This window comes from Pedobacter sp. R20-19 (assembly GCF_000708265.2).
Classification (GTDB): domain Bacteria; phylum Bacteroidota; class Bacteroidia; order Sphingobacteriales; family Sphingobacteriaceae; genus Pedobacter.
Genome location: NZ_JCKI01000001.1, coordinates 576716 through 634386 on the forward strand (window position 1 = coordinate 576716; position 57671 = coordinate 634386).

The following is a 57671-nucleotide window of genomic DNA, read 5'->3' on the forward strand; positions in this document are numbered from 1 at the left end:
TTATAATACGCCTGAACTTAAAGACAGACGTACAAAAGTAAGATTGCACGAAATTGCTTATATCTATAAAAAATCTGAAGACGGGAAAAAATATTTAATTGGTTCTGATGATCAGCTGGTAGCAGATACAGCCTTAAAAAGTATTTATGGATGGGTCTCATCTGAAGCAGTTCATAATTGGGGAGATCGCCTGTATATTACTTCAGCTAAACCAGGTTATGAAGATAGCGACGATTCTACAGCAACTGCCATTAAAAACGGAATGGATAAAGGAACAGCTTTCGTTGTAGATCCATTACTGCCAAAAGAAAATTTGATTTTAAAAAGTGTGCCTGTTATTACTGATGACGCTAATAATTACGCTGTAGGCATAGCAGCTGATGTTTATAATAAGAAAGACAATAAACTTTTAACCATTAATGGCTCCTCGCTTTCTTATCAGGACTATTTAAAACTTCGAAAAAACAAAAATAAAATCAATGTATTATTCGTAGTTGATGGCGGAAGCTCAATGACCAAATATCTTTCCGGAATGACTAACACCATTGCTTCATTTGAGAATACGATGGGTGATTTTGGTAAAGGCGCAAATGTAAGTTATGGTGGAGTGGTATACCGCGGTGAAGCCGGTTGTGCACTTCAGGGAATCTTTGTGAGTCCGATTCAGAATGATTACCGGAAATTAATGAGCTTTTTATCCAATCAGGCTAAAAATACTTTAAGGTGTAATGGAGAAGTTGCAGAAGGACCAGTTTTTGATGCTTTAAAGACCGGGTTAAATCTTTTCAAAGCTAAAAAGAATGAAACCAATCTCATCATTCTGGTAGGTAGTACCGGCAACATAGGTGGCACTAATAATTATTCGATTAATGAATTGAGTGAGCAGGTTGCCCTTGCAGATGCCCGTATTTTAGCACTTCAGGTATATAGTGATTTCAATCAATCATTTAACAATTTTGTAATTCAATCTCGTAAACTGGTTTCAGAATCAGCCATCCGTTCTGCTGAGTATAGAAAAAATACCATGGTTAAAGGAGAAGGTTTAAAAAGCTTCCAGCCGTACAACACCAGCCTTCAGGATTCTATTTCTTACTATTTGGATTACCCTAAAAATAGTTTGATCCAGGGCGGAGTTGTTTTCCCAACTAAAGGATCTGTAAACTCAAACCAAAGTATGACGATTGCTCTGCGCCGTTTTGTTAAAGAAACCAACATGGATATTGTGAATCAGATTAGTTCATTAGATAGCGCATTTCGTTTAACAGGTATTTCTCGTAAAAATCTTTCAGCTGATGTGGAAAGTCTGTTGCCGCCGCCAGTTGGTGCAGAAGTAGCAGACCGGATGCCGCATAACGCCTTTAAATACTATAGTACAGCAAACTTATCTGCTGATGTGGTGAAAAATAACCGATCTGCTTTGCAATATGCCATTGTATTAAATAATATGGAATACAAGCAAATTCTTGATGTTTTTTCGATTATGCTAGGCGAAAACCTGCAGGCAGATCAATCATCTTTTAGAAGTAAGCTGGTTAAAAATTATGTTAAAATGCCAAAGCAATTATTGGGAATGAAGGTTTCTTCGGGTACAATAAAAGCGATGACACTTGCAGACTACATTAAATTAGTAACAGGATTACCACTGAATAATGAATTTTTAGCTAAATATAAAGTGAATGATTTAAAGAGCACTTCTAAAATGCCATTAGATCAGTTTGAAAATTATATTAAATTATTAAATCAATCCGTTCAGCAAATTAAGAGAGCAACACAGATAGAGCAGCAGTTTTTATCTAACGGCAAAATATATTACTACATTACTGAAAACAATTTTAATCCGGCAGTTTTGCCAGTAACCAACTAAGGGATATGGCAATTACAAATTTAAGCGAGTCAGTAAAAACAGCCTTGCACATTGCACAGTCACTGGCGAAAGAGTATAGAAATGAGGTGTTTACCGCTGCGCATTTGCTCAAAGGTTTAATGCATAAAGACGTTGGTTTAAGATCTTTTATTACTTCAATTGGGAAGGATGAAGAATATATCAGCGAATGGGCTGAAGTTCGGATTGAAGAACAGGCAAAATCTGCTGGTCTTAGTGATACCGTAAGTGGCTCACCAGAAATTGCAGTTATTTTTGAAGAAGCAGATAATGTACGCATTAAGCTAGGGCTTGATTTAATTACGCCAGTTTGCGTGTTAACTGCATTAGCAAAGCCAGGGATTGGTTTTCAGCCAGATCAATTAAAATCATTTCCGATTAAAGAGCGTGAGATCTTAGATCTTTACGTAAAAGACGAGGAAATTTCAAGAGTAGTTTCTCCGGATAAAACCGCTGAAGGAGCTGAAAATAAAAGTACAGGTAATGCTTTGTATAAGTACTGTATAGATCGGTTACAAATGGTTCGGGATGCTAAAACTGACCCAATCATTGGTCGAGATAAGGAAACCCGGATGATGATGGAAATTCTCTGTCGCAGAACCAAACCCAACGTAATTCTTACAGGAGATGCAGGCGTAGGTAAAACGGCATTGGTTGATGGATTCGCAATTGATATTGTCAATCAGAATGTACCAGATAGCTTAAAACCAGTTCAGCTTTTTGAGCTTGATTTAGGATCGCTTATTGCCGGTGCATCTTACAAAGGAGAAATAGAAGACAGACTAAAAAACATCATTAAAGAAGTAAAACAGTTTGAAAAAGCAGTGCTCTTTATTGATGAAATTCATACCTTACTGGATAGCAAAGGGCCGTTAGGTGCCGGAATTGGCAATTTATTAAAACCAGAATTGGCCCGTGGAGAAATTACGGTAATTGGTGCTACAACGATTGATGAATACCGTAAAATTATTGAACCAGAGCAAGCTTTCAGCAGGCGTTTTGAGGTGCTTCAGGTGAATGAACCAAATGAAGAAAGTACCATCAAAATGTTACAGAAACTGGCGGTAAAATATGAAGAGCATCATGGCTTAAATATTGAACCTGATGCCTTGGGTGAATGTGTTCGCCTGGCCAAGCGCTACATGAAAGACCGGAGGTTGCCAGATTCTGCATTTGATTTGCTGGATAGAACCATGGCTGCCATGAAGATGATGAATGATACTTCAGATCAGGTGATCACCAGTTTGGAAACAGATTTAGAAGCACTGAATGCAGGTGAAGGAAAATCAGAGGCAGATCAGTTTGCAGATTATAAGTGGCTGTTTTCTTTGCTTCAAAATAAATTAAGTCCTGTTTTATTAGGTCGCTTAACTGATGAAACGCAAACAGATGCATTTGAAACAGCTGATGAATACCAGGGATATATCAATAGTAGTCTTCAGGAATTAAAGAAATATGCTGCTGAGAAGAGCGACCGGATTACTAAACAGGATATTGCCTCAATAGTTGCTTATAAAACAGGCATCCCAATGGGTAAACTACAAGCAGGTGAAAAGGAAAAATTGCTAAATATGGAGCAATACCTAAAAAAGCGTGTAGTGGGCCAGGATCAGGCACTTAAGGCAGTTTCAGACGCCATATTAGAATCAAGAAGTGGGCTAAATAAAAAAGGACAGCCCATCGGATCATTCTTTTTATTGGGTCCAACAGGAACAGGTAAAACCGAACTTGCCAAATCAATAGCCGAATTTTTATTTAATGATGAAAAGGCGATGATTAGGTTTGATATGTCTGAATTTAAAGAAGAACATAGTGCGGCCTTATTATATGGAGCGCCTCCCGGATATGTTGGTTATGAGGAAGGCGGATTGCTGGTAAATAAAATCAGACAACAGCCCTATTCTGTATTGTTATTTGATGAGATTGAAAAGGCACATCCATCTGTTTTTGATACTTTTTTACAGATCTTAGATGAAGGCCATATGCATGATCGATTAGGTAAAGAAGGAGATTTTAGCAATTCACTGATTCTGTTTACCTCGAATATTGGCAGCGAATGGATTGCCGAGCAAATTGGTAAAGGCGTTATCCCGGCTTCAAATCAACTGATGGAAGTAATGGCTGGCCATTTCCGTCCGGAGTTTTTAGCCAGAATTTCAGAAATTGTACCATTTGCCCCAATCAATGAAAGCAATGTGGTACGCATTTTTGAGATCCAGCTCAGCAGTCTGGTTCAATCACTGAATAAAATGGGCATCGAATTTGAAATTGCAGAAGATGCTAAGAAAATGATTGCATTAGATGGTTTTACGCCTAAATATGGTGCAAGGCAACTTTCAGCTGTCATTAGAAATCTTTTACGTCGCCCAATTTCAAAATACATCATTTCCGGCGAACTTAAAAAAGGTTCAAAGATTGTGGTGAGTAAACATCTGGAAGGAGATCAGTTAGAATGGAATATTATTCAGCCTGAAGCATCAATATTGGAACAAAAATTGAGTTAAAATGTTAATTACTATATCTTTATAAAATTGAACCTAAAATAACATACTATGTTTAACTATGAAATTGGTGGAAACGAACGAAAAATCGATACATCAGAAGCATTCGCAGAAATTGCCTTTAATAAAACACTTTTTGTACAGAAATTAACGGATAACGAACCTATCAAACCTGAAAAGGTGGAAGGTTTAAAAACTGTTAAAGAAGTATTTGATCACTATAAGCCAAATGTTAAAGTGGCTTTTGAAAAGCAAGACGGATCAACCGTTGGGGAAACGATCAATTTTAATGATATGAGTGATTTTGGTGTGAAAAATATCATCAACCAAAGTAACTACCTCACCAATGTGAATATTGAAAGGGAAATGTCTCTCAATGTGATCAAACAATTAAAATCAAACAAAACCTTAAAAGCTACGCTTGATGATGAAGAAACTAAAAATGCTTTCATTAGTGCTTTGAAGAATTTTGTAGATGAACTGGAGCAAAATAAATAATCTAAACGCTAAGAAAACATGTCAAATCCTCAAGAATTAAACGCAGACCAAAATATATCCCAGGAAGCAGGCTATAAACCAGCAGAGGGTAATACCATAGCAAAAACATCACTTAAAGAAAACTTAGAAAAACTAGCCAGAGTAGGCGGTTTTGATTTGTTAGAAACTACTGTAGATGGCCTACAGAATTTAAATCCGGAAAGAAAAGCAAGAAAGCAAATCTTTTTAACTGGAGATGAGAAAAGAAAAGAACGTGAAGAACTAAAGAAGAAAATTCAGCTTTGGATTGATGTACTTGAATCTTCTGCTTCTGTTGCGGATATGGTAGAAAAAAGCACTGAAAAATTAAATGCTGCAGAAGAAAACCTCAATAAAAATATTGGGACGGCTTTAGAAAGTTCAAGAGAGCTGGAACAAGCTTATAGATCCGTTCATTTATTTTATAAGAATACAGAAGCCGATAAACTTAAAAATGTTGTGTTGCTTAATGCATCCATGGATCAGATTAAGGATTTAGATAATCCACGTTTTATTGATTATGTTGATGATGAATTAAAGCAAAATTACGATCGTTTAGATTTGCGTAAAAACTATTCATTGATGGTTGTTCCCGGTTATATGGGATCAAACAAGGTACTTGAGCGTTGGGGTAAAATTGCACACAGCAACAAAGCTATGCTGGTAACCGATTTTGCCGATTTAGATCAACCTGATGATGTTTTAGATTTATTTACTGCTGCAAATTTAACTGGCGCTGATGCTTTCCGTTCTAACGTCATCATGACTTGTAACTGGCTTGTAGGTAGGGGTAAAGTTGCTGAAGTAGGTGAGGAAGATGATTTAACGGTTCCAGGTTCTGCTGCTTTAGCTGGGAAAATGTACTACACTTTAATGTCTCAGGTTACTGCAGGTAAAAAACATGGTGCCATTAATGAAGTAGATGGTGTTAAATTTGATCTGAAGAAGAGTGAAATTTCACATTTGGAAAGGGTAGGTTTAGTGCCTATGGTTAATGAATACGGAAAGGTAATGGCATTCTCAGCTAAAACGCTGTTTAATGGTGATAACATCGGTTTACAGACTTACTCTGTTGTAAGGGTATTTGATTACATTACTAAGGTATTGTTCGATTTCTTAAACAGAAGAGCATTTGAAAACTGGACTTCGAAAACTGAACAAGATCTACGTGGTCAGATTGTGAAATTTTTAGATGGTATTCAAGGTGCTGATCGTTTAATAGAAAGGTTTAAAATTATGCGTTTTGAACGTGATGAACAGCAAAAAGACAGAATCCATTTAGATATTCACATCACACCATATTTTCCTGCGAAGAGCTTTGTGGTAAAATTAGATGGCCATAAAGGTGAAGATGAAAGTACTACCTGGGCATCTGAATATAATCAACAACAATAAAATATGAACGTAAAGTTTTTCTGATAAGATGTAAAGCATTTAGTCAGTCTTAACTTTTAGTTTAAAATATATCCTTAATTTAAGGAAGGAAACCTGATCAATCTGATCAGGTTTTTTGTTTTTAATGCAATAGGTTAACAAAATCTTTATAGTTTTGTAACATCTACCGCCTCGAAAGCTAAATATCAACATATAAATGAAGCAAGTACTTATCCTGAATGGGGATATAGAGAAGACGGTATCCACAGATTTTTTAATCAATGCCTATAAAAAAGGTGCTGAAAATGCTGGTGCAACAATCAGAGAAATTGCTATTATTGATCTGATCTTTAATTCCAATAAGCTTTTTAATAACAGACAGATTGCTGAGCTTGAACCTGATTTACAAAAGGCTTTAAATGCCATCAGACAGAGTAATCATGTGGTACTTTTTTGCCCTGTTTATGTAGATCATATTCCAGCTAAGATCAAAGGCTTTTTTGATCGGTTATTTATGCCAGATCAGATTTTTATGGCACAGCATCAAAATATCAACAATAACTTTAATGGCCGTTCAGCAAGAATTGTATCTATTTTAGATGAAGCAACTTTTAAAGAATGGAAAGCCAACAAGAAAACAACTTACCTTTCGATTAAAAAGGCTGTATTTGAAAAGTGTAAAATGAGCCCGGTATTAACCAATACAATAGGTGAGTTACATTCTTTAGAAAATCATTATAGTCAAAAATGGGTTGCAAAAATGGAGAAATTTGGATTTCAGTTAATTTAAGCTAAACGATCTGAATATAAAAGTATGCCCAAAAGTGCTACAAATTGTAGAAAATAGCTACACTTTTGTAGATCGATAAGTGAATTCACAGTAAAAATTATTTATTACTTTCTGTAATTTTTATACTGATATAAATCTATGCTGATGCATTTAAGAAAGCAATTTATGTAACTTTCTTATCACTTATCCGTCATGCATATTCCTGCTATTCCTTAAATTAACTTATTGCTGGCCTGATATTTGGTTTTAGTTTGATATCGTAGCATAAGCTACATTAACAAATCTTAACCATTAAATTTAGACCCTATGGCTTTCAAAGCTAGATTGAATTTTTCGGGCAAGGAGTACGATGTACTTCATTGCGCCTATGCCTTAAACCGTGATGTAGATGCTAAAGGAAGACCTTCTTCCGGAGTTTATGGCGGAACCATTGATATTGAGATCGAGTCAACTGAAGACACCTCAATTATCGAAGCGATGGTAAACAACCAGTACAAACCTATTACAGGAACACTTCTGATTAAGAAAACTGAAGAAGATGCTAAAATGAAAGAGGTAGATTTCGAAGATGGCTACATTGTTAAATATTCTGAAGGAATTAACATTGTTGGCGATCATCCGATGACACTGAAATTCCAGATCTCGGCCAGAAAGCTGAAACTTGGAAATGCGGAGCATTTAAACGATTGGCCTAAAGCGTAGACGGGAAAAGGTTATTAGCGGTTAGTATTGTTTAGGGTTTAGTGTAGTTAGCATATTTAGTCTAAACTATCTAACCTCATAACCCATCTAAACAATTTCAGGTTCTTACTAACTAACCACCTAATCCATCTAACCTCAATTCATTTTTTCAAAAACATTTAAAAACTTATTACCATGGCATTTAAAACCAGATTAACATTAGGTTCAAAAGAATTTGATGTATTACAGTGCAGCTTTTCATTAAATAGAGATGTAGACGCAAAAGGTCGTCCTTCATCAGGTGTATATGGTGGAACAATCAATATTGAAATTGAGTCTACTGAAGATACTTCAGTAATAGAATCAATGGTGAATAATCAATATAAACCACAATCAGGAACCATTACTTTCAAAAAAGGCGAAGAAGACGCTAAAATGAAAGAACTAACTTTCGAAGATGGTTACATTGTTCAATATAGTGAAGGTATTGCGGTAAACGATAATACGCCTATGACACTTACTTTCGTAGTATCAGCTAGAAAACTGAAATTAGGTAACGCAGAACACGAAAACGATTGGCCTAAAGCTTAATCCGTATTTCAATATAAAAGAGTAAAAGCGATTGGTGAATGCCAATCGCTTTTGTCTATCAGATTTTATTTAAACCAAGCACGGTACGTGAATTGATTTAGTTCATTATGAACACCGCATGCCTTTCTGAATAAGTTTCAAGTAATTGTTGATCCACTGATTTATCGTCAATATGTAAAAGAAACTCATTGCAGAAATAAATATAGAAGGAAAAGAAATTACACATTTCGCATCTTTCAGCTTAAAACAGTCTTTTAATCATCATCATTTTGAGCTTCGTTTCAATCATGATCACATGGGTGCTCCCGGCCTGATCACTTTAGATGATAGTCGTGATTTCGTGGGAAAAACCCTTACAGCCTCTTTCGGGCATTCGCAGTAAGGGATGCAAAATTTTCTGGGCTTGGTATCCAAAGTAGAACTTTCTCAAAGTCATGGTTATCACGGAGTTTTAATTGTAAGTGGTTATAGTCCTACTATTCTCAAGAAGATAATATAGTAGGGCTGAGCAACATATTCAAAATGATTAATGCCGAAGGCTATGTGATACAGGATTTCCCAGAACAACCTAAGATTGAGTTTTATGCGAAAAATAGGGTGGCAAACTTAATTAGAGATAATCAATTACCAATTATTTCATATTTAAAAAAAGAAGAAAATGAAGAGTTTGGATTTCCTTTTTATATAAACATACCAGAAGGGAAGACTGCTTTTGAAATTATTCGTTAAAGCATATCTAATAGAACCGTTGCAGATTTTTATTACAGAGATAAAGGAATTTAAAAAATAAATATGATAAATTGGTTACTAGCAGATGCTCAACAGAATTTTCAGTAAACGGTGTAACAACATTTTACAAAAATACGTAGGCTAAATATCTTAATAATAGCAAGCAAATACCTAAACTAATAGAAAATAATTCAATAGGAATTTAAATTATCCTCTAAAAATTCTGTAGTCAAAAGTAACACTTTGTCCAAAAATACTACATTTTTGTATGCTGCTGACTGTAGTATAAATGATACTAATATATTTTCACAAAATATACATACGTTCATGATGAAAAATCTGTGTTCTACAGCCCCTTAATTAATTGTTTTAAATAAGCGTATTTGTTATCCATTAGTTATGAGTTAGATACATTGGATTTGGCTTGGTATTTGGGGTGCAAAGACTGATAGTAAACGCTGAGATAACCGAATTGTTCACCCATACTTTACAGATGAAAAAGACAAAAACAATTAAAATAGTCAAGCCATCTCAACCTACCGATCTAGAATATATCAAAATGTTCGATGATTGTGTAATCGATGCAACAAAGATGGGTACGGTTGATAAGGTTATAGATGAACAAGTCAGTGCTAACAGAAATCGATATACAGACATATCTGATCAAGTGGCCGGTAACGTAATAAAACCATTTACATCCGCATTAACACCCAGTACTTTGTTTCAACCCGTTAATGCCTTAGATCTGTCAAAGCCTATAGATGGCTCCTTTGCTGCTTTTCATAAAAACACTTTTGAAGAATCATTAAATAATTTTGTTGTAGGTTCATCCAAAATTCCGTGGTATTTTATTGCCTGTGCGCACTATCTTGAATGTACATTTGATTTTAAAAAACATTTGCATAATGGAGATCCACTTACAGGCTACACCGTTAAAGTACCCGCAAACAGACCAAAGGTTGGCCATGGCCCACCCTTTACCTTTGAAGAGAGTGCCGTCGATGCCTTAAAATTGATGAAGTTAAATGAAATTTCGAATTGGAGTCTCCCAACGGTATTGCGAAAATTAGAAGCATATAACGGTTTTGGTTATTTTAAATACCATAGCATCAATTCTCCTTATTTGTGGAGTTATTCCAATCAATATGTTAAAGGGAAATACGTTGCTGACGGAAAGTTTGATGCCGAAGCTGTCTCTAAACAAATGGGCGCTGCCGTAATATTAAAAAGGATGGAACAACGTACATTGATATATATTCCAAGGCATTAAATATGATGAATATTAGAATTTTAATATTGATGATTGTTTTACCCTCTTTAATCTGCTGTACTTCAGAAAATGGACAGGGGCAACAAAAAGTAGATAAAGAGACAGGTCAAAAACTGTATCAGTCACCTCAAAAACTGCCTTTGGGAGATTTAACTGATGAGCAAGAATTTAGAAAAACCCTTGAAAACTTAAAGAGAACCCTGAAGCAAAAGAATCTAAAAAAGATAGCCTCTTTATTAAATTATCCGTTTTATACCAGCCATAAGGAAGTACCTAACGGAATAGGCGTACCTGCAGATCCGATTAGTCTAACAGAATTTGATAACTATAAATCGGCAATTTTTAATGCAGATGTGATGCGGATTCTACCTTTATGTAAAGAGGATAATTTATCAGAAATCGATGAAAAAACAGACGAGGTTTATTATCAGTCATTAAAAAAATTAACAGACACTGGTAGTAAAATGTATGAAGTCTACATGCAGTATCCGGAAAGCAATACACAAGCTGAAAGTTACTTTAGCTTCATTTTTGGCAAAGTTAATGGTCAGTTTAAAATACTGTCAACTTATGCAAAATGGCCAGTTAAATAATTAATGTAATTAAAGCAATTAGGAAGCATTTAAATAAACTCCGTTAAACATCAGTTACGTTTAGATCTAATGGTTTGGTTTTCCTTGCCGTAAATGAAGAGCCGGCGGAAGCAATTACAACACAGGTAACGGCTGCACATTCTGTAAGAGAAAGATGCTCTTTTAAAAACACAAATGCAGCTAATGATGCCATTGCTGGCTCCAAACTCATTAATATACTAAATGTTCGTGCAGGTAACTGTTTTAGTGCTCTAATTTCGAGAGTGAAAGGAATAGCACTCGAAAGTAAGGCCAGTGCTGTTCCAAGACCTAATAATTTCGGGGTTAAGTGATGTAAGCCCCCACTAAAAACACCAAAAGGTAAGATGACAATTGTAGCGATTAACATGCCTACAGATACTGCTTCTCCACCTTTCATTATTTTAGAAATTTTTCCACCCAATATAATATAGGCGGCCCAGAATGCACCTGCAAGTAAAGCCAATAAAACTCCTAAAATATTTAACCCATTGCTAGTCCAGGGAGCTATTAAAGCAATTCCAATAATAGATAATATCACCCAGATAAAGTCTATAGCTTTTTTAGATCCAAAAATTGCAAGCAATAATGGTCCTACAAATTCTAATGTAACACCCAAACCAACCGGAATACGTTCAATTGCTAAATAAAATATCATATTCATTAAGCCAAGTGAACCTCCATAAAGCAGCAGATATTTCCATTGTTTGATGTTAAATTTTAAAAGATTGGGGCGAAAAGTAATGGAAAGAATGGCAGCAGATAATCCAATTCTAAGTGATGCTGTAGCTGCCGCACCTATTTCAGGAAAAAGCCCCTTAGCAATTGCTGCACCACACTGAACGCTTATGATGGCTATAATGACTGCAGGAATTGGCTGAATAGTAAATTTGCTTTTCATTAAAATTTAAAGAGCGGCGAAATTACATATTTATAGCCAACAATATAAGCCGAATCTTAATTATGGCTGTTCTGTTATAAAGCAAAAAAGGCATGAATTAAATCCATGCCTTTCAAATTAGTTTAGTGTCAGTTAGCAGAATAACTCCTGTTCATCTCTGTTCTCCGTAGGAATTTTCTTTAAAAAATCGTCAAATCCCGACCCAAGATTATCAGAATAAATGCCATAAGCATCTAAGATATAACCAATATTTTTTTCAGAATCTTCCACTAAATAAAGTACAGAATTGTCTGCAGGGTCTGAGGGTCCTTCAAATCGATATGTTTTAACAATCGTTAAGTCTTCTGGCTTGTAAATCTTACTCATCGATTTACTTTGCATCTTACCGTGATCGGTCATTTTTAATTCGTTGTCTCTTCCTTTCAGCCTCAATTTCTCTAAAATTTGACTCAAAGTGTTCATTTCAAATGGCTGTTCCATAGTTACATGATTTTATATTAAATAAACACTATGTAATGTAAATGGTTTTGTAATCCAGTTTTAAATGTCAAACTAAATGACTGTCAATGTGTTTGATATAAAACTAAATATTAATATGATGAAAAAATATTTCTTAGGCTTAGCTATTGCCAGTATGGCATTAATAAGTGCCTGTACACAAAAGGAAACAGAACTTGCTTCTGCAAATCTTTCAGAAACTGCCGATCCTTCTAAAAGTATTGGAACGGTGAAGTTTTATGGATTAAGTGATGGTAAAATCAAGATGGATTTGAAATTAAAATTTGCATCAAGAGCTGATAGCAATGTTGCAGTACATTTTCACGAACATGGAGATTGCGGCGACATGGGTGAAAACACACACGGACACTGGAACCCAACAAAAGAAGATCATGGAAAATGGGGTTCTGGAGCATACCACAGTGGCGATATTGGCAATATTAAGTTAGATTCAAAAGGAGAAGGTGAAATTTCTGTTACCACAGACCGATGGAGTGTGCAGGATGGAGATGTAAAAAATATCATTGGAAGAGGCATTATTGTTCACGGAGGAACTGATGATTATAAAACGCAGCCAACTGGTAATTCAGGACCGAGAGTAGGTTGTGGTGTTATTGAAGCAGTCAAAAAATAACCTGTTAATTTGACTATATCAGAAAAGCGATTAAAATATTAATCGCTTTTTTTATGCAATTTTAACAAGCCTGTCATCATCATAAAAAAAGATAAGATATGGCAACTTTAAATGAATCTCCTAGGGGCAAGGCCCATAAAGGAAAAACCAGAAAAATAGCTCCAAGAGTGGATTTGACCGCAATGGTTGACCTCATGTTTCTACTAACTACCTTCTTTATGCTAACAACTTCTCTTGGAACCTTAAATGCTGCAGACGTAGCCAAGCCTGATCCTTGTAATGATTGTACCATGGATTATCCTGCATCAAGGACAATGACAATCTTACTTGGGAAGAATAATATGGCACTTAGTTATTTGGGCACACCGGAAGGCGCTAATATGAAATTAATACCGGTAAGAGAAATTTATAACCAAATCATGATTAATAAATTAGCCGTATCGAAAGCCCATCATAATAATGATAGCAAATATTTGCTAGTGATCATAAAACCTGGTAAAACGGCTCAATTTAAAGATTTTGTTGATGTAATTGATGAAATGAAAATTGCAGATATTAAGTCGTATAGCATTGATGATCAGCATTTCAATTTAATAGAAACTAAAGCCTTGGCTGCAAAGGTTTTTTAAACGCTGGCGCTAAACAAGAAAGTCCCGGTGTTCGCCGGGACTTTGCTCATTTTTTTAAAAAACTTAAATACCAAAGGCAGCTTTAACCTGATCTACATAGTCTAACTTTTCCCAGGTAAACAATTCCACAGTAACTGTTTTTTCTTCGCCATTTGGCGTTCTGAAAGTTTTGCTCACTGTTTCAGGCGTTCTGCCCATGTGGCCATAAGCAGCTGTTTCACTATAGATTGGATTTCTTAATTTTAAACGTTGCTCGATAAAATAAGGACGCATATCAAAAACTGATTCAACAATTTTAGCGATTTCACCATCGGTTTTGCCCACTTTGCCAGTGCCATAAGTGTTAATGTAAATTCCCATTGGTTTTGCAACACCAATAGCATATGATACCTGAACTAAAATTTCATCAGCAATACCAGCTGCAACCAGGTTTTTAGCAATGTGGCGCGTAGCATAAGCTGCACTTCTATCTACCTTGCTTGGATCTTTACCGGAGAAAGCGCCACCACCATGTGCACCTTTTCCACCATAAGTATCAACAATGATTTTTCTACCAGTTAAACCTGTATCGCCATGTGGACCGCCAATCACAAATTTACCCGTCGGGTTGATGTGGTATTCAATCTTGTCATTAAACAAATGGGCATATTGAGGATTATTTTTTATAATTCTAGGAATTAAAATACCTACTAAGTCAGATTTGATTTTAGCCAGCATGGTTGCTTCTTCATCAAAATCATCATGTTGAGTAGAAATTACAATCGCATCAATACGAACAGGCTTGTTATGATCATCATATTCCAATGTTACCTGGCTTTTTGCATCCGGACGCAAGTATTTAATTTCATTATTCTCACGTCTTAAAACGGCAAGTTCTTGCAATAATTTATGCGAAAGGTTTAATGCCAAAGGCATATAATCTTTTGTTTCATTTGTAGCATAACCAAACATCATTCCCTGGTCGCCTGCTCCTTGTTCCTCTTTGCTACTTCTATCTACCCCTTGGTTAATGTCCTGAGATTGTTCATGTATGGCAGATAAAATTCCGCAAGAGTTAGCTTCAAACATATATTCGCTTTTAGTATAACCAATTTTCTTGATTACATCACGTGCAATTTGCTGTACGTCTAAATAGGTTTTAGATTTAACCTCGCCAGCTAAAATAACCTGGCCGGTAGTCACTAAAGTTTCACAGGCAACTTTTGATTCTGGATCGAAAGCTAAAAAATTATCAATTAACGCATCCGAAATTTGATCGGCAATTTTGTCTGGGTGGCCTTCAGATACAGATTCTGATGTAAATAAATACGACATCTATTAAATTTTAATGATAAATAAACATTTATAAAGCGCCAACGACCCCTGGAAACAGGTTCTACATGATTGAAGGAGGTATTAGCACTTTTTTTTTAGTGGTTGCAATCCGTCCCGAATCTCTTCGGAATAGCAAATCAGTCCACTACATTATGCGACAAAATTAGCATATTTTCTTTATTTCAAAAATTATAGATTATTTTGTACCCTCATTCTTTACGTTTTGCACACAAAGCACAATATACTTTTTATCATCAACCCAATTTCAGGTGGGAAGGGGAAGCTTCGTATTCCCGATTTTATCGATAAATATCTCGATAAAGAGAAGTTTAATGCAAATTTTGTATTTACAGAATACATAGGTCATGCAGCTGAGCTGGCCGAAGAGGCTGCAAATAAAAATTTTGATATCCTGATTGCCGCTGGAGGCGATGGAACAATAAACGAAGTGGCCACCAAAGTGCTTCAGTATAAAAAGATCCTGGGTATCTTACCGTTAGGGTCGGGAAATGGACTGGCCAGATTCCTTCACATTCCTAAAAATCTCCGTTATGCAATTTTAGCCATTAACCACCTAAAAATTGAACATATTGATACAGCCACGTTTAATAATAAAAAATTCTTTAATCTAGCTGGAATTGGTTTTGATGCTCACTTAAGTTCTGTTTTTTCAAATGATAAAAAAAGAGGATTAGCCGGCTATTTAAAACTAGGCTTTCAGGAAGTTTTTGGTTATCGTGCACAGAAATATAAGATCAACATTGATAGTACGGAATATATCAGAGATGCCTTTGCAATCAGCATTGCCAATTCCTCTCAGTATGGTAATGATGTTTTTATTGCACCAGGTGCATCTATTAAAGATGGCTTATTAGATGTTTGCATCATTAAACCCTTTCCTTTACTGAAGTTACCACTTTTGGGATACATCATGCTAAAAGGTACAGCCGAAAATTCGGAAATGATTGAAATTATTAAAGGAAAACACATCCAGATTAGTAGAGAAACAGATGGCGCTGTGCATGTAGATGGTGAGCCTTTACAAATGGGAAAGGAAATAGAAGCTAAAATCGATCCTCTGTCTCTAAAAGTCATTGTTCCATAGTTGAATGCACTATTCTATAATTTCCAACTTACATTTGTATAATGAAACCTAAAAAAAATAGCCTGAGCGATCTGGGAGGAATTATGTTTTCTACCAATCCCGACTTTGAATACCAGGAAGAGGTAGATGATCAAACTACTTTAGCAAATAATCAACAAGATTTGCGGGTGATGTTAGATAAAAAAAATCGTGGTGGAAAAGCGGTTACATTAGTCACTGGATTTAATGGGCGCTCAGAAGATCTTGATGTTTTAGGTAAAATGCTTAAAACAAAATGTGGTGTTGGTGGATCAGTTAAAGATGGAGAAATTATGATTCAGGGCGATGTAAGAGATAAAGTAATAGCTATACTTCAAAAAGAGGGTTATAAAGTTAAAAAAGCCGGCGGTTAACTGGTTCTGAAATCATCCTCTTTTAATTTGTCTTAGTGTATTTTTCTGTTTTTTTTAAGACATATAAAAACACATTAATTAACTGTATATTAGCTGTTTACATGTTAGTGTATTTGCTACAATATGTAATTTTTTACTTGTGATTGCTAGTTTTTCTGCTAGATAACTATTTATCTTTACTGCCCTAACCAACTTATTGTTTATGAGCAAAAAGAAACTGCAAATACCAGATTTAGGCTATTTAAATCTAGGTAAAAACACTGCTGTAAAGTATCAGTTATCCCCAATGGAACTTATTGATGAGGCCTTAATGAATAGGGAAGGCCAATTGGCATCATCAGGGGCCTTAGCCGTAGATACAGGTAAATTTACAGGACGTTCTCCGAAAGACAGATTTATTGTAAATGATAATCTAACGGAAGATACCGTATGGTGGGGCGATGTCAATATTAAAATTAGTCCATTGCATTTCGATCAGCTTTTTAATAAAATAACCAGCTATCTTCATGACCGTAAAATTTATGTTCGTGATGCTACTGCCTGCGCCAATGTTGATGATGCCATTTCGATTAGGGTAATCACAGAAACCGCATATCAAAATCTTTTTGCCCATAATCTTTTTCTTCGCCCCGAACGTGATAGTTTAGGGGGGCGCCCGGAATGGACTATTATTGCAGCGCCAGGTTTTCTGGCAGATCCCATCACTGATGGCACCCGTCAGGAAAACTTTTCGATCATTAACTTTTCGAAAAAAATGATCCTGATAGGTGGAACCGGATATACTGGTGAAATCAAAAAAGGCATTTTCTCCGTATTGAACTTTATATTACCTGTTTATAAAAATGTATTACCCATGCATTGTTCAGCCAATGTAGGTAAAGAAGGAGATACTGCAATCTTCTTTGGTTTATCGGGTACGGGCAAAACAACTTTATCTGCAGATCCTGAAAGAAGATTAATAGGCGATGATGAACATGGCTGGGGCGAAGCTTATGTATTTAACTTTGAGGGAGGCTGTTATGCCAAATGTGTAGACTTAACCGAAGAAAAGGAGCCACAGATTTATAAAGCCATTAAATTTGGAGCTTTGCTTGAGAATGTTAATTTTTTACCTGGCACAAAACACGTAGACTATAATAATATTGAAAAAACAGAAAACACCCGGGTAGCCTATCCTATAGATTTTATAGATCATGCAATGCTACCATCGGTTGCACCCATCCCGAAAAACATCTTTTTTTTAACGGCTGATGCATTTGGTGTGTTGCCACCCATTTCAAAGCTTAATGTTGAACAGGCCATGTTTCATTTTTTGAACGGTTACACCGCTAAAGTTGCGGGCACTGAAATAGGAATTACAGAACCTCAACTAACTTTCTCAGCTTGTTTTGGAAAAGCATTTCTGCCATTACACCCTTCGGTATATGCCAGCTTATTAGGTGAGAAAATGAAAAAGCACCATGTAAATGTATGGCTTATTAATACAGGTTGGAGCGGCGGACCGTATGGAGTGGGTAAAAGAATGAAATTGAGTTATACCAGAGCAATGATTAGTGCTGCACTAAATGGAGATTTAGATCATTCCAACTATAAAATGCACCATGTATTTAAATTAATGATTCCTTTACATTGTCTTAATGTTCCAAGTGAAGTATTAGATCCATCAAAAACATGGAGCAACCAGGAAGAATATTTTATAAAAGCTTATGAACTGGCAAATGCCCTTGAACAAAATTTTGAACAATTTAAGGTACCCAAAGTGTCAAAAGTACACGGCGAAGCGTTAAAATTGTGTTAAATGCGCTTTAAAATGCATTTTTTGGACGAAAAATTTGCAATTAGGTTTTTTTTTAGTTTTTATTGTGAAAGAATTGCCTCCGGCTGAGGCAATTTTTTTGTTATACACCAAGTATGTTTGCAATAAACAAAATGTTAGGTAACGATTTAATTGTTTATTGATTTATTAATTTGTAATTTAAAATCAATTTATAAATTTGTTTTTCGCAACAAAATCAAGTCAGATCCGTTGTGTGTAGTACAAAAGTTAAAACAGCTAAAAATTAAAAACAAGAACTAAAACTAAAAATTAAAAAAAAATGGCAAACGCACCAAAACCAACAACTGTTAAAAAAGAGAGCTCTTCTAGTGCATCAAATGTTTTCGCAACATTGGTTATTCCTATTTGTATCGTAATTGGATTTATTATCTGGAGATTTGTATTAGGAGATCCAGCTAACTTTATCGACAACAACAATGAAAATTTACCATTACCAAACAACTATCCAGGTACAGCTTACAAAGGTGGTCCAATCGTAGCAGTATTAATTGGATTATTACTAACTACAATTGTATTCTCAATCGAGCGTTTAATCGTAATTGGTAAAGCAAGCGGAAAATCTAGCTTAGATACCTTCATCATTAAAGTAAAAGGTCTGTTAAATGCTGGTAACATCGAAGCTGCTAAAGCTGAGTGTGACAAACAACAAGGTTCTGTTGCTAACGTAATTAAATCAGGATTGAAAAAATATAGCGAAGTTGAAGCTGATACTAATTTAGATGTTGAGCAATCAATCGTTGCCATCCAAAAAGAAGTTGAAGAAGCTACAGCTTTAGAAATGCCTATGTTAGAGCAAAACTTAACAATCATTGCTACTTTGGTTTCAATTGGTACTTTGATTGGTTTATTAGGTACAGTAACAGGTATGATCCGTGCTTTCGCCGGTTTAGCAAACTCTGGTGCTCCAGATCAATCAGCATTAGCGGTAGGTATCTCTGAGGCGTTAATCAATACCATGACTGGTATCGGTGTATCTACCTTAGCGATCATTATGTATAACGTATTAACATCAAAAATTGACAAGTTAACATACGCAATTGACGAAGCAGGATTTAGCATCGTTCAAACTTACGCTAGTTCGCATAAATAATATTTTGAAATAATTTTTACCGGCTTTATGGAAAACCGGGAAAAAGATCATCATTATTAAAAAGTTAAAATATTATGCCTAGAATTAAAGTTAAAAGAACCAGTACGGTAACAGATATGACTGCCATGTGCGACGTAGCTGCTCTGTTACTTACGTTCTTCATATTAACTGCTACGGCAAAGCAACCAGAACCATTAGCGGTATCTACGCCTTCATCAACATATGAATTTAAGGTGCCAGCTGAGAACAATGCAACATTAACCATTGGTCAAGGTAAGGTATTCTTTGAAGTGGCTGGCCAAAAAGTAAGGGCTAGAACCTTAGAGTTAATTGGAGAGCAGTACAATATCAAGTTTACACCTGATGAAGTGAGCAGGTTTTCCGTTATTGGAACCTTTGGCGTACCAGTTGCAGACCTTAAAAAGTTTATAAATATGCCGGGCGGCGATCGTATGAAGCCAGGTGTTCAAACAGGTATCCCTACAGATTCTACTGATAACCAGTTAAATAACTGGGTTTTACTTGCGCGTAAAGCAACTGCTGAGGTTAATCAGCAACCAATGCGTGTAAGTATCAAAGGAGATTCAAAAGAAGAATATCCTGTAATTAAAAAGATCGTGGATGTATTGCAGAAGCAAAAAGTTAACAAGTTTTTATTGGTAACCAACGCAGAAGCTAGAAGAAAATAAGAAATGGCAGAATTAAACACAGGCGGGAAGAAAGCCACGCCAAGAGTCGATATGACGCCGATGGTAGATTTGATGTTCCTTTTAGTTACATTCTTTATCTTAACTACATCAATCTCTACGCCACAAGCGATGGATATTGTAAAGCCTGATAAGGATGATAACAATAAGGAAAACAGATTGGAGCTGAAAGCTTCTAAAACCATGACTATTTTATTGGGTAAAAGCGATAAAGTGGCCTGGTATATGGGAGAAGCTGGTGCAACAGCTCCAACTATAGAAAGTTTATCACAGGTTGAAAAAGCGATTATCGATAACAGAAAAGTTGCAGATGCATCTGGAGTGAAAGGTGATTTCGTTGTATTGGTTAAGCCAACCAGCGGATCAAACTTCAAAAACTTCGTCGATATTATGGATGAATTGGAGATATTAAAGGTTAAAGTTCGTCAGATTGATGATGAAAATATCCTTGATAACGAGAAAGCATTCATGAAGGAGAAGGGTATTTTATAATTGTTAAATCCGTAATCATGTCAAAATTAGATATATTAAGAAAGGAGTGGATTGAAGTAGTTTTTGCCGAAAAAAACAAAAGCTACGGAGCCTACCAATTGCGTAAAACCAATGGGGCCAATACCACACGGGCATTAATTATTGGTTCAATAGTATTCCTGGCACTTTTCTTCGCTCCAAAAATTTATGGCCTTATTAAAGGTTCGATGAATGATACAGAGCAGGTAGAAAAAGCACAAGAAGTAGTTATTGCGCCACCGCCACCAGTTGATCCAAAAACACCACCTCCACCACCAGTAGAGCCACCGCCACCAAAAGTGGATCAGGTTAAAATGCCACCTGCAATTGTAAAGCCAGATGAGCAGGTACGTGATGAAGAGCCACCTACAGTTGAAAAACTGAAAGAAGCAGATCCAGGACAACGAGATATCAAAGGTGATCCAACCGCAGATATTGTAATTGCCGAACCAGTAGGTGAAGGCCCTAAAAAAGAGGCTGCTGTTGCTGTTGATGATAATAAGGTTTATGACTTTGTTAGTATTGAGAAACAACCAGAATATCCAGGTGGTATCGCTAAGTTTTATAAGTACTTAGGTGGAGCAATTAAATACCCGCCAATGGCACAAGAAAATAACGTACAGGGTAAAGTATTTTTATCTTTCGTTGTTGAAAAAGATGGTAAACTAACAGATATTCAGGTTACCCGCGGTTTGGGTAGCGGAACTGATGAAGAAGCTATCCGTGTTTTAAAGGCTAGTCCACGCTGGAACCCAGGTATCCAAAATGGTAAGCCAGTAAGGGTAAAATATAACATCAATGTTAACTTTACATTGAACTAAAGTAAATGTTAAATTTTGATATTTTTAAGCAAAAATCGCCTAAACAGCGGTTTTTGCTCATTTTAGGCCTAGTCACCTTTGCTTTATATTTAGTAATGGGACTTGCCTTTATTTTTTGGGCGCCGCTTGCCATAAGGTTTAATTTTATTCCGGCATGGGGGCGTATTGCAATAGGTGTCTTCCTAATTTTCTATGCTTTTGTCAGACTGTTGAGTCTTGGCAGGAGAGATTAAAATCAAGTAATGAGAAATATACTTTTAATATTGATAGTGCTGGGTTTTGTTTCTTGTAAGAGAAAAGATAAAACTCCTCAAATAAAAGAGACGAGGACGAGTGGAGTATTAAAAATCTTAGTTGATGAAAGTGTAAGCCCAATTGTTCAGGAGCAAATTGATATTTTCAGTCTTGATTACCCCGATGCAAAATTTCAGATTACAATTAAACCAGAAGAAAAAATTATTCCTGCTTTTCTAAATGATAGCGTGCGTGTCATTGTAATGCCAAGATTACTGACTAAAGCAGAAGAGAAATATTATACGCAGCGTGGTATAAGAATCAATTCAACCCGCTTTGCTGTCGATGGTATTGCCTTAATCACCAATAAAGACAATATTGATAGTACTATTACCGTTAAAGAAGTTATTGACATCTTACAAGGAAAAACTTCAGTTAAAAAATTGGTATTTGATAATACTTATTCAAGTACCTTTCAATACTTTAAGCAATTGGCTAATATTAGTCAATTTCCAGCTCAAGGTGTTTATTCAAAAAATTCAAGTGCAGAAGTAATTAAATTAATAGCCGAAGACAAAAATTTTATTGGTATTTTAGGGGTAGATTGGGTTTCTGATAGAAATACAAAATATGCAGATTACCTTTCTAAGATAAAAACGATGGGCGTAAAAAACCTTAAGGGTAAAATCGGAGACGATCAATTTTATAAACCAACACAAGATAATCTCATTAATGGAATCTATCCTTTTCTAAGAAACGTAAATATTATAGATTGTGAAGGCAGGGATGGTTTAGGCACAGGATTTGCAACATGGTTAAGAAGTCAGCGAGGGCAGTTAATTGTACTTAAATCTGGACTTGGCCCACATAAGTTAATGCCAAGAGAGATTAACCTCACAAAAGGAAAATAAATAACAAATTATAAATTGAACCACGAAGTTATCTCAACAGACACTTCATTTTTATTAAAAAAAACAGAATATCCGATGAAAATTTTAAAGAAAGCAATAACCTTAAATGTAGGTTTGGTGTTGATGGGTTCTGCAGTTTTTGCTCAAAATTTAAATGATGCGAAAAAAGCCATTGACGCTGAACAGTATCAAAAAGCAACATCGATGCTTAAGTCATTGGTGAGCTCACAAGCCTCAAACGGCGATAATTATTATAATCTGGGTTTAGTTTATTTAAAAACTGGTTATATTGATTCAGCCCGTGCTGTATTTACTAAAGGCTTAACGGCTGATGCTAAAAACAACTTAAATCTGATTGGTTTAGGTGAAGCAGATATGTTATCTAATAATCCAACTTCTGCCAAAACCAACTTCGATAAAGCTATCGAATTAGATAAAAAAAATTACAAAACCTATCTTGAAATTGGTAAAGCTTACTTAGCGCAAGATAAACCAAGTGATGATGTATCTAAACCAGATTTCACCAATGCTTTGGCAAATATCACTAAAGCTGATGAATTAGATTCAAAAGATAAGGATGCAGAGGTTTTCTTAGCCTTAGGAGATGCTTATGCTTTGCAAAAGAAGAATTCTGAAGCGTTAGGTCCTTACATGCGTGTTGGTGATGTAGATCCAAACAACCGTAGAGCTAAGACTCAGATTGGTAAAATGTATAAAGAATCACGTGCATTTCCAGAAGGAGAAAAAGAATTACAAGATGTAATTGCTGCAGATCCAAATTATGGACCAGCTTATCGTGAGCTAGGTGAGCTTTATCTACAATGGAGTAGTTTTGGTACAGATCAAGAGAAAGCTAAAAAGGCAATTGAGAACTATAAAAAATATATGGATTTGACAGACAAATCTTTAGAGTCTCAACTACGTTATGCACAGTTCTTATTTTATGCAAAAGATTATGCTACTTTAGAACAAGTTGCTTCAACTATCCAAGCACCTGCTAATGATCCTAAAAGTGCTGTTGTATCAAGATTAAAAGGATGGGCTGCATATGAAAATAAAAATTATCCAGCTGCTTTAACCAGCATGAATGAGTTCTTTGCTAAAGAAAAAGATCAAAATAAAATTTTAGGCTTCGATTATTTGTACTTAGGTAAAGCACAATTAAAATCTGGTCAGGATAGTTTAGCATTAATTAATATTACTAAGGCAGTAGAAAAAGATTCAACTAATGTTGAAGCTTTAGCAGAAGTTGCTAAAACATTTTTCGATGCTAAAAAATATGCTAAAGCAGCTCAGATATATGATAAAGTGATTGCCGCAAATCCTAATGGAAAAGGCGTATTATACAGTTATTTTTATGATGGATTAGCTTACTATTTTGATTATGCTACTCAATATTCAGCGAAGAAAAATCCTTCTAAAGATTTATTGGTTAAAGCAGATTCATCTATTTCAAAAGTAGCTCAACTTGCTCCAGAAACTACTGATGCATATTTATATCGTGCAAGGGTTAATAGTTTATTAGATGATGAAAAGGCACCAAAAGGATTAATGGTACCTCATTTTGAAATGTTTATCAAAAAAGTAACTGAAAAACCTGAGTTAGTAACGCCTAACGCTAAGAAATTATCAGAAGCTTATGATAACTTAGGTGGTTTTTATTTCAATACTGATAAAGCTAAGGCTAAAGAGTATTTTGATAAAAGTGTAGCTGTGTATCCAACTGGAACATTTGCGGCAGCGAAGTTGAAAGAATTATCAGCTCCAGCGGCCAAAGGAAAAGGTAAATAATTTTCAAGTTAAATAATTTAGAAAAGGCAGAGTTTTGTTACTCTGCCTTTTTCTTTTACTTTTGCATTAGAAAATATAAATTATGCAAGCACAAAGTACCTCTATAGATTTTTTACCAATTATATTTCAAGTAATTGTTGCTTTAGGTTTTGTGGTAACCACTTTAGTTGCTACACACTTTTTAGGCCCAAAACGTAAAACCAGTGATAAGCTTGAGGTGTTTGAAGCGGGCGTGAAAAGCGTAGGTAATGCTCGTCAGCCGTTTTCTATCAAATATTTCGTAGTGGCTATTCTCTTTGTATTGTTTGATATTGAAGTAATCTTCATGTATCCATGGGCTGTAAATTTCAGAGCGCTTAGAATGGATGGGATGATTGAAATGTTCATCTTCATGGGGACATTACTTTTAGGATTTATTTATGTAATAAAGAAAAAAGTTTTAGACTGGAACTAATTCAGTTGGCCATTCTTGGTTAGCTTATTATAACTGAAAAATAAAAGTGTAACAACTACACTAACTCATATCCTCTTTATTTATTTAGAAAGGTTCTAAATCAAGTTAAGCTTGTTTAATTGCCTTTTAAATATTGTAAATTTGTTGCTCATTCTGCAAAAGGATGAGCATTTTTTGTTTATAAACATGAGTGAAATTAATATAGTAGATGCACCTCCAGGAATAGAAGGTTCTGGTTTCTTTGCCACTTCAATGGATAAAGTGATTGGTTTGGCACGCTCAAATTCATTATGGCCGTTGCCTTTTGCCACCTCTTGTTGTGGAATTGAATTTATGGCTACCATGGGTTCTCATTACGATCTAGGTCGTTTTGGTGCAGAACGTTTAAGCTTTTCTCCACGCCAGGCAGATGTTTTGATGGTGATGGGAACTATTGCTAAAAAAATGGCTCCTGTTTTAAAACAAGTTTATATCCAAATGGCTGAACCCCGTTGGGTAATGGCTGTTGGTGCTTGTGCAAGCAGTGGTGGTATTTTTGATACGTATTCTGTTTTACAAGGTATTGATGAAGTGATTCCGGTAGATGTTTATGTGCCAGGTTGCCCGCCAAGACCTGAAGCTATTTTAGATGGCTTTCAACGCATTCAGGATTTGGTAAGAAACGAATCAGGAAGAAGAAGAAATTCTGATTATTATAAAGAACTTTTAGGTCAATACGGCATTAAATAATGGAAGAAACGACACTAAATAACGATGTTCATGTTAAGCTAACTGAAAAGTTTGGCGAAAAAGTTACCGCTGTTTCTGAGCCTTATGGCTTTCTAACTATAGTAACTTATAAAGATGTAATCATTAATGTGCTTTCTTATCTTAAAGAAGAACTAAAGTTCAATTTCCTTACCGATATTACTGCAGTTCACTACCCTGGTAAAGATCATGGCATTGCTGTGGTTTACCATCTAAATAATATGGTAGAGAGAGTAAGAATAAGAATTAAGGTTTTTATTTCTGAGCAAAATCCAACTATTCCTACTGCAACAACAGTTTGGAAAGGTGCTAACTGGATGGAACGTGAAACTTATGATTTGTTTGGAGTTAAATTCGAAGGTCACCCAGATTTACGCCGCATTTTAAATATGGATGATTTAGGTGTACACCCGATGTTGAAACAATATCCATTGGAAGATCCGAACAGAGTTGATAAAAAAGACGAATTTTTTGGAAGGTAATTTATATGAATCATAACCATCCGGTATACACAGATAACGACCCGCAAAGTGAGCTGGTAACCTTAAATTTAGGCCCAACACACCCTGCAACCCACGGTGTTTTTCAAAACGTTTTGCAGTTAGATGGCGAACGTATTGTAAGTGGTGTTTCTACAATTGGATACATCCACCGTGCTTTTGAAAAAATTGCCGAACATCGTCCGTTTTATCAAATTACACCACTTACAGATCGTTTAAACTATTGTTCATCGCCCATTAATAATATGGGCTGGCACATGACGGTTGAGAAGTTATTAAATATCCAGATGCCAAAACGTGTTGATTATCTTCGCGTAATCATTATGGAGCTCTCTCGTATCGCTGATCACATTATCTGTAATACAATTATTGGTCAGGATACTGGTGCCACAACTACTTTCCTTTATTTGTTTCAGTTCCGTGAGCATATTTATGAGATTTTTGAAGAAGTTTGTGGCGCACGTTTAACCACAAACATAGGTCGTATTGGTGGTTTTGAAAGAGATTTCAATGAAATTGCTTTTACCAAAATCAATAAATTTTTAAAAGAGTTTCCAGTAGCTTTGAAAGAGTTCGAAAACCTTTTAACCCGTAACCGTATTTTTATCGACAGAACGGCAGGTGTTGCTGAGGTTACTAAAGAAACTGCCTTAGAGTATAGCTGGACGGGTCCGCTTTTGCGTGCTACAGGTGTAGATTATGATGTTCGTGTAAGTGATCCATATTCATCATATCAGGATTTCGACTTTGAAGTTCCGGTTGGAACAAGTGGTGATATCTACGATAGATATTTAGTGCGGAACGAAGAAATGTGGCAGAGTGTTCGCATTATCGAACAAGCTCTTGTGAAGTTAAAAACGGAACCTAAAGGTATTTTTCATGCTGATGTTCCAGAATTTTACCTTCCTCCAAAACAAGAAGTTTATAACAATATGGAAGCATTGATCTATCACTTTAAAATTGTGATGGGTGAAATTGATGCTCCAAAAGCAGAGGTTTATCACGCTGTAGAAGGTGGGAATGGTGAGTTAGGTTTCTATCTGATTAATGATGGCGGACGTACACCATATCGTTTACACTTCCGCAGACCAAGTTTTATAAATTACCAGATGTTTGCACCAATGAGCGAAGGCATGTTATTGTCTGATGCCATTATCAACATGAGTAGTATGAATATTATTGCAGGAGAATTAGATGCTTAAAGTAGAAGAACAAACACCTGTGCAATTATCATCAGAATTGCTTGCCAAATTTGATGAAGTTAAAAGTCGTTATCCTGAAGGGAAAGAAAAATCAGCATTGTTACCATTGTTACATTTGGTACAGGCAGAATTTCTTTGGGTGCCTACATCTGCCATGGATCAGGTTGCTGCTTACCTAAACATTCAACCTATTGAAGTATATGAGGTAGCAACATTTTATACCATGTACTTTTTAAAACCTCAAGGTAAGTATGCTTTGGAGGTTTGCCGTACAGGGCCTTGCTGCCTGGTTGGTGCAGAAAAAATATTAGATCACCTGGAGGCAAAGCTGGGTGTTAAAGAAGGTGAAGTCACTGCAGATGGTTTATTTAGCTTTAGAGGAGTTGAATGTTTAGCTGCCTGTGGATTTGGTCCGGTGTTGCAAATTAGCCCGGAATATACTTTCTACGAAAACTTAACTACCGACAGTGTAGATCAACTGATTGAAGATTTGAAAAATAAATAACCCCCCGGCCCCCTAAAGGGGGAGTTTAACAACGAGGGGAAAAAGTCCCCTTTAGGGGATTTAGGGGTATAAAAATGAGTCGCAAATTATTACTTGAGCATATAAACGTACCGGGCATCAATACACTTGAAGTCTATCGCCAAAAAGGCGGGTATCGCGCCGTGGAGAAAGCCCTTAAAACTTTAACACCTGAAGAGATTGTTGAAGAAGTTAAGAAATCAGGCTTACGTGGTCGTGGTGGTGCGGGTTTCCCAACCGGAATGAAATGGAGCTTTTTGGCTAAACCAGAAGGAGTTGCACGCTATTTGGTGTGTAACGCTGATGAATCTGAGCCTGGAACTTTCAAAGACCGTTATTTGATGACACACATTCCTCATGCTTTAATTGAAGGAATGATTGTTTCCAGTTTTGCATTAGGTGCAAAGGTTTCATACATCTACGTTCGTGGAGAAATGATGCCTCAAATCCGTATTCTGGAGAAAGCCATTGCCGAAGCAAAAGCTGCTGGATGGTTGGGTAAAAATATTTTAGGAACAGGATACGATTTAGAATTATACGTTCAGCCAGGTGGTGGTGCTTACATTTGTGGTGAAGAAACTGCATTATTAGAATCACTTGAAGGTAAAAGAGGTAATCCGAGAATTAAACCACCTTTCCCAGCGATTGCTGGATTGTATGGTTGCCCAACGGTAGTCAATAACGTAGAGTCTATTGCTGCAGTTGTGCCAATTATTAATGATGGTGGTGATGAATATGCAAAGATTGGTATTGGTAGAAGTACGGGTACGAAATTAATATCAGCATCCGGAAACTTAGTAAAACCAGGCGTATATGAAATTGAATTAGGTTTACCAGTTGAAGAATTTATCTATTCTGATGAATATTGTGGTGGTATTGCTAACGGTAAACGGTTAAAGGCAACTGTTGCGGGTGGATCATCTGTACCAGTTTTGCCTGCTAACTTAACATTGAAATATGCGAATGGCGAGCCTCGTTTAATGAGTTACGAATCTTTATCAGAAGGTGGATTTGCTACAGGAACTATGATGGGCTCCGGGGGCTTCATTGCCTTTGATGAAGACCAATGTATGGTTCGTAATACCTGGAATTTCTCTCGATTTTATCATCATGAAAGTTGCGGACAATGTTCGCCTTGCCGTGAAGGTACGGGATGGATGGAAAAAGTATTACACAAAATTGAACACGGTCATGGAACGATGAGTGACGTGGATTTACTTTGGGATATTCAACGCAAAATTGAAGGAAATACGATTTGTCCATTAGGAGATGCGGCAGCCTGGCCAGTGGCAAGTGCAATCCGTCATTTCAGAGATGAATTCGAATGGCACATTAAAGAACCTGTTAAAAGTCAGAGTCAAAATTATGGTATTGCAAATTATGCAGTTCCGATAGAAAAGGCTCCGGTAACAGAAGATAAATAAGTTAAATTGCCATGGCCTGGGTCTTCACAGACCATTATTTGGAAATATAAAATTGGTTCGTTGTGACACGAATCATGGAGAGAAACTCAACACCACGTCATTGCGAGGAACGAAGCAATCCTAATACGATGACATATTAATAAAGAGATTGCTTCGTGCCTCGCAATGACGGCATGAGCATAAAAAATAAAAGAATATCATTAACCATGAGTGAAAAAGTTAAGGTTACGATAGATGGAATAACAGTAGAGGTTGATAATGGAACCACTATCCTGAATGCTGCAAGGCAAATAGGTGGTGATATCGTTCCACCAGCCATGTGCTATTATTCTAAGTTAGAAGGCAGTGGTGGTAAATGCCGTACCTGTATTGTGAAGGTAACGAAGGGTTCGGAAAAAGATCCACGCCCAATGCCAAAACTGGTTGCATCTTGCCGTACCACAGTAATGGATGGCATGGAAGTGTTAAACATTACTTCACCAGAAGTTTTAGAAGCACGTGCCGGCGTAGTAGAAATTCTATTAATTAACCATCCATTAGATTGTCCGGTTTGTGATCAGGCGGGTGAGTGTGATTTACAAAATTTGGGCTACGAGCACGGATTGCAGAAAACCCGTTATGAATTTGAGCGCCGTACTTTTGAGCGTATCGATATTGGCGATAAGATTCAGTTGCACATGAATCGTTGTATTCTGTGTTATCGTTGTGTTTTTACTGCAGATCAAATTACAAACAAACGCGTTCACGGAATCTTAAACCGTGGCGACCATTCAGAAATTTCGACTTATATCCAACAAGCAGTTGATAATGATTTCTCAGGAAACGTAATTGATGTTTGTCCTGTTGGTGCGCTAACCGATAAAACCTTCCGTTTTAAAAACCGGGTTTGGTTTACCAAGCCCGTTGATGCACATCGTAACTGCGATCATGAAAAATGCAATGGTAAAGTAACTCTTTGGTATAAAGGTGAAGATGTTTTACGGGTTACTGCCCGTAAAGATCAGTTTGGTGAAGTAGAAGAATTTATTTGTAATACTTGTCGTTTCGATAAAAAAGCAACTTCTGATTGGACAATTGAGCATCCGACACATATTGATGATACTTCTGTAATTGCATCTAACCACTACGAAACATTAAAGCCACTTCCTGTTATTATGCCAAATGCAGCTTTACAGGCAGCTAATGAAATTGAATTACATAAAACAGTAAAATACTAATGGATACAGGTTTTATCATAGAAAAATTTATTCTGGTAGCGGTTATTTTCGGTATCAGTTTGGTTATTGCCATGTATTCTACATATGCAGAACGAAAAGTAGCTGCCTATCTTCAAGATCGTTTAGGTCCGGATAGAGCAGGCCCCTTCGGGATATTGCAACCTTTAGCCGATGGTGTAAAAATGTTTATGAAGGAGGAAATCATTCCAACTACATCAAACAAATGGTTATTTATTGTTGGCCCTGGCTTAGCATTGCTTTGTGCCTGTATCGGTACGGCAGTTATTCCATGGGGAAGCCCAATGGAAATTGGCGGTAAAATTGTTCCACTTCAGGTAGCTGATATTAATGTAGGGGTTTTATACATCTTTGGTGTAGTTTCTCTAGGTGTTTATGGCGTAATGATTGGTGGCTGGGCATCAAATAATAAGTATTCTTTATTGAGTGCCATTCGCGCAGCTTCTCAAAACATCAGTTATGAAATTGCAATGGGCTTGTCCATCATTGCCTTGCTTTTAATGACGAATACGCTGAGTTTAAAAACAATTGTTGAACAACAGCATGGATTGAACTGGAATGTTTGGTATCAACCCTTAGGATTTCTGATTTTCATGATCTGTTCTTTTGCTGAAACCAACCGTGCGCCTTTTGACTTACCTGAATGTGAAACGGAGTTAATTGGTGGTTACCATACAGAATATTCTTCGATGAAACTGGGTTTTTACCTTTTTGCTGAATACATCAACATGTTTGTTTCATCCGCTGTAATGGCAACATTATACTTCGGTGGATATAACTATCCAGGCATGGATTATATGGCTACTTTGCTTGGACCAACATGGGCACCACTTTTTGGTGTAGGTGTTTTCTTTTTCAAAATAGTTTTCTTTATCTTTTTCTTCATGTGGGTACGTTGGACAATCCCTCGTTTCCGTTATGATCAATTGATGAATTTAGGTTGGAAAGGTTTAATACCTTTGGCCATTGCCAATATTATAATAACTGGAGTTGTGATTGCGATTATAGAGAAGTTCTAGCCCCCCGGCTCCCTAAAGGGGGAGGGCAAAGCGGAAAAACAAAGTTTAAAAACCACTAAGGTTTATACATAGATTTACACATGCATTTAAAAGCCCCTTTAGGGGTTTGGGGTTATGGAATCATTAAGTAACAAGAAAAAAGTACTGGAACAAAAGCCGTTGAGCTTTATGGAAAGAATGTACCTTCCGGCGATTGCAAAAGGAATGGGCATTACCATCAGCCACTTATTCAAAAAAGAGGCTACAGTAAGATATCCTGAAGTTGAACGTGAATTCTCTGCTAACTTCAGAGGAATGCATTCGCTTAAACGTGATGAGAATGGAAAAGAGCGTTGTACAGCTTGTGGTTTATGTGCATTATCTTGTCCGGCTGAAGCAATTACAATGATTGCAGCAGAGCGTAAAACAGATGAAAAGCATTTATACCGGGAAGAAAAATACGCAGCTACATACGAGATCAATATGTTACGTTGCATCTTCTGTGGATTATGTGAAGAAGCCTGCCCTAAAGAGGCCATTTATTTAGATGGACCAATTGTACCTGCCGATTATTTACGTAAAGATTTTATTTACGGAAAGGATAAATTGGTAGAGGCTCCTTTGGAAATGAAAAAATAATTTTACCAGTACGTCATTGCGAGGAACGAAGCAATCCTAATGCAATGGCAATAAAAATGAGATTGCTTCGTGCCTCGCAATGACGAGGTGTACTAACAAATAACAAATTAATGAGTACACAAGTATTCTATTTCGTAGCCACATTAAGTATCATCTTTTCGCTGATGGTGATTTTTGCAAAAAATCCTATTCATAGCGTATTATACTTAATCCTTACCTTTTTCACATTTACGGTACATTATGTATTGTTGAATGCTCAGTTTTTAGCGGTTGTAAATTTTATTGTTTACATGGGTGCTATCATGGTATTATTCTTATTCGTACTGATGCTCCTCAACCTTAATAAGGAAACAGAACCTGTAAAATCACCATTGATTAAAATTGTAGGTGTAATTGCAGGGTGTTGTTTAATTGTAACCTTAGTTGGTTCTTTTAAAGCCGCAACCATTACAAGTCCTTTAATTTTGAAAAACCCAGGATTAGGTTTGGTAGAAAACTTAGGTAAAGAGCTTTTCGGGCCATTCTTATTACCATTCGAATTATCATCTCTATTACTATTGGCCGCAATGGTTGGAGCAGTTTTATTATCAAAAAGAGATGAGGTAGAAATATAATGGAAAATTTAACTACACAAATGGCTGGCGTTCCGCTAAATCACTACATCTACTTATGTGCGATTATTTTCACTATTGGTGTAATCGGCGTGCTAACCCGTAGAAATGCAATCGTGATTTTTATGTCTGTTGAATTGATGTTGAATGCAGTAAACCTGCTTTTAACCGCTTTCTCAGTCCATAGCAATGACCCATCAGGACAGGTTTTCGTATTCTTTATTATGGCGCTAGCTGCTGCAGAGGTTGCAGTTGGTTTGGCAATTATCGTAATGGTTTACAGAAATACAAAATCGATAGATATTAATGTTTTAAATCGCCTTAAGTGGTAAATATATATTAAGAATGACAATAGAACAATTGATTTGGTTAGTTCCATTACTTCCTCTTTTAGGGTTTGTAATTAACGGGCTGGGCAGAAAATCTTTATCTAAAGGGCTTGTTGGTATCATTGGAAGTGGCGTAATCTTAGCTTCTTTCATCATCAGTGTAGTTATTTTCTTTAGTTTACAAGGCGACACACAAAAATCTCACGAAGTATTTTTATTCGATTGGATTAGTGCAGGAAAACTGCATATTCCACTCTCATTCCTGGTTGACCCATTGAGTTCAATCATGCTTTTGATTATTACCGGAATTGGTTTTTTAATCCATTTATATTCTACCAGCTACATGCATGATGATGAAGGATTTGGCAAATTCTTCTCGTATCTGAACCTGTTTGTGTTCTTCATGTTACTCTTAGTCTTGGGTTCCAACTATATCGTGATGTTTATCGGCTGGGAGGGCGTAGGTTTATGTTCTTACTTATTGATCGGTTTCTGGTACACCAACAGCGCTTATGCATCGGCAGCCAAGAAAGCTTTTGTAATGAATCGAATTGGCGATTTGGGCTTCTTATTAGGTGTATTCTTAATGTTCAACTTCTTCGGAAGTTTAGAGTTCTCAAAGGTATTTCCTCAAGCAGCAACCATGCTACCTGGTAATAATACTTTAGTTTTAATTACCATTTTATTATTTATTGGTGCTTGTGGTAAATCGGCACAGTTGCCGTTATTCACCTGGTTACCTGATGCGATGGCCGGACCAACACCAGTATCTGCATTAATCCATGCGGCTACAATGGTTACAGCTGGTATCTACATGATTGCCCGTTCAAGCGTATTATTTGATCTTGCTCCATTTACGCAGCACATTATTGCCATTATTGGCGCAGCAACCGCTTTAGTGGCTGCTATTATTGCCTTAACACAAACAGATATTAAAAAGGTACTGGCTTATTCTACTGTATCTCAATTAGGATATATGTTTTTAGGCTTAGGGGTTGGTGCTTATACAGGTTCATTCTTCCATGTGTTAACCCATGCATTCTTTAAAGCTTTATTATTCTTAGGGGCAGGTTCCGTAATCCATGCCATGCACCACGAACAAGATATGCGCCATATGGGTGGCTTAAGAAAGAAACTTCCGGTTACATTCTTAACCATGATGATTGGTACCATCGCCATTGCTGGTTTACCACCCTTTTCAGGTTTCTTCTCAAAAGACGAAATTTTAGCTCATGCATTTCAATATAGTCCGATACTTTGGGGTATTGGGGTATTAACTGCATTTTTAACTGCATTTTATATGTTCAGAATGATTTTCCTTACTTTCTCAGGAAAATATAGAGGAACACATCACGCGGAAAGTCATGTGCATGAGTCGCCAAAAGCAATGACCGTTCCATTAATTATTTTAGCCATTCTAGCTGCAATTGGAGGAGCAATTAATATTCCTCATGTTTTTGGTGGAAATGAATGGTTGGCACATTGGTTATCAGGTGCTGGTGTTGCACAACATGAATTAGATTTAAGCCATTCAACCGAATATACACTAATGGGGATTTCTGTTATTGTGGCAATTGTTGCTTTGCTTTATGCTTACACAAGATATGTAAAAGGTGCCCGTGTTCCTGTTGCGGATGAGGCACCACGTTCTGCTTTGGCAAATTTATCTTACCATAAATTTTATCTGGATGAGATCTATGATTTCATCATCACAAAACCTTTAGATGCTTTTTCTAGATTTTTCTACAGAATTATTGACACAAAATTCATCGATGGAATAGTGAACGGCTTAGGTTGGAGTACAAACGAGGCGAGTAAGGGCGTACGTTTATTACAAAGTGGAAACGTAGGTTTCTACATATTTATGATGGTTGCCGGAATCATCGCATTACTTGCTTATACATTTTATTACATCTAAAAAGGGTTCAAAAATAAATAATGGAACAACTTTTACTACTTATATTTCTTCCGCTTGCAGGTGCTATCATTACGGCATTTGCAGGTAAGTCGGCTAAAATGGTTTCAACTGTAATCTCAGTCGCTTCCTTAGCAATGGCCTTATTCATGGCCTGTAATTTCATCCCGAACGCAAGTACGCAATTTGAAGCAAACCTCCCTTGGATTGCTGATTTGGGTATTCGCTTCCATGCAGGTATTGATGGAATTAGCATGCTGGTGGTATTGCTAACCAACTTATTAGTACCCATCATTATTTTATCAAGCTACAAACATGATTATAAAAATCCTGCAGCCTTTTATGCACTGATTTTATTCATGCAAACCGGTTTGCTATTGGTGTTTACAGCCATGGATGCTTTTCTATTTTATATTGGTTGGGAAGCAGCCTTGATTCCGATTTATTTTATCTGTGCATTCTGGGGTGGAAAAGATAGAGTTCGCATCAACATGAAATTCTTTGTGTATACCATTGGAGGATCATTGTTTATGCTTATGGGGATCATTTATCTGTATTTACAAAATCCTGCACATAATTTTGATATCCAGGCATTTTACGCTTTAAACTTAGATAGTGTACAACAGGGGTGGATTTTCTGGGCTTTCTTTATTGCCTTTGCGATCAAGATGCCAATATTTCCTTTCCATACCTGGCAACCTGATACCTATACTGCAGCACCTACACAAGGAACAATGCTATTATCAGGTATTATGCTGAAGATGGGTATTTATGGCGTAATCAGATGGCTATTGCCAATTGTACCTACAGGAGTTCATGATTGGTCTAGTTTAGCGATGATACTTTCCATTATTGGAATTGTTTACGCTTCACTTATTGCCTTTACTCAGAAAGATGCTAAACGACTTGTTGCTTATTCTTCTATTGCACACGTTGGGTTGATTGCTGCTGGGATATTCGCCTCCTTTAATCTTGGAAATACTGGGGTACAAGGTATGCAAGGCGCTATGGTACAAATGTTAAGCCATGCTATTAATGTAGTGGGCTTATTTTTCGTACTGGATATCATCTTTTCTCGTACCAAAACCAACAAAATTGAAGAATTAGGTGGTATTGCTAAATCAGCGCCGCAATTAGCAATTGTTTTCTTAATTATTGTTTTAGGAACAGTAGCCTTACCAGGTACAAATGGTTTCATTGGAGAGTTCTTATTGTTGATGGGTGTTTATAACTACAGTATTTGGGCGGCTGCTATTGCAGGATTAACAATTATCTTCGGAGCGGTTTATATGTTACGGATGTACCAAAATGTAATGCTCGGTAAAACCAATGAATTAACCATCACTTTCACAGATATTCAAGGCACTGAAAAATTAGTCCTTTACATTATTTGTGCTTTGATCATTATTTTGGGTGTTTACCCAAAACCATTATTGCACTTAACAGAGGCATCTGTACAACATTTATTAGAACAGGTAAATCAAAAATTAACATCAGTAAAATAAGCAATGAATATTATCATAACCATTAGTATAACAGCTTTTATTGTACTTTACGCAGGTTTGTTTAAAGCAAAGAAAGCATTACTGCCGCTTACTGTTGTTGGCTTGCTTACCGCATTAGGATTTACTATCAGCGCATGGAATAGCAATGCTATTCATTTCGGTATGATGCAGACCGATAATTTTGCCCTGGCATTTTCAGGTGTTTGCATCGTTGGAACACTTTTAATTTTCTTGTTAACTCAAAATTACTTTCATGCCAAAAGTGATAACATAGCTGAATATTATACCCTGATACTCTTCGCCCTTGCCGGAATGATCATGATGGTGTCGTATAAAAATATGGCCATGTTATTTGTTGGTTTGGAAATCATGTCTGTAAGTTTATATATTCTCGCTGGTATCCGTAAGCGAGACTTTGCTTCCAATGAGGCTTCATTAAAATATTTCTTAATGGGGGCATTTTCTACAGGGTTTTTATTGTTCGGCATTACCTTAATTTATGGTGCTATAGGTTCATTTGACTTGGATAAAATTCAGGCCTACCTGGTAGATAACAGTAAGGCAATTTCACCAATTTTTTATCCCGGCGTAATTTTAATGATGATTGGTTTATGCTTTAAAGTTGGTGCTGCACCTTTCCATTTCTGGACTCCGGATGTTTACGAAGGTTCACCAACATTAATCACAACCTTTATGAGCACTGTGGTTAAAACTGCTGGTTTTGCAGCTTTTTTAAGATTGTTTGCCGGAGCGTTTGGCCCACTTCATGAATTCTGGGTACAGCCATTAATTGTTATCGTTTGCCTAACCTTATTTATTGGAAATGTTACTGCATTGTTTCAAAAGAACTTTAAAAGAATGCTGGCCTATTCAAGTATTTCTCATGCAGGCTATCTTTTATTTTCTCTTATCGTATTAAGTGCAAATTCAGAAAATAATGTTTTAGTTTATGCCGCAGCTTATACATTTGCATCAATCATTGCTTTTGCCGTTTTAATTCTGGTGAAACAAAAAACGGGAAGTGATAATTTCGAAAGCTTTAATGGCTTAGGTAAGAAAAATCCATTGGTAGCACTTTCCCTTACAGTTGCTATGTTATCATTAGCTGGTATTCCATTAACAGGTGGTTTTATTGGTAAATATTTAATGTTCCTGAATGTAATGGGCGATTACCAGATCTTGCTGGTTGCATTTGCGATTTTGAATGCACTGGTAGGTTTTTACTACTATTTTAAAGTTATTGTAGCTGTTTGGTTTAAAGATGGTGCTGAAATAGAATTGGTTACGCCTACTCAATATAAATTAGTTTTATTGGTTTCAGTAGCAATTACTCTTATTTTGGGTATTTATCCTGCAATTATTTTAAACCTAATATAGGTATACAGTTGTTAGATAATTATTTGTAGTTTTACGAATAATTCAATATGCACGATTTTTGGAATAACCTGCATCACCTGATTGATCCCGAGAAATTATTGAGGGAAGGTGGTTTCTATCTCGTTATATTTGTAATTTATGCAGAAACCGGTTTATTCTTCGGTTTCTTCCTCCCCGGTGATTATTTACTGTTTTTAGCCGGAATGTTTGTTGCAACAGGAAAGCTGGATGTAAATATTGCATTGCTTTTAGCCGGGCTTTGTGTGGCGGCAATATCTGGTAATTTTACAGGTTATTGGTTTGGAAGAAAAACTGGTCCTGTGCTGTACACTAGAAAAGACAGTTTTTTCTTCAAGAAGAAATATCTTAAGGCAGCAGAGCGCTATTATAACAAGCAAGGTGCCTTTGCGCTAATAATGGGAAGGTTTGTTCCGATTGTAAGAACTTTTGCACCGATTTTTGCTGGTGTAGTAAGATTAGACTTTAAGCGGTTTGCACTTTACAACGTAGTTGGCGGAGTGTTATGGATTTGCTCACTTACTTTATTGGGGTATTTCTTAGGCAAAAGGTTTGAAAAGGAAATTAACGATTACTTATTATATATTATTATTGGCTTTATCATTATTACAACTATCCCTTTATTGATTACATTTGTAAAAAGTAAAGTAACAAGTTCTGAAGAAGATAAGACAGATTAAATTTAAAAATGGCAAAAGAAGAAACCCACGCTTGGCATAGCGTATCACCAGGTAAAAACGTACCGGAAATTGTAAATGCAATTATTGAAATCCCAAAAGGCTCAAAAGCTAAATACGAAATAGATAAAGAATCTGGTTTAATTAAATTAGATAGGGTTCTTTTTTCATCAGTGATGTACCCTGCTAATTATGGATTTATTCCACAAACTTATTGTGATGATAAAGATCCTTTAGATATTTTGGTGCTTTGTTCTGTTGATGTTTATCCAATGACATTGATTGAAGCCAAGGTAGTTGGTGTAATGCATATGGTAGATAATGGAGAGCAGGATGATAAAATTATCGCTGTAGCAGCTCATGATATGTCTGTAAATTATATTAATGATTTAGATGAATTGCCTCCACATCAAATGAAGGAAATTGTTCGTTTCTTTCAGGATTATAAAGCATTAGAAGATAAAAATGTAACTATTGAACATTTATTAGGTGTTCGCTATGCTCATAAAGTAATAAAGGAGAGCATGGAACTTTATAATACCACATTTAGAGAATTAGCTTAATGGATTTACCCACGGTTTGCTTGTTTTTAAATTTTAAACTAAGCGCAATCCTTCCATCAACAGATTTGGCGATGGTAGCCCTTGAGGAAGCTGATACATCATCAGTTGGATGGCGGTTATTTTTTGCACTTTTTCTAGTGTTATTAAATGGATTTTTCGTTGCAGCAGAATTCGCTATCGTTAAAGTCCGCGCCTCACAAATAGAAATAAAAGCAAAAACAGGCAGCAGAGTGGGTAGAATGGCTAAAACAATCATCCATAATTTGGATGGTTACCTGGCCGCCACACAACTCGGCATAACGCTTGCATCACTTGGCTTAGGTTGGGTAGGTGAAGGCGTTATGCATACCATTTTTAAAAACCTCTTTGATAGTTTACATTGGGGTTTTAGCGATGCCACTATTCATACTGCATCAACAATTGTAGCTTTCTCATTAATCACCATTATGCATATTGTATTTGGTGAGCTGGCTCCTAAATCTTTCGCCATTCAGCGACCAGTAGCTACCACATTATTTGTCTCGGTACCTTTACAGATTTTTTATGTTGTTTTCAGACCATTTATCTGGACACTGAATAGTCTGGCTGCCATTATTCTAAAACCATTTGGCATTGATACCTCTGCAGGACATGAATCACTTCATAGTACTGAAGAATTACAGTATCTGCTTGAACAGGGTAAAGAAAGTGGTGCATTAGATAATAACGAACATGAATTAATCAAAAACGTATTTGATTTTAATGAACGCGTTGTTAAAAATATTATGGTACCTCGGACTAAAATTTCGGGTATTGAATTAACTTCACCAAAGGAAGAAGTGGTGGATACGATTATCAAAGAAGGATATTCCCGTTTGCCGGTTTATGATGATATTATGGATAAAATTGTCGGTATCATTCATGCTAAAGATATTTTACCTCTTGTTGCAGCCGGTAATCAGCACTGGACATTAAATGACATTATCCGTAAACCTTATTTCGTTACAGAAACGAAAAAGATTAATGATTTAATGAGTGAGCTTCAAAGTAATCGCATTCAGATTGCAATTGTTTTGGATGAGTTTGGTGGAACTGCTGGTATGGTCACCCTGGAGGATATTGTAGAAGAATTAGTAGGAGAAATTCAGGATGAATACGATGAGGAAAAACCTCTGGTAGAAAAAGTTTCTGACAATGAATTTATTGTTAATGCCTTTGCTACGGTTTACGATGTTAATGAACATTTACCTCACGATTTGCCGGAAGATGAAGATTTTGATACCATAGGTGGTTTAGTATCACATGTTTTTGAACGGATTCCGGAGGTAGGTGAAAGCAATGAATCTTATGGCTATCTATTTACCATTTTAAAGAAAACTGAGCAAAATATTGAAACAATAAAGTTAGAATTGGTCATCAATAAAGAAGATATGGTTGATAATCATTAATTTCAACACATGCATATTTTTTATACGCCAGATATTTATCAAAATACTTATACCCTAAACGAAGAAGAAAGTAAACATTGTGTTCGGGTTCTTCGGCTTTCAAAAGGAACCATTGTTAACCTGGTTGATGGTGTTGGCGGGTTTTATACGGCAGAAATTACGGACGATCATCCTAAGAAGGTTTCATTATTCATTTTAAGTGTAGAAACTGAATTTCATAAAAGAAATCATTATCTTCACATTGCTGTAGCGCCCACAAAAAATATCGATCGAATGGAGTGGTTTTTAGAGAAAGCTACCGAGCTTGGGATTGATGAAGTTACACCTATCATTACAGATCGTTCTGAAAGACGTGTAGTAAAAGACGATCGGTTAAATAAAGTGATTACAAGTGCTGTAAAACAATCGATTAAGGCTTATCACCCCAAACTTAACGAAGCGATTTCTTTTGATGATTTTCTAAAACAACCATTTGATGGTCAGCAATTAATAGCCCATTGTATTGATGATCAGAAAAAAGAATATATCTCAGCCCTCGTTCAGCCACAAGAGAAATATTTAATTCTTATTGGACCAGAGGGTGATTTTACTTCAGAAGAAGTTGATTTAGCTTTGAATAAAGGCTTTAAACCACTAACTTTAGGAGAGAACAGGTTGCGTACTGAAACTGCTGCGCTCGCTGTTTGTTTTGAAATCAATTACCTTAACCGATAATCTTTTGAAGTTTCAAATGATCCGTTTTCAGTATTCAAAAGCGGCAAAGCTAGGGATTTTCTGCTTTGGTATTTTGACGCTTAGCTTTATTTTCTATGCTTTCACCTTTTTACCTCCTTCATACCGGATGGCTAAATTGAAGTATAGTGGTGGCGGAGATTGGTATGCTGATCGAACGGCACTTCCAAACCTGATTGCATATTGTAACTCCAATCTTAAAACTAACTTTTATCCTGAAGAAAGCATTGTAGACGTGGGATCAAAAGAAATATTTAACTATCCTTTTATCTACATGACCGGGCATGGAAATGTGCAGTTTAGTGATCTGGAAGCTAAAAATTTACGTCAATATTTAATGGGTGGTGGATTTCTGCATATTGATGATAATTATGGCTTAGACAAATTTATAAGGCCACAAATGAAAAAGGTTTTTCCTGAATTAGCATTTATAGAATTGCCGTCTAATCATGATATTTATAACCAAAAATTTAAGTTTCCAAATGGATTGCCTAAAATTCATGAACATGATAACAAGCGGCCTCAGGGTTTTGCATTGATTTATAAAGGTCGTGTGGTTTGCTATTATACTTTTGAATGTGATTTAGGTAACGGCTGGGAAGATTTTGGTACTTATCCGGAAGATACACAAGAAACGCGTTCAAAAGCGTTAAAAATGGGTGCTAATTTGGTGCAATATGCTTTAACACAATAAACGTATGGATAGGATAGAGGTAAATAAAAATACAGTTTTCAATATTGACGAAAGAGATGCTAAACACTATGTAAATAGCCAGACTATTGAACTGGACTCAATTAACATATCGTCTTCGGAAACACATATTTTATATCAAAATCAATCATTCAACGTAGAAGTTATTGAGGCAAATCATCAGGATAAGACTTGCAAAATCAAAGTGAATGGAACAATTTATCAGACCAAAATGGAAGATCGGTTTGATCAGCTATTGAAAAACCTGGGAATGGATAACCTGGCTTCTAATAAAGTTTTAGAGATGAAAGCACCCATGCCTGGTTTAGTTTTAAAAGTATTGGTTGATACTGGTGTTGAAGTTAAGAAAGGGGATAACCTTTTAATTCTGGAAGCCATGAAGATGGAAAATATCTTAAAGTCAACTACTGATGGAACAGTTAGTAAAATATTAGTTAAACAAGGAGATAAGGTAGAAAAGAACCAGATCTTAATTCAGTTTAAATAAATTATATCTAAGTCTTGATATAAAAAAAGTCCCGGTTTTAGGCCGGGACTTTTTTATGTGATTTATCTTCCTTTAACTCGGTAAGGTTTAGGAGGTGGGGTTTTGAAACTTCTCTTTCCGGCAGTGCTAATTTCCGGGGCACCTAACATGGTCATAGCACAACGAAATCCAACTTCTGCAGATGATTCATCTTGTTGCATAAAGCGACGTGTAGCAGGATTTAACCAGTAGGCCATATCATTCCATGACCCCCCTTTATAAACTCTTGATTTGTCATTAACCAGCGTTACACCTTCTTCATTAAGCAATAAGTTTTGCTTATCGCGATAACCTCTTTGATCTGCCTGATAGGCATTGGAAGAAGTAATGGATTGTGGATCAGTAGATTTTGAAATCGAATCTACAAGTTTGGCCTGTGCCTGTTTTTCTGCCCAGGTTTGCTTCCTGCCCGAATATGCATTCTCTTTAATTGGATTACCATATTTATCGAGCGCGATTTTACCGTTTTGGCTATCTTCTAATTTCTTATTAGTGAAATAATTACCACGGTAAGGATTAAAAGCATCAGCATCAGTAAAGGTTCCTGTTCTATATACATCATTAACCCACTCATTTACGTTTCCAGCCATATTATATAAGCCAAAATCATTTGCGGCATATTGAATAACAGGCACCGTTAAATCACCCTTATCATTTAATGATCCACCAACACCCATATAATCTCCAGGAGCCCTTTTAAAGTTTGCCTGAATCATACCTCTCGTTTTCTTGCTCGCTGAACTCACACCCAGTCCGTTCCAAGGGTAAATTTTATTTTGATTAATGTTTTCATATTCAGTATTTCCAATCAGACCCAAGGCAGCATATTCCCACTCAGCTTCTGTAGGTAAACGATATGGTTGCATAATTACACCATCTTCCAATGTTGCTGTTCTACGGGGTTGAGTATTTCCTTTGCCAGTACCAGCGGTTGTTGTTGCTGCGCCTGCTTTTGTATTGTAGTCAACAGGTGCATTTTTACCTTTATCATCATACTGGCCATTAAGATAAGCATCTGTATTAAATGGTTTATCTGGCTTAGGTACAGCTGCAGCATTATTTCCTTTGCCGGTTGTACCTGCACTAAGCGTTTTATAATCAGTTAAAATACCTTTTTCACGAAGGATAAATTCATTGGCTCTTGATGTTCTCCACTCACAATAACGAGATGCCTGTTCCCAGGATACACCAACAACGGGATAATCACGGTAAGCGGGATGCCTTAAATAGTTATCTACGTAAGGTTCATTATAGGATAGTGAACTTCTCCAAACCAAGGTATCGGGTAGCTCATTATAGTAAAACTCACGATCCTCAGGATAATTATACCTGATCCAGTGTAAATATTCTAACCAGTCTGTATTGGAAACCTCTGTTTCATCCATATAAAACGAAGGCACTGTAACCTGTCTTTTATAATTGTAAATATTAGGTTCAACTCCAGGTATTTCGATGGCGCTTCCACCCACAACTAAAACACCACCCTCAATTGGGATCAACCCGGGGCCTGGTGCGCGTTTGTATTGTGTAGCAACAGCAAAAGCTCCAGAAGCATTATTTTTACTTTTGCGATTGGCATATGGTATGCCTGTTTTACTAGAGCTGTTTCCACCTTTAGAGCTACAACTGTAAAGCAGAATAGCTAATGACAAACACGTAAAAGAATATAGTAATAGTTTTTTCATAAGTTACTTTAAGAAAGTATCAACACCAGCAGTTTCAACAGATAAAATTAAACATTTTAAATGAAAATATAAATTTAGTCACAATATAAATTACTGATATATTTTTAAGGCATAACGTATGATCAGCTTTCTTATTGTCTTAGTATAATCTGTAAAATTATTTGTATTTAAAATATTCTAAATAAGGCAACTATATATTAATAAACTAAATGGCTTTTTTAAAAGTATAACAAGTGTGATCGGGTGCATAAGTTATAGTTTATAATACTCTGATATTAGATTGCATATAAGGTAATCACAGTGGCTTGTAAAAAAAAGTGGGTTTAATTAGTAAATTATGACTTAATTCGTAATTTGGTAAAATATAGTTTTTGGTTTTACGTTTAGAAATATGTTCTGCAAGTTTTGCCAAATACCAACATCTAAAATTACGTACCCTTAAAGGATGAAATTCAATTACATCTGTAAACTTGCCTTTTCTGCACTGTCGCTGGTCTTAGTGTTTGTTAAATCAAATGCACAGGTTGTAGTTGGCAACACGTTAACCAATGGAAGTGAATCTAATAATATTGTAACGGCTGTTCCATTCTTATTAATTACTCCAGATGCCCGCTCCGGAGCAATGGGTGATGCTGGAGTAGCAGTTGCTGGTGATGTAAATTCAACAAGTATTAATCCTTCTAAACTTGCATTTCTTGATCAGCCATATGGATTTGCAGTATCTTATAGCCCCTGGTTAAAAAGCCTGGTACCAGATATTAGTTTGGCTTACTTAAGCGGATTCTATAAATTAGATGATCGAAATACTATTGGTGCATCATTAAGATACTTTTCATTAGGCTCCATTCAGCTAACGGATATTAATCAGCAAGAGCTGGGAATAGCAAACCCCAATGAACTGGCTTTTGATGTTACATTTGCACGAAATTTTGGCGAAGAATTTTCATTAGGCACGTCTCTCCGCTATATTTATTCCAATCTGGCATCAGGTCAGTTTGCCTCTGGTCAGGTTCGCGGCGGTAATGCTATTGCTGTAGACGTATCTGGCTTGTATAAAACATCAAGTAACTTATTTGGGAAACCAACAATTTTTTCTGCAGGAGCGAATATTTCTAATATTGGAACAAAAATGAGTTATTCAGACAATGGTCAAAGCTTTTTTCTGCCAACAAATTTCAAATTAGGTGGGGCTTCTACCATTACGTTAGACGATTATAGCACCTTTACTTTTGCACTTGATTTTAATAAGCTACTGGTACCTACACAACCAATTTATGATGCTAATAATAATATAGTAAGTGGAAAAAACCCTAACAGATCAGTTCCGGCCGGGATATTTGGATCATTTAGTGATGCGCCTGGTGGCTTTAGTGAAGAACTTAAGGAAGTCGGTATTTCAACTGGGGTAGAATATTGGTACAATCAACAGTTTGCCATTAGAGCCGGCTATAATTATCAAAGCCCAATGAAAGGTGATAGCCGCTATTTTACGATGGGGCTGGGCCTAAAATATAATGTCTTCAATATAGATTTTTCTTATTTATTGGCAAATGCGCAAACTAGCCCGCTCGCTAATACTTTACGTTTTAGTCTTTTGTTTAACTTTGGCGATCGTAAAATCGCGAAGTAACCGTAAGATTCGGCGGGACAATCAATTCTTCAAATCAGATCATAAATCAAATTAAATGAAAATAAGAGTAGGCTTTGGCTTCGATGTTCATCAATTAAAAGATGAGCACCCTTTTGTAGTAGGTGGAGTAACACTAGAACATCATAAAGGTGCTTTTGGTCATTCAGATGCTGATGTTTTACTGCACGCCATATGTGATGCACTTTTAGGCGCTGCTAATCTCCGTGATATTGGGTTCCATTTTAAAAATACGGACGACCGTTGGAAAGGGATCAGCAGTGTAATTCTATTAAAAGAAACCATTAAATTACTTACTGAAAAAGGCTGGCAGGTAGGGAATATAGATGCTATGCTCTGTTTGGAAGCACCCAAAATTAATCCTCACATTCCCGACATGCAGCAAAACATTGCTGATGCCATTGGAATATCTACGGAAGAAATCTCTATCAAAGCAACAACTAACGAACAAATGGGATTTATTGGACGTGAAGAAGGTGTGGTGGCCTATGCCGTATGCTTAATTGAAAAAGCATGATCTTTAAATAATTAAATTATTCAAAAGCTGGATTGACTTAAGCTATCCAGCTTTTTTTAATTCGTTACTCTTCCAGGTAACCAAATTTTCCCTGATTATAATCTGATAACGCCTGATTAATTTCAGCCTCTGTATTCATTAAAAAGGGGCCGTAGTGTACAATGGGTTCATTAACAGGCTCGCCGCTTAAGATTAAAACAACACTATTTTCTAAAGCTTGGATTTTAATTTCCGTTCCCATGTTTTCGAAATGTACAAAGCTATCTGCATGAGCGATTTCTTTTCCATTTATTTCTATCGCTCCCTCAATAATCATGAGGCCTGTATTATAATCTGAAGGAAAACTAAAATTTGCTTTTCCGCCTTTATTCAATCTGGCATTGTATAAATGAATGGATGTAAAAGTATTAGCATTGCCCACTATTCCCTGATAATTTCCGGCGATAACCTCAATTTTGCCTCCATAATCTGGCAGGTCAATAGTGGCCATTTCAGATTGCTTAATCGCCTGATATCCTGGTTTTCCCATTTTATCTTTTGCCGGTAAATTAACCCATAACTGAACCATTTGAAAGGTTCCGCCCTTTAAACTATAATTCTCTTCATGATATTCCTTATGCAGGATGCCTCGGGCAGCAGTCATCCATTGAACGTCACCAGGGTATATAACGCCGCTATTTCCTGTGCTATCATGGTGTGCAATAGCGCCATGATAGGCTATGGTTACGGTTTCAAAACCACGATGTGGATGAATTCCTACACCACGCGGATTTTTCCGGGCAGAAAATTCGATTTTTGAACCATAATCCATCAGGAAAAATGGACTCATATTGATTTTATATCCTCCCGGGAAAAAGTTATGTACTCTAAAACCATCTCCAACCATATGTGGTGCAGGTGCTTTTAAGATATTTGCTATTTGTTTTATTTCCATTCCCTTTCATTATTTAAGGCATGGGGTTTTGAGCACAGAGCTTCTATGCTCAAAACTCAAAACGCAATGCTATATTATACTTGTTTAACAAATTGTAGTTCACCTAATAAGCGAACTTCTTCACTCACCATTACACCACCGCCTTCTATAGCTGTATTCCAGGTGAGTCCAAAATCTGTACGGTTAATTTTGCCACTAAGTGTAAAGCCAGCTTTAATATTTTCCCATGGATCAGTTGCAATGCCACCAAATTCTGCAGTTAATTTTATTGGTTTAGTTTCTCCCTTAATAGTTAAATTACCATTAATAAGGTAGTCAGTACCCTCTTTTGTAACTGATGAAGATTGAAATTCCATCGTCGAAAACTGCTCCGCATTGAAGAAATCAGCGCTTTTTAAATGATGATCGCGGTCTGTGTTTCCGGTATCTAAAGAATTAATGTCGCCTTCAAATGAGATTTTACTGTTTTCAAATTCATCACCTTCTGCATCTAATTCTGCAGTAAAGGATTTTAAATTTCCAGTAATAGTGGTGATCATTAAGTGTTTTACTTTGAACTGAAGTTCGCTATGTGTTGGATCTAATGTCCATTTTGTAGTAGCCATATATTCGTTTTTTGATGCGTTTAATATTACATCACAAAAATACGGCAGGCGATTAGGGTTGAGGTTGATGTATGTTAACTAATGAATGAATTATTGAGGGATTGAATTAGAGAGTGTTAGCGTATTGAAATGGCATTACATCATTTAAAATTCCTTCATTCAAAATTAACTAAGGGCGGAAGTGTTTGTTGGCGAGTTCTTTTCTTACTCTACTTAACGATTCTGGAGTGATGCCTAAATACGAAGCAATCATCCATTGAGGTACGCGAAGCGTAAGGTTTGGATAAAGTTTGATAAAATCTAGATAGCGTTCTTCAGCAGTTGCACTTAGTAACATATTAATTCTCTTCTGCATAAAACGAATCGAATTGTTTAATAATCTAACTTGCATAGGTTGCAGGCAGGGTACTTGAATAGCTGCCTGTTCCATAAAATCATTAGGCATCAGCACTACTTCAGAGGCTTCAATCGCCTCAATAAAAAATATTGATGGCTCATTATTCATATTATTTCTGTCTGAAATTAACCAGTTTTCTGGTGCAAACTGAAGAATATGTTCTTTGCCTTTTGAATCAATAGAATAGGCCCGTAAAAGTCCCTTACAAACAAAAAAACCATGTTTGAGGTTATCTCCTGTATATTGAACGATTTGGCTTTTATCAAATTTCTTTACTTTTAATGGAGAAGAAATGCTATCGAATTGCTCATCAGTTATGGCTATTTTTTCTTTAAGATAGTTTTTAAACTGATCAATCATAAAGGAAGTATTACTTTTTTGAGGATTTAATATCTGAAAAATCTACGCCACATTTGCAATTGCCGCCGCAGCCATCTTTCTTAATCTGAAGAGACTTATAAACCAAACGGCCAACATATACCAATGCTACCGCAAAAAGTAAAAAGACTAAAATGGTTTGAATATTCATGACACAAATATAATAGGCTTTTTTAGTTTTGGTGTTCAGGTGAATGTAAATTATTTTAAAGTCGAAGTATGCATGAAATGTTTACCACAGAGCGCACTGAGTTTTACACTGAGTGCACAGAGAAAGTAATATTTCATGATAAAATGAAGAGATTAGTCTTCGATAAAACCTATCGTACCACCAACCCAGTCAAAATCTGCATTATAGCGAACGCCAATCATTTTGCCGCGACTTAATCTGGCTAAGTTGATGCAAAGCTGGGGTTCACCATTATCCGGCCATAAATACATCATTCTAATTTCTGCTTTAACTCCTCCGGATGGAGATTTTACGGCAGGTTCATAATTTACTTTCCTTTGTAAAATCCAGTTTTCCGGATCAGGAATGGTATTGATATCATCTTCCGTAACATCAATTATTACACCCATACCCGCAAATGAAAATAAAGGCTTTAATACATAGTTTTCCAGATCAGTTGGAATGCTGTCAATTTGATTCAGGAATCGGGTTTCAGGGACAAACTCACTATCTAAAAAAGGCATTGTGTATTTACTAATTCTGTAAAACCAATTTGGATGGGTAATCCATTCTATATCCAGTTCTTCCCGAGGGTCGAAATTGGTTTTAAAGATTTCCAGATTATTAGCTACTTCATCAAAGATTAACCGATTATAAATTCGTTTTAAATGAATCTGTTTACCATTTTCTTCGTAGAAGAGTTGCTTGCCTACTTTTTTAATATCCGTTAGTGCCAGTATTTTAATACCCAGCATTTTTTGTGTTACAAAAAAATCGATTGCTGTTTTTTGGTTTGGAGCATCAACATCCATCAGTGCTACCTCATGTGGCTGATGTTTACCTATGATGACTTCTTTTAATAATTGGATGTATGTCTCTTCATTAAATCCATTCAAAAAATAGTTAACAGAAGGGTCAATGTCAAAATGTGATGCAAAAGTTTTTCCCAGGTGATGTTGAAAACCATAAAGCGACGGAAAGCCTTGCATTTCAATTAGCATGGGGGTTAATTCGCCGGTTTCATTTTTACAAATACCAAAATCAAAAGTGAGAAAATGAGGGTGATCATTTTCATGAGGTACGCTCCATTTTAATGGGACGGATGGTGCTGTGAGGTCTTTAAAGTTCGGTAGCTTAATCAGTTTAATGATTTCCTCACCTGCAGCAATAAGTTTTTCTTTTAAAGCATTCGCAATAAATACCGGTGTTTCCGCCACACGAAAAGGAATTTCAGGGTAACCATTTTCCAAATCTTTAATGAATGTTTGATACTTTTCAGCATTCAACTGTTCATTGTATTTTTTGCGTTGGGAAGGTATCATATGTTATTATTTGTTTTTGACAACCGACTTTGATGTTATGCTTCTTGCAAATTTCCGATTGCTTTTTGCAGGAAATTAGGTAAAATCACACTTTGCGTCAGAACAATCCTTGCCGGGTCATCCAGGCTATTCAGCATATCTAAATACTTTTGTTCACCATGCATATCAATAATAGCTTTTTTCTTTTCTTCCTGAAGCAAGTACATTTTCATCCCGATTGGATCTGCCTCTGGATGAAACTGCGTGCCAATAATTTCATTAGAAAAACGAATCGCCATCATGCAGCGTTCTAAATCAATATGCTTGCGCTCTTTCTCTATTGCTAAAAGCTTTGCTCCTTTTTTTTCAAAGGCATCAAAATCAGGTTCTATTACTTGCCAATCTCTGCTGTCAACAGAGAAGAAGGGGTTGGTAATGCCATTAAAAATTTCATCCTGCTCGCCATCTTCGGTAAGTGTGATTGGAAAGATCCCAAAAGCATTCGATCGCCTTTCGGTTACATTACCCAGTTCATACTTCCGGCAGGCCAGTTGAAAGGAGTGGCAAATTAGAAAGGCATACTTCTTTTGTGTTTCATTTTTCGTATTAAAAACCTCAATCTGATCCAGTAGATTATAAAAATCGTTTTCCCACTTTTCACCTTCACTTTCCAGCGGGCTTCCAGGTCCACCACTGGAAATATAAGCATCGTATTCCAGTCCGGGAATTTCACCCTTTTGTCTTAAATCAAAAAGATCAAAAGAAAGATTGATATGATTATCGTCTCTAAAACGGGATAAAATTTCCTGAATTCCCCGCATTCCCTGGTTAGGTGCGCCGTTGTTCATATCAATTACAGCAACCCTTAATCCTTTTTTATCCATGGTAAAATTACTTTGCCCCTATAAGTGTTTGAGTGGTGATATAATCTACTACCGATTCAAAACTGCCAGTTTGTTGGTAAACAGCTAATTGTCTGTCGGCACCAGTGCCATGCTCCAGTATTCGGTGTACATAATTAATGTCATCACGGCATCCCAATTCATCCACTACATCATCAACAAAATCCAATAATTCCAAGACTAGATTTCGGCAATTAACTTCCATTTCTTTACCAAAATCAATCAAATTCCCATCAATTCCATAACGGGCAGCACGCCATTTATTCTCATTAATGAGCGCTCTGGAATAGCTGATAAATTCCATATTCTGCAAACGCAGTTTATATAACTTGGCACAAAGCGCCTGAAAAAGGGCAGTGAAAGCCATTGTCTCGTCAATCAGCATTGGGCAATCGCAAATGCGGAATTCAACCGTATCAAAAAAGGGGTGAACACGAATATCCCACCAGATTTTCTTTGCATTATCCATGCAATTGGTTTTGATCAGCAGTTTTACATAACTATCATAATCTTCTATACTATTAAAAATATCAGGTATACCCGTTCTGGGAAATTTGTCGAAAATTTTAGTTCTGAAAGATTTATAGCCAGTATTTCTTGATTCCCAGAAAGGTGAATTGGTTGACAAAGCAAATACGTGTGGCAGAAAATACCGAACCTGATTGGCTATGTGGATAGCCAACTCACGCGATTGAAAACCTACGTGAACATGAAGACCGAAAATTAGGTTAGACCGTGCCGCCTCCTGTAGTTCATTAACAATTTCATTGTAGCGGGGATGTTCGGTTATCAATTGCTTTTCCCAATGTGAAAAGGGGTGAGTGCCAGCTGCGCCAATTCGTAATCCCTGCTCTCCGGCAAGTTGTGATACAGTATAGCGCAGCTGAGAAATTTCTTTCCTGGCTTCGGTAGTTGATTTACAAATCCCGGTTCCAACCTCCACTACCGCCTGATGCATTTCGGCCTTCACCTGGTCTTTATGAATCTTTTGTGCAGCTTCTACAATCTTTTGATCATGCGAGGTAAGTTCCCTGGTAACGGGATCAATCACCATATATTCTTCCTCTATGCCCAGCGTAAATTCGTTCATCCTGATTGAAGTTTTTTTTATCCCTTTTATTTCTTTGGAGCTGCTTTCTTAGGTTTTGCAGTGGTTTTTTCTGTTGTTGTTTTAGCTGCAGTAGGTTTTTTTGCAATTGCTTTTGGAGCTGATTTGGCAACCAAAGGTTTTCCAGCAACCGAAGCCTTAATATATTCTCCCCAGGTTAAGTTATCTTGCCCATCTTTTTGCGCTTTAGCTCTTTCAATGGCATAATTGGCTGTAGTTTCTACTACCCAGTCGAAGTTCTCCTGTCCAACACTTTTAATATCTGCATCTGGAGCCGGGTTGCAGAAATCAATAGCAATAGGCACTCCATCTCTAACGGCAAATTCTACAGTGTTAAAGTCGTAACCTAAATACTGGCACAATTTCAGCGTATATTCTTCCACAGTTTTTAGCAATTTAGGATCTGGCGCCTTCCCATCAACAGCATAGCGCAAATGATGTGGATTGCGTGGATCATATTGCATTATGCGAACATGTTTACCACCAATACAATAACACCTAAAATATTCTTCGAAGATGATTTCTTCTTGTAAAAGCATCACCAATTGTTCGGTACCACTGTGTTTATCAAAAAAATCTTCTTTATCGTGAAGCTTATAAACATCTCTCCATCCACCTCCATCATATGGTTTCATATAAGCAGGAAACCCAGTGTATTCAAAAATCGCATCCCAATCGAGTGGCATAGTCAAGTTAGAAAAAGATTCACCAGTAGTCCCTGTTGGATGTTGTCTTGATGGAATTAAAGCTGTTTTCGGAACTGGTACACCAATCTGTTCGGCAAGCGCATTGTTAAAAAACTTTTCATCAGCACTCCACCAAAAGGGATTATTGATAACTGCTGTACCAGTAGTTGCTGCATTTTTTAATGATGCACGGTAAAATGGGACATCCTGAGAAATACGATCGATAATCACGGAATAACCAAGTGGAACATTTTGAAATATTTTATCGATTTTAACAGCCTCGGCAGTAATGCCATCTTCTGCCTTTTGATTAATCCTTTCGATAACAGCTTCAGGAAATGAACGTTCCTGGCCAAATAGAATCCCGATTTTTTTCATTTGTACTATTTAAGTTTAATTATGGTAAAGGTTAATCGTATAAATTGGTTAATTGTTTTATTACTTATTATAAATTGCCAATAAAAACTATAACTGAGCAATGTAGCTGGGAAACATTTCTCTCCAAATTGGCCAGTCATGATCTGCATTTTGCCTGATATCCAACCAATGATCAATACCTTTTTTTGTTAAAATGCCAGATAGATTTTCATTATCTGCACGACACATATCCCGGTCTGTGGTTCCCAGAACAATTTTCATATGGTGCAACTCAGGGTTACTGTTATTCATCAGGTTATCTACAGGGTTATTAAAATAGACGTCATCATTATAAAAGCCATCTAACTGCCCTTTAATATCAAATGCACCACTCATACTAAACATATGGCTCACCAGCCAGGGATGCCGAAAGGCAAAGTTGGCCGCATGATAGCCCCCAAAGCTACATCCTGCGGTAATGATTTTACTCCTCCCGGTTTCATGTCTGGCCAATGGAGCCACTTCTTCCAGCAGGTATTTATCATACCAAATGTGATTTTTAACTCTATCTGCAGGATGGATACTTTTATTGTACCAGCTCAGCTTATCAATACTATCAGGACAGTAAACTTTGATTTTACCTTCATTAATAAAACCCTCTACAGCATCAATAAGTTTAAAATCCTTATTTTCAAAATAGCGCCCCATACTGGTAGGAAACAACAACACTGGGATGCCACTGTGACCAAAAATGAGCATATCTATATCTGTACTTAAATTTGGGCTGTACCACTTTTTATGTTCTTCTCTCATATTGAAAATTGAATGTTTTAAGATAGAAATTTATTATTATAAAAAGAATCTTGTAAGCTTAAATAAAAGCGTAATGTAAAAATTGAATGCTGATAATTAATAGTTTAGTGAGATTTGTACCTTTGCGCAATTAAAGGGCAATATGCCAGTGTTAGGGGATTTAAGATATGTATACCGCAATTTTATCAGTAAAAGTTAATATCAATCATTTTAAAATTTCTTCTGTTTATTTACAGCATGAGGTAGAAATAGACATGTATGTGCCTGAAGGGATTTTAGGTAATGAAAAAATAGAACTTCTTTTAATTAATGACGGACAGGATGTAGCAAAAATGGATTTTGCTCAATTACTGGAGGATGCACACCTTAGCAAGCGAAATCATCGTTTAATTGTGGTGGCTATAAAAGCATCTGTAGATCGTTTAATGGAGTATGGCGTTGCTGGCACACCTGATTTTAAAGGAAGAGGTGCACATGCTGGTTTGTATAACGATTTTATTATTAAAGAACTTTTGCCTTTTGTTAAAAAGAAAATTGCAATGCCCATTACAGGTAAAGTTGCCTTTGCAGGTTTTTCACTCGGTGGTTTATCAGCCTTTGATATTGCCTGGAATAACCCGGCTATTTTTGATGTTGTAGGTGTTTTTTCAGGTGCTTTCTGGTGGCGCAAGAAAGATTTAACCGATGGATATACGGATGCAGATCGAATTATTCACGAATTAATTGATTGCAGCGATACTAAACCGGAGATGAAATTCTGGTTGATGACCGGAACGGAAGATGAAAAGGCCGATCGCAATAGAAACCTGATTATTGATTCTATAGATGATACCATCGATGTGGTAAAAGGACTTCTGAAAAAAGGCTATAAGCGTCCTGATCATATCTTTTATTATGAAAAAGTGGGGGGCAAACATGATGTTCCAACCTGGGAAAGTGTAATGCCTGCTTTTTTGAATTGGGCGTTTGAGGCTTAATGCTAATTGTACTTTTTAAGTATGCCCGTATCAAATATAGTCCATAAACAGCTTCTTTGTCCGCATGCCTTTAATGCTGCATTTGTCCAGGTGTTGCAGGTTTTAAATATGCTGTAACTCCCTTTCGCTTCATAAAAAGCATCACCAATATCATAATGAATGTTGGATTTAACATTTATTAAACGTCCGGATTCATCTTTCTTAAAACTATTTAAAATGTAATCGATCAATAATAGGTACTGTGCTTTACTGATCATGATTTTTTTACAGTTTACATCTTCTATAATATTTTTATAGTATGTGGTATGCATGGCCGAAGTGCTCAATCCGGAGATGGCCCTTAAGCCATTACTAAGCTTCAGGTCTGAAAATTCAGGTGTTTCGAGGTAGAATTTTTTATCGCCCCAGCCCATAGCCAGGTATCGATACGTGCTATCAGCCACTAAAGTGTTTTGATAACTGATTTCTTTTGTCCAGTTTATTTGGCCGGTAACCGCGGGAACGATAATATCAGTATGTACTCCATTCGTCATAATATAAATGGCAATTTCTTTTGGATTTGTTGGGTTGGCATTGATGGTAATACGCGAGCAGCAAAAAGCAGCGAGGAAGTAAATTCCAATCAATGCGATAAAAACTACTAAAAATCTGCCTGTATATTTTAAAATCCTTTTATTCATCCCAGTCTGTTAGTTACAATTAATACATCAGCGGCATTTTTGGTAACCCAATCTTCATAAAATTTTATCTATCGATTTTATTGATGGCAGTATCGAAAAACATGATTTTTTGCAGCTTTAAGTAATTCCTACCTTGACCGGATGATAAAAGGATTATTTGAAACACATATTGATGTTGAAGACTTAGAAAGAGCTATTGATTTTTATAAAAATGTGATGGGTTTAACTCAGTGTTATTATGAAGAAGGAAGGAGAATTGCTTTCTTCTGGGTTGGCGAGCCTAAGGGTGCAATGCTTGGGCTCTGGGAAAAACCGAAAGGTGAAGTGTGTGTAAGGCACTTTGCTTTCAGATGCGATGTAGAAGATGTACTGAACAAATCTGTAAGCTTTTTACAGAAGAACAACCTAAAACCTTATAATTTTCTAAAGAGCGATGATTTAGCGCCTATGGTTTTTGCCTGGATGCCGGCTATAGCCATTTATTTTAACGATCCTGATGGGAATGCATTAGAGTTTATTGCTATGTTGGAAGGCGAAGCTAAACCTGATTTAGGCGTTATTTCTTATGAAGACTGGCTAAATAGCATTTAAAAATAGAGCATTAAGGAAAATACGATATTACTAATTAAATATCTGGTTAGAACCTTAATGCCTAAAAAACAATGTTTAGTAAATATTATTCTTTATCCTGTACTACAATACCGCCACCTTCACAATGGATCAACACGGTACATTCATCCCGTCTATCTTTTACCAGCACTTTGGTATTTATTTTACAAAGTTTTTCTACCAATGCGTCTTGAATTTCAGCCCATTCCTGGCTTAGGGTTTCCAATTCCTTTTCTTTGCGTTCCCTTTCTATACAAGCAATAAGGTGTTCATCGGCCTGGTCTGAAGTAATGTATTCTTCTTTAGATAAATCTGGTACTTCAGCTGCATCCATAGCTCTTTTTGCTGCTTCTACTTCAAGCGACTTTTCTTCATAACTGTCAAATAACTCTTGTATTGATTTTTCCATTTACATAATACCTTCAAATTATTCATTTGTTTTGTTCATTTGAACTTGTACAATTTTTTTAAACATGCTTTGGTTTTTAAACCTGATGGAACAGCAGCCCCGAATTTTTGATGAGGGCTAAAGTGAACAGCAGGGCCGAAGTAAACCGAAATGTTACCGCCATTGCTTTTCTAATTAAAAATGAGACTATTACAGTGTTATTAAAGCATTAAATAGTGAACGTTATAGTAGAAAATCCATTTCTAAACACTATCTTTGCGCCAAATTTGAGGCGCATTTTATGCAAAAGATTAGAAATATAGCTATTATAGCACACGTTGACCACGGTAAAACCACGTTGGTTGATAAGATTTTACATTCATGTTCTATTTTTCGTGACAACGAACAAACAGGAGATTTGATATTGGATAATAACGATTTAGAGCGCGAACGTGGTATCACCATCGTATCTAAAAACGTGTCGGTTCAATACAAAGACGTAAAAATTAACATTATTGACACTCCTGGTCACGCGGATTTCGGCGGTGAAGTAGAGCGTGTTTTGAAGATGGCCGATGGTGTACTTTTACTTTGCGATGCTTTTGAAGGTGCTATGCCTCAAACACGTTTCGTAACGCAAAAAGCTTTAGCGCTTGGTTTAAAACCAATTGTGGTAGTAAACAAAGTAGATAAAGAAAACTGTCGTCCGGAAGAGGTTTATGAGCAAATTTTTGAATTGTTCTTTAACCTTGAAGCTACTGAAGAGCAATTGGATTTTCCTGTTATTTACGGTTCATCAAAACAAGGATGGATGAGTACTGACTGGCAAAAACCAACTACAGATATTTTTGCATTGTTAGATGCAGTTGTGGCTAACATTCCACCTGCTCCAATTAATGATGGTACATTACAAATGCAAATTACTTCATTAGATTATTCATCTTTTGTTGGTCGTATTGCAATTGGTCGTGTTCACCGCGGTACTATTAAAGAAAACCAACCGGTTACTTTAATTAAACGTGATGGAAAAGTTGTTAAAACAAGGGTAAAAGAACTTTATACTTTCGAAGGTTTAGGCAAAATC

At 36.4% G+C, this 57671-nt stretch carries 62 protein-coding genes (2 of these 62 running past the window's edge); 47 read left to right on the forward strand and 15 right to left on the reverse strand.

Translation table 11 applies throughout. The features are described 5' to 3' along the window. The 10 genes from tssR to AN34_RS02560 all read left to right on the forward strand — a co-directional run. Nucleotides 1-1864 carry the 3' portion of a type VI secretion system protein TssR domain-containing protein gene (gene tssR / locus AN34_RS02515; protein WP_029281969.1) on the forward strand. The gene continues 512 nt to the left of window position 1, outside the view, so the window shows 1864 of its 2376 coding nt (coding positions 513-2376); its start codon lies off the left edge, out of view; its stop codon occupies nucleotides 1862-1864. Between the two features lie 5 nt (nucleotides 1865-1869). Continuing rightward, the gene (locus tag AN34_RS02520) at nucleotides 1870-4386 is read left to right on the forward strand and encodes an ATP-dependent Clp protease ATP-binding subunit (protein ID WP_029281971.1); all 2517 of its coding nucleotides are present in this window, start codon (nucleotides 1870-1872) and stop codon (nucleotides 4384-4386) included. Nucleotides 4387-4434: 48 nt separating this feature from the next. After that, nucleotides 4435-4881 (forward strand): hypothetical protein, encoded by a 447-nt coding sequence (locus AN34_RS02525; RefSeq protein ID WP_029281973.1) that lies wholly within the window; start codon nucleotides 4435-4437, stop codon nucleotides 4879-4881. Nucleotides 4882-4899: 18 nt separating this feature from the next. Next, nucleotides 4900-6294, forward strand: coding sequence for a DUF5458 family protein (locus AN34_RS02530; RefSeq protein ID WP_029281975.1), 1395 nt, complete (start codon nucleotides 4900-4902; stop codon nucleotides 6292-6294). Between the two features lie 196 nt (nucleotides 6295-6490). Further along, entirely contained in the window at nucleotides 6491-7063 is a 573-nt protein-coding gene (locus tag AN34_RS02535; RefSeq protein ID WP_029281976.1) for an NAD(P)H-dependent oxidoreductase, read from the forward strand. A gap of 306 nt (nucleotides 7064-7369) precedes the next feature. Further along, the gene (gene tssD / locus AN34_RS02540; RefSeq protein ID WP_029281978.1) at nucleotides 7370-7765 is read left to right on the forward strand and encodes a type VI secretion system tube protein TssD; all 396 of its coding nucleotides are present in this window, start codon (nucleotides 7370-7372) and stop codon (nucleotides 7763-7765) included. Between the two features lie 174 nt (nucleotides 7766-7939). Beyond that, nucleotides 7940-8335: a type VI secretion system tube protein TssD gene (gene tssD, locus AN34_RS02545; protein WP_029281980.1), complete on the forward strand. Its 396-nt coding sequence runs from the start codon at nucleotides 7940-7942 to the stop codon at nucleotides 8333-8335. A 522-nt stretch (nucleotides 8336-8857) separates the two neighbouring features. Then, complete coding sequence (locus tag AN34_RS02550; RefSeq protein WP_029281982.1) at nucleotides 8858-9064, forward strand: hypothetical protein; 207 nt, start codon at nucleotides 8858-8860, stop codon at nucleotides 9062-9064. A gap of 493 nt (nucleotides 9065-9557) precedes the next feature. Further along, the gene (locus AN34_RS02555; RefSeq protein WP_051666169.1) at nucleotides 9558-10334 is read left to right on the forward strand and encodes a hypothetical protein; all 777 of its coding nucleotides are present in this window, start codon (nucleotides 9558-9560) and stop codon (nucleotides 10332-10334) included. 2 nt (nucleotides 10335-10336) lie between these two features. Beyond that, on the forward strand, nucleotides 10337-10927 hold the full coding sequence (locus AN34_RS02560; protein ID WP_036676355.1) for a hypothetical protein: 591 nt from the start codon (nucleotides 10337-10339) through the stop codon (nucleotides 10925-10927). 43 nt (nucleotides 10928-10970) lie between these two features. Here AN34_RS02560 and AN34_RS02565 read toward each other — a convergent pair whose 3' ends face one another. Continuing rightward, entirely contained in the window at nucleotides 10971-11846 is an 876-nt protein-coding gene (locus tag AN34_RS02565) for a DMT family transporter (RefSeq protein WP_029281988.1), read from the reverse strand. A 132-nt stretch (nucleotides 11847-11978) separates the two neighbouring features. Next, on the reverse strand, nucleotides 11979-12326 hold the full coding sequence (locus AN34_RS02570; RefSeq protein WP_029281990.1) for a hypothetical protein: 348 nt from the start codon (nucleotides 12324-12326) through the stop codon (nucleotides 11979-11981). Nucleotides 12327-12441: 115 nt separating this feature from the next. On the opposite strand from AN34_RS02570, the gene AN34_RS02575 reads away from it, so the two are divergent. Both AN34_RS02575 and AN34_RS02580 read left to right on the forward strand, forming a co-directional pair. Then, nucleotides 12442-12978 (forward strand): superoxide dismutase family protein, encoded by a 537-nt coding sequence (locus tag AN34_RS02575; RefSeq protein WP_051666171.1) that lies wholly within the window; start codon nucleotides 12442-12444, stop codon nucleotides 12976-12978. 98 nt (nucleotides 12979-13076) lie between these two features. Continuing rightward, on the forward strand, nucleotides 13077-13607 hold the full coding sequence (locus tag AN34_RS02580; RefSeq protein WP_029281994.1) for a biopolymer transporter ExbD: 531 nt from the start codon (nucleotides 13077-13079) through the stop codon (nucleotides 13605-13607). A gap of 63 nt (nucleotides 13608-13670) precedes the next feature. On the opposite strand, the gene metK is transcribed toward AN34_RS02580, so the two are convergent. Further along, entirely contained in the window at nucleotides 13671-14921 is a 1251-nt protein-coding gene (metK, locus tag AN34_RS02585) for a methionine adenosyltransferase (protein WP_029281996.1), read from the reverse strand. Nucleotides 14922-15144: 223 nt separating this feature from the next. Here metK and AN34_RS02590 point away from each other — a divergent pair, with 223 nt between their 5' ends. The 30 genes from AN34_RS02590 (at nucleotide 15145) to AN34_RS02735 (ending at nucleotide 42394) form a co-directional block, all read left to right on the forward strand. After that, nucleotides 15145-16026 (forward strand): diacylglycerol kinase family protein, encoded by an 882-nt coding sequence (locus tag AN34_RS02590; protein ID WP_029281998.1) that lies wholly within the window; start codon nucleotides 15145-15147, stop codon nucleotides 16024-16026. A 41-nt stretch (nucleotides 16027-16067) separates the two neighbouring features. Further along, entirely contained in the window at nucleotides 16068-16418 is a 351-nt protein-coding gene (locus AN34_RS02595) for a translation initiation factor (RefSeq protein ID WP_029282000.1), read from the forward strand. 202 nt (nucleotides 16419-16620) lie between these two features. Then, entirely contained in the window at nucleotides 16621-18216 is a 1596-nt protein-coding gene (pckA, locus tag AN34_RS02600) for a phosphoenolpyruvate carboxykinase (ATP) (RefSeq protein ID WP_051666174.1), read from the forward strand. A gap of 298 nt (nucleotides 18217-18514) precedes the next feature. Further along, nucleotides 18515-19345 (forward strand): MotA/TolQ/ExbB proton channel family protein, encoded by an 831-nt coding sequence (locus tag AN34_RS02605; RefSeq protein WP_029282004.1) that lies wholly within the window; start codon nucleotides 18515-18517, stop codon nucleotides 19343-19345. Nucleotides 19346-19419: 74 nt separating this feature from the next. After that, entirely contained in the window at nucleotides 19420-20034 is a 615-nt protein-coding gene (locus AN34_RS02610; RefSeq protein ID WP_029282006.1) for a biopolymer transporter ExbD, read from the forward strand. Between the two features lie 3 nt (nucleotides 20035-20037). Then, the gene (locus tag AN34_RS02615; RefSeq protein WP_029282008.1) at nucleotides 20038-20544 is read left to right on the forward strand and encodes a biopolymer transporter ExbD; all 507 of its coding nucleotides are present in this window, start codon (nucleotides 20038-20040) and stop codon (nucleotides 20542-20544) included. 17 nt (nucleotides 20545-20561) lie between these two features. Further along, complete coding sequence (locus AN34_RS02620; protein ID WP_029282010.1) at nucleotides 20562-21383, forward strand: energy transducer TonB; 822 nt, start codon at nucleotides 20562-20564, stop codon at nucleotides 21381-21383. Nucleotides 21384-21388: 5 nt separating this feature from the next. Next, entirely contained in the window at nucleotides 21389-21616 is a 228-nt protein-coding gene (locus AN34_RS02625; protein WP_029282012.1) for a hypothetical protein, read from the forward strand. A 9-nt stretch (nucleotides 21617-21625) separates the two neighbouring features. Continuing rightward, nucleotides 21626-22528, forward strand: a complete 903-nt coding sequence (locus AN34_RS02630; protein ID WP_029282014.1) for a PstS family phosphate ABC transporter substrate-binding protein — start codon at nucleotides 21626-21628, stop codon at nucleotides 22526-22528. A 75-nt stretch (nucleotides 22529-22603) separates the two neighbouring features. Further along, nucleotides 22604-24319, forward strand: a complete 1716-nt coding sequence (locus tag AN34_RS02635) for a hypothetical protein (RefSeq protein WP_029282016.1) — start codon at nucleotides 22604-22606, stop codon at nucleotides 24317-24319. A gap of 82 nt (nucleotides 24320-24401) precedes the next feature. Continuing rightward, the gene (locus tag AN34_RS02640; RefSeq protein ID WP_029282018.1) at nucleotides 24402-24773 is read left to right on the forward strand and encodes an NADH-quinone oxidoreductase subunit A; all 372 of its coding nucleotides are present in this window, start codon (nucleotides 24402-24404) and stop codon (nucleotides 24771-24773) included. A gap of 186 nt (nucleotides 24774-24959) precedes the next feature. After that, nucleotides 24960-25502 (forward strand): NADH-quinone oxidoreductase subunit B, encoded by a 543-nt coding sequence (locus AN34_RS02645; protein WP_029282020.1) that lies wholly within the window; start codon nucleotides 24960-24962, stop codon nucleotides 25500-25502. Further along, nucleotides 25502-26002 carry an NADH-quinone oxidoreductase subunit C gene (locus tag AN34_RS02650; RefSeq protein ID WP_029282022.1) on the forward strand — a complete coding sequence of 167 codons (501 nt, stop codon included), beginning with the start codon at nucleotides 25502-25504 and terminating at the stop codon, nucleotides 26000-26002. Before AN34_RS02645 ends, AN34_RS02650 begins: the two co-directional genes overlap by 1 nt. Nucleotides 26003-26007: 5 nt before the next feature. Further along, nucleotides 26008-27222: an NADH-quinone oxidoreductase subunit D gene (locus AN34_RS02655; protein ID WP_029282024.1), complete on the forward strand. Its 1215-nt coding sequence runs from the start codon at nucleotides 26008-26010 to the stop codon at nucleotides 27220-27222. Then, nucleotides 27215-27727, forward strand: coding sequence for an NAD(P)H-dependent oxidoreductase subunit E (gene nuoE / locus AN34_RS02660; RefSeq protein ID WP_029282026.1), 513 nt, complete (start codon nucleotides 27215-27217; stop codon nucleotides 27725-27727). Before AN34_RS02655 ends, nuoE begins: the two co-directional genes overlap by 8 nt. Nucleotides 27728-27801: 74 nt before the next feature. After that, nucleotides 27802-29169, forward strand: a complete 1368-nt coding sequence (gene nuoF, locus AN34_RS02665; protein ID WP_029282028.1) for an NADH-quinone oxidoreductase subunit NuoF — start codon at nucleotides 27802-27804, stop codon at nucleotides 29167-29169. Between the two features lie 206 nt (nucleotides 29170-29375). Then, on the forward strand, nucleotides 29376-30386 hold the full coding sequence (locus tag AN34_RS02670) for a 2Fe-2S iron-sulfur cluster-binding protein (RefSeq protein WP_029282030.1): 1011 nt from the start codon (nucleotides 29376-29378) through the stop codon (nucleotides 30384-30386). Beyond that, the gene (gene nuoH, locus AN34_RS02675) at nucleotides 30386-31423 is read left to right on the forward strand and encodes an NADH-quinone oxidoreductase subunit NuoH (protein ID WP_029282032.1); all 1038 of its coding nucleotides are present in this window, start codon (nucleotides 30386-30388) and stop codon (nucleotides 31421-31423) included. The genes AN34_RS02670 and nuoH overlap by 1 nt, the downstream gene beginning before the upstream one ends. A gap of 114 nt (nucleotides 31424-31537) precedes the next feature. Continuing rightward, on the forward strand, nucleotides 31538-32041 hold the full coding sequence (locus tag AN34_RS02680; RefSeq protein WP_029282034.1) for an NADH-quinone oxidoreductase subunit I: 504 nt from the start codon (nucleotides 31538-31540) through the stop codon (nucleotides 32039-32041). Nucleotides 32042-32151: 110 nt separating this feature from the next. Next, complete coding sequence (locus tag AN34_RS02685; protein WP_029282036.1) at nucleotides 32152-32655, forward strand: NADH-quinone oxidoreductase subunit J; 504 nt, start codon at nucleotides 32152-32154, stop codon at nucleotides 32653-32655. Beyond that, nucleotides 32655-32984: an NADH-quinone oxidoreductase subunit NuoK gene (gene nuoK / locus AN34_RS02690; protein WP_010601897.1), complete on the forward strand. Its 330-nt coding sequence runs from the start codon at nucleotides 32655-32657 to the stop codon at nucleotides 32982-32984. The genes AN34_RS02685 and nuoK overlap by 1 nt, the downstream gene beginning before the upstream one ends. Before the next feature lie 13 nt (nucleotides 32985-32997). Next, a complete protein-coding gene (gene nuoL / locus AN34_RS02695; RefSeq protein WP_029282038.1) occupies nucleotides 32998-34899 on the forward strand; it encodes an NADH-quinone oxidoreductase subunit L in 1902 nt (633 codons plus the stop codon). Nucleotides 34900-34919: 20 nt separating this feature from the next. Beyond that, on the forward strand, nucleotides 34920-36401 hold the full coding sequence (locus AN34_RS02700; RefSeq protein ID WP_029282040.1) for a NuoM family protein: 1482 nt from the start codon (nucleotides 34920-34922) through the stop codon (nucleotides 36399-36401). A 3-nt stretch (nucleotides 36402-36404) separates the two neighbouring features. Continuing rightward, the gene (locus tag AN34_RS02705) at nucleotides 36405-37778 is read left to right on the forward strand and encodes an NADH-quinone oxidoreductase subunit N (protein ID WP_029282042.1); all 1374 of its coding nucleotides are present in this window, start codon (nucleotides 36405-36407) and stop codon (nucleotides 37776-37778) included. A 47-nt stretch (nucleotides 37779-37825) separates the two neighbouring features. Continuing rightward, nucleotides 37826-38476: a DedA family protein gene (locus AN34_RS02710; protein ID WP_029282045.1), complete on the forward strand. Its 651-nt coding sequence runs from the start codon at nucleotides 37826-37828 to the stop codon at nucleotides 38474-38476. A gap of 8 nt (nucleotides 38477-38484) precedes the next feature. Next, on the forward strand, nucleotides 38485-39036 hold the full coding sequence (locus tag AN34_RS02715) for an inorganic diphosphatase (protein ID WP_029282047.1): 552 nt from the start codon (nucleotides 38485-38487) through the stop codon (nucleotides 39034-39036). Beyond that, nucleotides 39036-40463, forward strand: coding sequence for a hemolysin family protein (locus AN34_RS02720; RefSeq protein WP_029282049.1), 1428 nt, complete (start codon nucleotides 39036-39038; stop codon nucleotides 40461-40463). The genes AN34_RS02715 and AN34_RS02720 overlap by 1 nt, the downstream gene beginning before the upstream one ends. 9 nt (nucleotides 40464-40472) lie before the next feature. Beyond that, a complete protein-coding gene (locus AN34_RS02725; protein WP_029282051.1) occupies nucleotides 40473-41177 on the forward strand; it encodes a 16S rRNA (uracil(1498)-N(3))-methyltransferase in 705 nt (234 codons plus the stop codon). 127 nt (nucleotides 41178-41304) lie between these two features. Beyond that, complete coding sequence (locus AN34_RS02730) at nucleotides 41305-41889, forward strand: DUF4159 domain-containing protein (protein ID WP_231625477.1); 585 nt, start codon at nucleotides 41305-41307, stop codon at nucleotides 41887-41889. A 4-nt stretch (nucleotides 41890-41893) separates the two neighbouring features. Further along, on the forward strand, nucleotides 41894-42394 hold the full coding sequence (locus AN34_RS02735; protein WP_029282055.1) for an acetyl-CoA carboxylase biotin carboxyl carrier protein subunit: 501 nt from the start codon (nucleotides 41894-41896) through the stop codon (nucleotides 42392-42394). Nucleotides 42395-42456: 62 nt separating this feature from the next. Here AN34_RS02735 and AN34_RS02740 read toward each other — a convergent pair whose 3' ends face one another. Beyond that, nucleotides 42457-44118 carry an SUMF1/EgtB/PvdO family nonheme iron enzyme gene (locus AN34_RS02740; RefSeq protein WP_029282057.1) on the reverse strand — a complete coding sequence of 554 codons (1662 nt, stop codon included), beginning with the start codon at nucleotides 44116-44118 and terminating at the stop codon, nucleotides 42457-42459. Between the two features lie 445 nt (nucleotides 44119-44563). Here AN34_RS02740 and porV point away from each other — a divergent pair, with 445 nt between their 5' ends. Both porV and ispF read left to right on the forward strand, forming a co-directional pair. After that, nucleotides 44564-45748, forward strand: coding sequence for a type IX secretion system outer membrane channel protein PorV (porV, locus tag AN34_RS02745; RefSeq protein WP_029282058.1), 1185 nt, complete (start codon nucleotides 44564-44566; stop codon nucleotides 45746-45748). Nucleotides 45749-45803: 55 nt separating this feature from the next. Then, nucleotides 45804-46283, forward strand: coding sequence for a 2-C-methyl-D-erythritol 2,4-cyclodiphosphate synthase (gene ispF / locus AN34_RS02750; RefSeq protein WP_029282060.1), 480 nt, complete (start codon nucleotides 45804-45806; stop codon nucleotides 46281-46283). A 64-nt stretch (nucleotides 46284-46347) separates the two neighbouring features. Here ispF and AN34_RS02755 read toward each other — a convergent pair whose 3' ends face one another. The 9 genes from AN34_RS02755 to AN34_RS02790 all read right to left on the reverse strand — a co-directional run bounded on the left by AN34_RS02755 (nucleotide 46348) and on the right by AN34_RS02790 (nucleotide 53933). Continuing rightward, nucleotides 46348-47217, reverse strand: coding sequence for a pirin family protein (locus AN34_RS02755; protein ID WP_029282062.1), 870 nt, complete (start codon nucleotides 47215-47217; stop codon nucleotides 46348-46350). Between the two features lie 74 nt (nucleotides 47218-47291). Next, nucleotides 47292-47822, reverse strand: coding sequence for a YceI family protein (locus AN34_RS02760; protein WP_029282064.1), 531 nt, complete (start codon nucleotides 47820-47822; stop codon nucleotides 47292-47294). A 169-nt stretch (nucleotides 47823-47991) separates the two neighbouring features. After that, nucleotides 47992-48579: a Crp/Fnr family transcriptional regulator gene (locus AN34_RS02765; RefSeq protein WP_029282066.1), complete on the reverse strand. Its 588-nt coding sequence runs from the start codon at nucleotides 48577-48579 to the stop codon at nucleotides 47992-47994. Nucleotides 48580-48589: 10 nt separating this feature from the next. Continuing rightward, nucleotides 48590-48748 (reverse strand): FeoB-associated Cys-rich membrane protein, encoded by a 159-nt coding sequence (locus AN34_RS21375; RefSeq protein WP_082468299.1) that lies wholly within the window; start codon nucleotides 48746-48748, stop codon nucleotides 48590-48592. A gap of 152 nt (nucleotides 48749-48900) precedes the next feature. Next, entirely contained in the window at nucleotides 48901-50088 is a 1188-nt protein-coding gene (locus AN34_RS02770) for a hypothetical protein (protein ID WP_029282068.1), read from the reverse strand. A 35-nt stretch (nucleotides 50089-50123) separates the two neighbouring features. After that, on the reverse strand, nucleotides 50124-50951 hold the full coding sequence (locus AN34_RS02775) for a type 1 glutamine amidotransferase (RefSeq protein WP_029282070.1): 828 nt from the start codon (nucleotides 50949-50951) through the stop codon (nucleotides 50124-50126). A gap of 7 nt (nucleotides 50952-50958) precedes the next feature. Next, nucleotides 50959-52059, reverse strand: coding sequence for a carboxylate-amine ligase (locus AN34_RS02780; RefSeq protein WP_029282072.1), 1101 nt, complete (start codon nucleotides 52057-52059; stop codon nucleotides 50959-50961). Between the two features lie 26 nt (nucleotides 52060-52085). Then, a complete protein-coding gene (locus AN34_RS02785) occupies nucleotides 52086-53141 on the reverse strand; it encodes a RimK family alpha-L-glutamate ligase (RefSeq protein WP_036676362.1) in 1056 nt (351 codons plus the stop codon). A gap of 87 nt (nucleotides 53142-53228) precedes the next feature. Further along, nucleotides 53229-53933 (reverse strand): esterase family protein, encoded by a 705-nt coding sequence (locus tag AN34_RS02790; RefSeq protein ID WP_029282075.1) that lies wholly within the window; start codon nucleotides 53931-53933, stop codon nucleotides 53229-53231. 167 nt (nucleotides 53934-54100) lie between these two features. On the opposite strand from AN34_RS02790, the gene AN34_RS02795 reads away from it, so the two are divergent. Next, a complete protein-coding gene (locus AN34_RS02795) occupies nucleotides 54101-54910 on the forward strand; it encodes an esterase family protein (protein WP_029282077.1) in 810 nt (269 codons plus the stop codon). 2 nt (nucleotides 54911-54912) lie between these two features. On the opposite strand, the gene AN34_RS02800 is transcribed toward AN34_RS02795, so the two are convergent. Then, nucleotides 54913-55590 carry a TIGR02117 family protein gene (locus AN34_RS02800; protein WP_029282079.1) on the reverse strand — a complete coding sequence of 226 codons (678 nt, stop codon included), beginning with the start codon at nucleotides 55588-55590 and terminating at the stop codon, nucleotides 54913-54915. 141 nt (nucleotides 55591-55731) lie between these two features. Between AN34_RS02800 and AN34_RS02805 the strand changes: the two genes are divergently transcribed. Continuing rightward, entirely contained in the window at nucleotides 55732-56181 is a 450-nt protein-coding gene (locus AN34_RS02805; protein WP_029282082.1) for a VOC family protein, read from the forward strand. Nucleotides 56182-56266: 85 nt separating this feature from the next. Here AN34_RS02805 and AN34_RS02810 read toward each other — a convergent pair whose 3' ends face one another. Further along, entirely contained in the window at nucleotides 56267-56608 is a 342-nt protein-coding gene (locus AN34_RS02810; RefSeq protein ID WP_029282084.1) for a hypothetical protein, read from the reverse strand. 280 nt (nucleotides 56609-56888) lie between these two features. Between AN34_RS02810 and typA the strand changes: the two genes are divergently transcribed. After that, nucleotides 56889-57671, forward strand: partial view of a translational GTPase TypA gene (typA, locus tag AN34_RS02815; protein WP_029282086.1) — the beginning only. 1023 nt of this gene lie beyond the right edge of the window; only the first 783 of its 1806 coding nucleotides appear in the window; its start codon is at nucleotides 56889-56891; its stop codon lies off the right edge, out of view.

Bases quoted from the DNA above. Each gene is read 5' to 3' on its own strand.
- pckA (WP_051666174.1), top strand. From the start codon at position 16,621: ATGAGCAAAAAGAAACTGCAAATACCAGATTTAGGCTATTTAAATCTA.
- metK (WP_029281996.1), bottom strand. From the start codon at position 14,921: ATGTCGTATTTATTTACATCAGAATCTGTATCTGAAGGCCACCCAGAC.
- AN34_RS02670 (WP_029282030.1), top strand. From the start codon at position 29,376: ATGAGTGAAAAAGTTAAGGTTACGATAGATGGAATAACAGTAGAGGTT.
- AN34_RS02685 (WP_029282036.1), top strand. From the start codon at position 32,152: ATGAGTACACAAGTATTCTATTTCGTAGCCACATTAAGTATCATCTTT.
- AN34_RS02770 (WP_029282068.1), bottom strand. From the start codon at position 50,088: ATGATACCTTCCCAACGCAAAAAATACAATGAACAGTTGAATGCTGAA.
- AN34_RS02610 (WP_029282006.1), top strand. From the start codon at position 19,420: ATGCCTAGAATTAAAGTTAAAAGAACCAGTACGGTAACAGATATGACT.
- AN34_RS02625 (WP_029282012.1), top strand. From the start codon at position 21,389: ATGTTAAATTTTGATATTTTTAAGCAAAAATCGCCTAAACAGCGGTTT.
- nuoE (WP_029282026.1), top strand. From the start codon at position 27,215: ATGCTTAAAGTAGAAGAACAAACACCTGTGCAATTATCATCAGAATTG.
- tssD (WP_029281980.1), top strand. From the start codon at position 7,940: ATGGCATTTAAAACCAGATTAACATTAGGTTCAAAAGAATTTGATGTA.
- AN34_RS02785 (WP_036676362.1), bottom strand. From the start codon at position 53,141: ATGAAAAAAATCGGGATTCTATTTGGCCAGGAACGTTCATTTCCTGAA.
- AN34_RS02555 (WP_051666169.1), top strand. From the start codon at position 9,558: ATGAAAAAGACAAAAACAATTAAAATAGTCAAGCCATCTCAACCTACC.
- AN34_RS02550 (WP_029281982.1), top strand. From the start codon at position 8,858: ATGATTAATGCCGAAGGCTATGTGATACAGGATTTCCCAGAACAACCT.
- AN34_RS02765 (WP_029282066.1), bottom strand. From the start codon at position 48,579: ATGATTGATCAGTTTAAAAACTATCTTAAAGAAAAAATAGCCATAACT.
- AN34_RS02595 (WP_029282000.1), top strand. From the start codon at position 16,068: ATGAAACCTAAAAAAAATAGCCTGAGCGATCTGGGAGGAATTATGTTT.
- AN34_RS02705 (WP_029282042.1), top strand. From the start codon at position 36,405: ATGAATATTATCATAACCATTAGTATAACAGCTTTTATTGTACTTTAC.
- AN34_RS02535 (WP_029281976.1), top strand. From the start codon at position 6,491: ATGAAGCAAGTACTTATCCTGAATGGGGATATAGAGAAGACGGTATCC.
- AN34_RS02790 (WP_029282075.1), bottom strand. From the start codon at position 53,933: ATGAGAGAAGAACATAAAAAGTGGTACAGCCCAAATTTAAGTACAGAT.
- AN34_RS02700 (WP_029282040.1), top strand. From the start codon at position 34,920: ATGGAACAACTTTTACTACTTATATTTCTTCCGCTTGCAGGTGCTATC.
- AN34_RS02650 (WP_029282022.1), top strand. From the start codon at position 25,502: ATGGAAGAAACGACACTAAATAACGATGTTCATGTTAAGCTAACTGAA.
- AN34_RS02735 (WP_029282055.1), top strand. From the start codon at position 41,894: ATGGATAGGATAGAGGTAAATAAAAATACAGTTTTCAATATTGACGAA.
- nuoH (WP_029282032.1), top strand. From the start codon at position 30,386: ATGGATACAGGTTTTATCATAGAAAAATTTATTCTGGTAGCGGTTATT.
- nuoK (WP_010601897.1), top strand. From the start codon at position 32,655: ATGGAAAATTTAACTACACAAATGGCTGGCGTTCCGCTAAATCACTAC.
- AN34_RS02715 (WP_029282047.1), top strand. From the start codon at position 38,485: ATGGCAAAAGAAGAAACCCACGCTTGGCATAGCGTATCACCAGGTAAA.
- AN34_RS21375 (WP_082468299.1), bottom strand. From the start codon at position 48,748: ATGAATATTCAAACCATTTTAGTCTTTTTACTTTTTGCGGTAGCATTG.
- nuoL (WP_029282038.1), top strand. From the start codon at position 32,998: ATGACAATAGAACAATTGATTTGGTTAGTTCCATTACTTCCTCTTTTA.
- AN34_RS02605 (WP_029282004.1), top strand. From the start codon at position 18,515: ATGGCAAACGCACCAAAACCAACAACTGTTAAAAAAGAGAGCTCTTCT.
- AN34_RS02740 (WP_029282057.1), bottom strand. From the start codon at position 44,118: ATGAAAAAACTATTACTATATTCTTTTACGTGTTTGTCATTAGCTATT.
- AN34_RS02760 (WP_029282064.1), bottom strand. From the start codon at position 47,822: ATGGCTACTACAAAATGGACATTAGATCCAACACATAGCGAACTTCAG.
- AN34_RS02640 (WP_029282018.1), top strand. From the start codon at position 24,402: ATGCAAGCACAAAGTACCTCTATAGATTTTTTACCAATTATATTTCAA.
- AN34_RS02810 (WP_029282084.1), bottom strand. From the start codon at position 56,608: ATGGAAAAATCAATACAAGAGTTATTTGACAGTTATGAAGAAAAGTCG.
- AN34_RS02775 (WP_029282070.1), bottom strand. From the start codon at position 50,951: ATGGATAAAAAAGGATTAAGGGTTGCTGTAATTGATATGAACAACGGC.
- nuoF (WP_029282028.1), top strand. From the start codon at position 27,802: ATGAGTCGCAAATTATTACTTGAGCATATAAACGTACCGGGCATCAAT.
- AN34_RS02580 (WP_029281994.1), top strand. From the start codon at position 13,077: ATGGCAACTTTAAATGAATCTCCTAGGGGCAAGGCCCATAAAGGAAAA.
- AN34_RS02655 (WP_029282024.1), top strand. From the start codon at position 26,008: ATGAATCATAACCATCCGGTATACACAGATAACGACCCGCAAAGTGAG.
- AN34_RS02530 (WP_029281975.1), top strand. From the start codon at position 4,900: ATGTCAAATCCTCAAGAATTAAACGCAGACCAAAATATATCCCAGGAA.
- AN34_RS02570 (WP_029281990.1), bottom strand. From the start codon at position 12,326: ATGGAACAGCCATTTGAAATGAACACTTTGAGTCAAATTTTAGAGAAA.
- AN34_RS02575 (WP_051666171.1), top strand. From the start codon at position 12,442: ATGATGAAAAAATATTTCTTAGGCTTAGCTATTGCCAGTATGGCATTA.
- AN34_RS02730 (WP_231625477.1), top strand. From the start codon at position 41,305: ATGGCTAAATTGAAGTATAGTGGTGGCGGAGATTGGTATGCTGATCGA.
- AN34_RS02615 (WP_029282008.1), top strand. From the start codon at position 20,038: ATGGCAGAATTAAACACAGGCGGGAAGAAAGCCACGCCAAGAGTCGAT.
- AN34_RS02525 (WP_029281973.1), top strand. From the start codon at position 4,435: ATGTTTAACTATGAAATTGGTGGAAACGAACGAAAAATCGATACATCA.
- AN34_RS02780 (WP_029282072.1), bottom strand. From the start codon at position 52,059: ATGAACGAATTTACGCTGGGCATAGAGGAAGAATATATGGTGATTGAT.
- AN34_RS02795 (WP_029282077.1), top strand. From the start codon at position 54,101: ATGTATACCGCAATTTTATCAGTAAAAGTTAATATCAATCATTTTAAA.
- AN34_RS02520 (WP_029281971.1), top strand. From the start codon at position 1,870: ATGGCAATTACAAATTTAAGCGAGTCAGTAAAAACAGCCTTGCACATT.
- AN34_RS02635 (WP_029282016.1), top strand. From the start codon at position 22,604: ATGAAAATTTTAAAGAAAGCAATAACCTTAAATGTAGGTTTGGTGTTG.
- AN34_RS02755 (WP_029282062.1), bottom strand. From the start codon at position 47,217: ATGGAAATAAAACAAATAGCAAATATCTTAAAAGCACCTGCACCACAT.
- AN34_RS02645 (WP_029282020.1), top strand. From the start codon at position 24,960: ATGAGTGAAATTAATATAGTAGATGCACCTCCAGGAATAGAAGGTTCT.
- AN34_RS02710 (WP_029282045.1), top strand. From the start codon at position 37,826: ATGCACGATTTTTGGAATAACCTGCATCACCTGATTGATCCCGAGAAA.
- ispF (WP_029282060.1), top strand. From the start codon at position 45,804: ATGAAAATAAGAGTAGGCTTTGGCTTCGATGTTCATCAATTAAAAGAT.
- porV (WP_029282058.1), top strand. From the start codon at position 44,564: ATGAAATTCAATTACATCTGTAAACTTGCCTTTTCTGCACTGTCGCTG.
- AN34_RS02560 (WP_036676355.1), top strand. From the start codon at position 10,337: ATGATGAATATTAGAATTTTAATATTGATGATTGTTTTACCCTCTTTA.
- AN34_RS02720 (WP_029282049.1), top strand. From the start codon at position 39,036: ATGGATTTACCCACGGTTTGCTTGTTTTTAAATTTTAAACTAAGCGCA.
- AN34_RS02630 (WP_029282014.1), top strand. From the start codon at position 21,626: ATGAGAAATATACTTTTAATATTGATAGTGCTGGGTTTTGTTTCTTGT.
- AN34_RS02800 (WP_029282079.1), bottom strand. From the start codon at position 55,590: ATGAATAAAAGGATTTTAAAATATACAGGCAGATTTTTAGTAGTTTTT.
- AN34_RS02565 (WP_029281988.1), bottom strand. From the start codon at position 11,846: ATGAAAAGCAAATTTACTATTCAGCCAATTCCTGCAGTCATTATAGCC.
- AN34_RS02680 (WP_029282034.1), top strand. From the start codon at position 31,538: ATGGAATCATTAAGTAACAAGAAAAAAGTACTGGAACAAAAGCCGTTG.
- AN34_RS02805 (WP_029282082.1), top strand. From the start codon at position 55,732: ATGATAAAAGGATTATTTGAAACACATATTGATGTTGAAGACTTAGAA.
- AN34_RS02725 (WP_029282051.1), top strand. From the start codon at position 40,473: ATGCATATTTTTTATACGCCAGATATTTATCAAAATACTTATACCCTA.
- tssD (WP_029281978.1), top strand. From the start codon at position 7,370: ATGGCTTTCAAAGCTAGATTGAATTTTTCGGGCAAGGAGTACGATGTA.
- AN34_RS02620 (WP_029282010.1), top strand. From the start codon at position 20,562: ATGTCAAAATTAGATATATTAAGAAAGGAGTGGATTGAAGTAGTTTTT.